The organism is Pseudomonas sp. D3 (assembly GCF_029320995.1).
Lineage (GTDB): Bacteria > Pseudomonadota > Gammaproteobacteria > Pseudomonadales > Pseudomonadaceae > Aquipseudomonas > Aquipseudomonas paraveronii.
This window is the reverse complement of the sequence record NZ_CP119772.1, coordinates 4,297,278-4,354,948: the sequence shown is the minus strand read 5'-3', so window position 1 is coordinate 4,354,948 and position 57,671 is coordinate 4,297,278. Positions and strand designations below refer to the sequence as shown.

Here is a 57,671-nt window from a genome sequence, read left to right as displayed (position 1 = left end):
TGACCGACTCGACAATCACGTCGGACAGCTTCTGGCGTTTGCGTCGTAGCGGGCGAGTGAGCATGGTGTCTATTTATCGTATTAATGCGGATAAATAGCACTTAATAACGATTGGGCCGTAGCGTCAACGCAGGGTGTCGTTTCTGGTATGGAAAGGTCGTAAACGGAGATTCATTGCACCGTGGCGTCCGTACACACCGTCGAACGCGGCGGTTTGTTCCCATGCATCAGATAATCGCCTACCCACTGGTTCACACAGGCACTCACGCCGCTGAACGAAACCCCGTGGGCATAGGCGTTCTTCAGCTGTACGCGGCTCGCCGGGAACGTGCGCTCAAAGGCCCAGGCGGCGCCGGTGGACGGGGTGTGGTCGTCGAATTCGGCCTGCACCATCAGCAGGCTGTCGAGCCGCGCGAGTTCCTTGTAGGGCAAGCCCCGGCTGTGGTTTCGCGGCCAGGTGGTGCATTGGCGCGCCTCAAGGGCGCTGCCGGCGACCGGGTACTTGGTGAGCGATTCGGTTTCTTTTTGCTGCCAGAGGTCTTCGCTGGAGTAGGTCGAGTCGTTGCACAGGATCGCGGTTTTGACCGAGTCGGCGGCCGACATGCGCAGCGGCCCAGGCTTCGGCACGTTGGCCTGCAAGGGTTCGCGCACGCGTTGCAGCAGCAGGCTGAACATCGACTTGGCACGCTCTTCGATGACCGGGTCGGGGCTGAAGCGATGCGCACGGGCACGCGCCTCGAGCGCCAGGTCGTCGCTGTCGGGGGTTTCCCGCAGCCAGCGACTGAGCAGGTGGGCGCTCATCAGGCCGGTGGGGTCGCTGTAGAGGCGGTTGCTGGAGCGCAGGGCCGTGCGCACGCTGGGCAGCAGTTCCATGAACACACGGCGCACCGCGACTGGCGTGTCGCCCAGTTGATACACGCCAGGGTCGAGGGCGGCGGGTTGGGCCACGAAGCGCTCGAAAATCTTCTCCTTTTCGCCGGCGACGATCAGGCTGGCGTGCTCGAAGGTTGAGGTCCAGTTGATGTTCGAATCGAGCACCATGCGCCCCACGTTCGCTGGAAACAGGCCGCCGTACCAGGCGCCGAGCCAAGTGCCGTAGGCGTTGCCCAGGTAGTTGAACTGCAACTCGCCCAATTGTTTGCGCACAAATTCCAGGTCGCGGGCGGTTTGCTCGGTGGTGATGTAAGGCGTCAGCGGGTGGCTGGCGCATGCTTGGGCAATCAACCGGGCATTCTGGCGCGCAGCGGCGAGGTTGGCCGCGCTGCGGTCTTCGCTGACATCCCCTTGCGGCACGATCCGCCCCTCGGAGCGGCATTCCAGGCGTGACCCCGGCAGCCGGCCCAGGCCCCGCGGGGTGACTTCGATCACATCGTAGGTATCGGCCAACTGGCGGTAGGTGTCGCCCCAGTCGGGTTGCTGGGCGTAGTGCTTCCAGACGGTGGCCAGGTGTACGGCGAAGGCGCCGCCGGCGTCGAGCCCGGGGCCGCCTGGGTTGGCGAATAACGCCCCCTGGCGTGACAGCGGCAATTTGGCGCCGACGCGGGTGATGTCGAAGCTGATGCGACCGCGCTCGGGCGCCGCATGGTCTAGGGGCGCAGTGACGATGCCGCATTGGGTGCGTTCGATGACCTCTGGGTCCAGACGTTCGAGCGCCGGTTGCGGGCAGTCCAGGAACCATTCGATGCCGAACGGTGAACGCGGCGCTTCAGCGTGAGCGCTGGCGGGCGCCAGGGCTGCGACCAGCACCAGGCAACGGTAGGTAATTGCGCTTGCAGCTGGAAGGGGGTTCATCAGCGATCCTGGCCAGTCGTGTGAGAAAAAGAAGCCACTGTTGTGGCTTCTGATTCGGGACGACTTTTTTACCAAGGACCGTGGGGGGAAAATGTAGGAGGACAAAACGGCACGTGTACGAAATGCGACTTTCGTTTATCGGATGTCGGCCTCCCAGCCGCCGCCTAACGCTTTGTACAAGGCAATGCTGGCTTGCAGGCGTGACAAGCGCAGTTGCACATTCAGATCCTCGGCTGCGTACAGGGTACGCTGGGTTTCCAGCACGCTCAGCCAATCTTCGGCGCCCGCCTGGTAGCGGATTTCGGCGATGCGCATAGCGCTCTGCGCCGCCTGCAGCTCTTGCGTTTGCCATTGGCGCTGCTGGTCCAGGCGCGTGATGTTGCTGAGGGCTTTTTCCACATCGGCGAAACCGTTGATGATCGCCCCGCGATAGGTCTGCAGCAGCTCATCCTGGCGCGCGCGGGCCTTGTCCCGTTCGGCGTTTAAACGGCCATTGTTGAAGATCGGGGCGACCAGGTCGGCGGTCAGCGAGTAATACGGGCTGCGCAGGATCTCCAAGGCTCTGCCGGCGTCGGAGCCGAGGGTCGCGCCGAGGGTTACACCGGGCAGCATGGCCGCGCGGGCAACGCGAACATCCGCTTGCGCCGCCGCCAGGTCGGCCTCGGCCTTGGCCAGGTCGGGGCGCCGGCTCAGCAACTGGCTGGGCACGCCCGCGCCGATGCTCGGCCAGGTGAGTGCCTGGAAGGGCTCTGTGCCCAGGTCCAACGCCTGGACAGGCTGGCCGAGGAGGGCCGCGAGGGTGATCCGCGACTCTTCGGCCAGTTGTTGGATCAGCGGCACTTGCCGTTGCTGGCTGGCGACCAGGCTTTGCTGCTGGGCCAGTTCCAGGGCCGTGGCAGAACCGGCGTCGTAGCGCGTCTGCACCAGTTCCAGCACCGTGCGCGCATTGGCCAGGTTCAACGCGGCGATCTGCTCGCGCTGGCGTGCGGCGAGGGTTTGCGCGTAGCGGTCGGCGACGTTGCCGAGCAGCGTCAGCTCCACGGTGGCCTGGTCCGACGCGCTGGCCCGCAGGCCGTGCAGGGCGCTGTCCCGTGCGGCGGCGCGGCCGCCCCAGAAATCCACTTCATAACTGGCGCTGAGGTTGGCGCCGAAGCTGTTGGCCACGTCATCGCTTTGCGTTACATCCAGGTTTGGCCCGCCCTGGCCGCGCAGTAACTTCTCATGGCTGGTGGACAGGTTGAACTTCACTTCCGGCAATAGCGGCGCGCCGGCGATCACCGCCTTGGCCTGGGCCTGGCGCACCCGTGCGACGGCGGCCGCCACGTCGAAACTGTCGCGGCGCGCCTGTTCGATCAGGCGGTTCAGTTGCGGGCTGCCAAATTGCGTCCACCAGCGCTGGTTGCTGGCCTGGGCGGCGTCACGCTCGGCGTACTGCCAGGCGGCTGGCGCGGCCATGCCGCTGTCGACGGCGGGCAGGCTGCCGGCGCAGGCGTTGAGCAGCAGGCACAGGCTGAATACGCACACGTGCGGTGCGGGAGATGGTTTATTCACTGGTCAACGCCTTAACCGGATCGAGCCGGGCAGCTTTACGGGCCGGCATAAAGCCGAATACAACGCCGGTGACCAGTGCGCAGCCAAACGCGCCGAGCACCGCCACCAGGGAAAACTGCACCGCCACCTTGGCCAGCATCAGCACGCCGCCGACCAGCAGCGCCAGGGCGATACCGCACAGGCCGCCGACCACCGAGAGCATCAGCGCTTCGGTCAGGAACTGGCGCAGGATGTCGCGCTGGCGCGCGCCGGTGGCCATGCGGATGCCGATCTCGCGGGTGCGTTCGCGCACGGTCATCAACATGATGTTCATCACCCCGATGCCGCCCACCAGCAGCGAAATCGCGGCGATCGAACCGAGCATCAGCGACAGTGTGTTTTGCGTGCGCGCCTCGGCCTGGATCATCGCCGCGTTGTTGGTCAGTTGGTAGTCACGCTTGCCGTTATGCAGGCGCAGCATCAGTTGGTCGATGGCTTGCTCGGCTTCCTGCACCTTGTGCGCATCGGCGGCGGCAATCGTCACGTATTCGGGGTTGTACGTGCCGAACAGGCGCACGCTGGCGGCGGTGTAGGGGATGGCCACGCGGTCGTCGCTGTCTTTGTTGCCGGAGCTGGAGCCCTTTTCCGCGAGCACGCCGATCACCTGGAAGGGCACGTTTTCGATGAGGATGTATTGGCCGATCGGGTTGACGTGCTTGAACAGTTTCTCGCGGATGCGATGGCCGATCACCGCGACCGTGGCACCGGCGCGCTCGTCGGCCTCGGTGAAGTAGCTGCCTTCGACCACCGGCCAGTTGAAAATCTGCGGAAAGTTGACGTCATTGCCGCCCACATACGCCAGGTAATCCAGGTTGCCGTAGCGGATGCCGGCGTCGCTGCCATTGACCGGCATGATCCGCTTGACCTGCGGCAACGCCGCCAGCGCCGCGACATCGTTGAGCGTGACGATGCCCAGCGGCGTGCGCGGGTTGGGCGAGGAACCGCTGAGGTAAAGAATGTTGGAGCCGAACGCGCCCATCTGCGCCATGACCTGGCGCTTGCTGCCTTCGCCCACCGCCAGCATTACTATCACCGAGGCCACGCCGATGATGATCCCCAGCAGGGTCAGGGCGGTGCGGAAGCGGTTGATCCACATCACGCGCCAGGCGGCCTGCACCGCGTCGATCAGTTCGGCCTTCCACGCGCCGTTGTGCTCGGCGCCTTCGGCCAGGCGCTGGCGCAGGTCGAAGGCTTGCAGCGCCGCGCTGTTGGCGGTGGCCGGGACGTGAGTGGCGCTGTTGGCCGAGTCGCTGATGATCAGGCCGTCGCGAATCTCGATGATGCGGTTGGCCCGCGCCGCCACGTCGCGGTCATGGGTGATCAGGATCACCACATGGCCCTGGCTGGCCAGCTCGTCGAGCAAGGTCATGACCTCGGCCCCGCTGTGGCTGTCGAGGGCGCCGGTGGGCTCATCGGCAAGGATGATATGCCCGCCGTTCATCAGTGCGCGGGCGATGGAGACCCGCTGTTGCTGGCCGCCGGACAGTTGATGCGGACGGTTGCCGGTGCGGTCGGCCAGGCCCAGGCGCGTGAGCAGGGCCTTGGCGCGGGCGTGGCGTTCAGCGGCGCTGATGCCGGCATAGATCGCCGGCATTTCGACGTTTTCCTGGGCCGAACCCGACGGGATCAAGTGGTAGCCCTGGAACACAAAACCGAAGGCTTCGCGGCGCAGCCAGGCCAGTGCGTCGCTGTCCAGGTGCGCGACGTTTTCGCCGGCGAACAGGTAGTCGCCGACGGTGGGGCGGTCGAGGCAGCCGAGGATGTTCATCAGCGTGGATTTGCCGGAACCCGAGGCGCCGACGATGGCGACGAATTCCCCGGCATGGATCGACAGGTCGATGCCGCGCAGTACGTCGACCTGCGGGCTGTCGCCGCCGCCGTAGGATTTGGTGATGTGCTTGAGTTCGATCAGGGGCGTGGTCAATTCAACCCCCGCTGCCGTCGACTGGCCCGATCAGCAGGTGATCGCCTTCGCTCAGGCCTTCCAGCACTTCGACACGCAGGCGGTCGCTGATGCCCAGGCGCACGGCGCGCTCTTCGATGCGGCCGTTTTTTGCGACCACGCGGGCGATCTGCCGTTCGGTGCTGCCTTGCAGGGCGGCGACCGGCGCGGTGAGCACATCCTTGACCTGGCTGGCGACGAAAAACACTTGGGTGGTCATTTCGGCCATCAAGGCGTTGTCGGTGTTGTCCACGTCCAGCAGCACGGTGTACAGCACCACGCGGCCGCTGCCGTTTTTACTCGAACTGTTCGGGCTGCCGCTGCCCTGGGTTTCGTCCAGTGGCTTGGGCGGGATCGGCAGGATCTGCCGCACGCTGCTGGTCCAGCGGCGGTTGCCGCCGCTGAGGGTGGTGAAGTAGGCGCTCATGCCGGGTTTGACGTGGCCGATATCGGCTTCCGAGACCTCGGCCCACACGGTCATCGGTGACAACTTGGCGATGCGCAGGATCAGTGGCGTTCGCTGCTGGGCATTGAGGGTCTGGCCGACCCGCGCGTCCACCGCCACCACGGTGCCGGTCATCGGCGCATAGATGCGCGTATAGCCCAGCTGCGCCTCGTCACTGCGCAGGCTGGCCTGGGCCTGGAGAATCTGCGCCTGGAACATCGCGACCCGCGCCTGGGTGGCGCTCAATTCGGCCTTGGCGGTTTGCACGTCTTCTTCGCGGGTGGCGTTGCCGGCGGCCAGGCGTTGCTGGCGTTGGTACTTCTGGCGCGCCAGTACGTGCTGGGCTTTCTGCTCCTGCAATTGGGCCTTGAGGTTTTCGATGGCGTAGCGGCTGGCGTCGAGCTTGGCTTTTTGCGTCGAGGGATCGATCTCGACCAGTAACTGGCCTTCCTGCACCGTATCGCCGGCCTCGACATGGATCTTGCGGATCTGCCCGGACGCCTGCGCGCCCACATCCACGTAGCGTCGCGGTTGTAGGATGCCCAGGGCGGTGACGCTGTTTTCAATGTTGCCACGGGTCACGGTAACGGTGGCCAGGGTGTCGCGCCCCGGCGGCTGTAATTGCCAGGCGGCGATGCCGATCACAGGCAGCAGGCACGCCACCACAAGCAGGGCGCGTCGGGCAGGTCGGGGGCGTTTCATGGGTTGGTTCCAGCCAGGAAAGTTCGGACCGCAGTTGCGGGGGGCTGACAGTTAAACGAGCGCATGGCCCGAAGATTTAGGCTGTTACACAAGTAGTTACAGTGCCGCCGAGTAAAAAAAACGTCTGCTGAAGCAAGTCTTCTTTAAAAGTAGATGAGAATTACTATAAATTGCACTCACCCAAACTGCCATCATTGAATGGGCTGTCTTTTTAAGCATTCAGGGACCTAATGCCGCCGCCAGGTGGTCGGGAGTCATGTTGGAAAACTACTATCGCGAGCTGGTGTGTTTCCTCAACGCCAAGCTGGGCAACCGTCAGGTGGCCGAAGATGTGGTGCATGACGCTTATGTGCGGGTGCTGGAACGCGCGAGTGACACCCCCATCGACCAGCCCCGCGCTTTTTTGTATCGCACCGCGCTGAACCTGGTGATCGACGGCCATCGGCGCAACGCCTTGCGCCAGGTCGAGCCGCTGGAAGTGCTGGATGCCGAAGAGCGTTTCTCCAACGCATCGCCCCACGCCACCCACGATCACGCCCAGCGCCTGCAGATGCTCGAACGCGCGTTGGCCGAGTTGCCGACGGCCTGCCGCGACAGCTTCCTGCTGCGCAAACTCGACGGCCTGTCCCACCCGCAAATCGCCGAGCGCTTGGGGATTTCCCGCAGCCTGGTGGAAAAACACATCGTCAACGCGATGAAGCACTGTCGGGTGCGGATGCGCGAGTGGGACGCGCCCTGAGCGTCGATCGGTTAAATTTTAATTCACTGTCCTCGTTTCCTATCAACACATGACCTGTTGTGCAGGTCGTGAAGGTATTCCCGCCCCACCGCCAAGGGGCTTATCCAGAGGACACTGGAATGACACAGGCAATTGCTTCGCCCGCGGTTCACGACCTGATTGGTATCGGTTTCGGCCCTTCGAACCTGGCGCTGGCCATCGCCCTGCAGGAGCGCGAAAAGGCCCAGGGCAAACTGGACGTGCTGTTTCTCGACAAACAGGCCGATTACCGTTGGCACGGCAATACCCTGGTGACCCAGAGCGAACTGCAGATTTCGTTCCTCAAAGACTTGGTGACCCTGCGCAACCCCACCAGCCCGTATTCCTTCGTCAACTACCTGAAAGCCCACAACCGCCTGGTCGATTTCATCAACCTCGGCACCTTCTATCCGTGCCGTATGGAGTTCAACGACTACCTGCGCTGGGTCGCGGGGCAGTTCCAGGCCCAGAGCCGCTACGGCGAGGAAGTGCTGGCCATCGAGCCGATCCTGCACCAGCAGCAGGTTGACGCACTGCGTGTGATTTCCCGCGATGCGCTGGGTGAGCAGCATGTGCGCACCACCCGTTCGGTGGTGGTCAGCGCCGGCGGCACGCCGCGTGTGCCCGAGGTGTTCAAGGCGTTCAAGGATGACCCCCGCGTCTTCCACCATTCCCAATACCTGGCGCGCATGGCCCAGCAACCCTGTGTGCAGGGCAAGGCGATGCGCATCGCAGTGATCGGCGGCGGCCAGAGTGCGGCCGAAGCGTTCGTCGACTTGAACGACAGCTTCCCGTCGGTGCAGGTCGACATGATCCTCCGCGGTTCGGCGTTGAAACCGGCGGATGACAGCCCGTTCGTCAACGAAGTGTTTTCGCCGGCCTTTACCGACCGGGTGTTCCAGCAGGTCGGCGCCGAGCGTGAGCGCCTGCTCGCCGAGTACCAGAACACCAACTACTCGGTGGTCGACCTGGACTTGATCGAGCGCATCTACGGCATCTTCTATCGCCAGAAAGTCTCCGGCACTGCGCGCCAGGCCTTCCGCACCCTGACTGTGGTCGAGCACGTCAGCGCCGGCCCGTTGGGCATCGAGTTGGCCCTGCGCAACAACGCCAGCGGCGAAACCAGCGTCAGCCATTACGACGCGGTGATCCTGGCCACCGGCTACGAACGCCAGATGCACCGTGAACTGCTGGCGCCGCTGGAGGCTTATATGAGTGACTTCGAAGTCAGCCGCGACTACCGCATCGTCACCGACGAGCGTTGCAAGGCTGGCATCTACATCCAGGGCTTCAGCCAGGCCAGCCATGGGTTGAGCGATACGTTGCTGTCGGTGCTGCCGATTCGGGCGGATGAGATTGCGGCGTCGTTGTACGCGCATGATCGCCACCGTGGGCAGGGGCGTTCGGTGCAGGATTTGCTGCTCGCTACGGCGAGCTGACGAACGGGTGTTCGGGCTGCACGCGTTTAGGGACTTTTGGCTGCATCTGCCGGAGGGTAAGTTGATGCAGGGGTAGAAAATGTGGGAGGGGGCTTGCTCCCGATAGCAGTGTGTCAGTCAATACATGCATGACTGATCCACCGCAATCGGGAGCAAGCCCCCTCCCACACTCTTGACCGCGTTCGGCTTCCAGGATCAGGTCGGCTATAAGGCCGTGCCCAAGAGCAAGAGCAGAATGAGCGCTATCTGATCCACGGAGCTCCAAATGTGGGAGGGGGCTTGCCCCCGATAGCAGTGTGTCAGTCAATACATGCATGACTGAACCACCGCAATCGGGAGCAAGCCCCCTCCCACACTCTTGACCGCGTTCGGCTTCCAGGATCAGGTCGGCTATAAGGCCGCGCCCAAGAGCAAGAGCAGAATGAGCGCTATCTGATCCACGGAGATCCAAATGTGGGAGGGGGCTTGCCCCCGATAGCAGTGTGTCAGTCAATACATGCATGACTTCACCACCGCAATCGGGAGCAAGCCCCCTCCCACACTCTTGACCGCGTTCGGCTTCCAGGATCAGGTCGGCTATAAGGCCGTGCCCAAGAGCAAGAGCAGAATGAGCGCTATCTGATCCACGGAGCTCCAAATGTGGGAGGGGGCTTGCCCCCGATAGCAGTGTGTCAGTCAATACATGCATGACTTCACCACCGCAATCGGGAGCAAGCCCCCTCCCACACTCTTGACCGCGTTCGGCTTCCAGGATCAGGTCGGCTATAAGGCCGTGCCCAAGAGCAAGAGCAGAATGAGCGCTATCTGATCCACGGAGCTCCAAATGTGGGAGGGGGCTTGCCCCCGATAGCAGTGTGTCAGTCAATACATGCATGACTTCACCACCGCAATCGGGAGCAAGCCCCCTCCCACACTCTTGACCGCGTTCGGCTTCCAGGATCAGGTCGGCTATAAGGCCGCGCCCAAGAGCAAGAGCAGAATGAGCGCTATCTGATCCACGGAGATCCAAATGTGGGAGGGGGCTTGCCCCCGATAGCAGTGTGTCAGTCAATACATGCATGACTGATCCACCGCAATCGGGGGCAAGCCCCTCCCACATTTGATCTTCGGTGTTTGTTAGGAGGAGGCGGTCAGGCCAGTTCGGTGGCGGTGTTTTTGACTACCGCGAGCTCGGGGTGGGCCACCAATTTGTCGATGTGCAACTCGTCGTTGTTCAACCAGGTTTCCGTCAGCACCCGGTAATGCTCCATGTCCCGGCAACGCATGCGCAGGCTGTAGTCGAACGGCCCGCTGATCAACTGGCATTCGAACACTTGCGGGCAGGCTTTGACGCAGGCTTCGAAAGCCTTTTGCGCCGAGCGCCCGCTCTGGTTGGACAAGGCCACCAGCACCAGCAGCGACAGCCCCGGTGAGACCATCTGCACGTCGATGATCGCCCCGTATCCACGGATCACCCCGCGTCGTTCGAGCTTGCGCACCCGCTCCAGGCAGGGCCTGGGGGTCAGATGCACCAGCGACGAGAGCTTTTCGTAGGTGATACGCCCCTGATGCCGCAGCACGTCGATGATCGCCTCATCGATGCGATCCAGCGCAGTAGAGGAATGGGGTCCGTTGGCCTTGGTATCCATGGGTTTCACTTCAAGCGGTTGGAAAGAAATTGCTGCAAGCGTTCGCTGTTGGGATGGTCGAGGATCTCGGCGCCGCCTTGTTCTTCGACCCGGCCCTGATGCAGGAACAGCACTTGGCTGGACACCTGGCGGGCAAAGCCCATTTCGTGGGTGACCATCAACATGGTACGACCTTCCTCAGCCAACGTCTGTATGACTTTGAGGACTTCTCCTACAAGCTCAGGGTCCAAGGCGGAGGTCGGTTCGTCGAACAGAATGATTTCCGGTTCCATCGCCAGGGCTCGGGCGATGGCGACGCGCTGCTGTTGGCCGCCGGACAGAAACGCCGGGTATTGATCCGCCACACGGCCCGGCAAGCCCACCTTGTCCAGGTACATTCGCGCGCGCTTTTCCGCTTCGGCCGCGCTCACGCCCAACACCCGGCGCGGGGCCATGGTGATGTTTTCCAGCACGGTCATGTGGCTCCACAGGTTGAAATGCTGGAACACCATCGCCAGGCGCGTGCGCAGGTTTTGCAGTTGCGCCTGGTGCGGCGCGCGGGTGCCGGCGCGGCCCTGGTGCATTTCGATGCTGATGCCGTCCAGGGTGATGACGCCGGCGTCCGGCTGTTCGAGAAAGTTGATGCAGCGCAGCATCGTGCTTTTGCCCGAGCCGCTGGCGCCGATCAGGCTGATCACGTCGCCATTGCGTGCGTTGAGGGACACGCCTTTGAGCACTTCGTGTTCGCCGTAGCGTTTGTGGATGCCTTCGACCTGGAGTTTGATCGCGGCGGTGTCGGTAGCGGTCTTGGCAGCGAGTGGTGCATCAACCGGATAAGTGGCCAGGGCCTGCGCGGACTGATTCATGGGTTAGCCTCGGGTAGGAACAAGAAAACGCATCCAGCGACGTTCGGCCAGTCGAAACAGGCCCACCAGTGCAAAGGACAGCAGCATGTAGAGCAGCGCGGCGATACCGAAGGCCTGGAACGTCAGGAACGTCTCGGCATTCGCATCGCGGGCCACTTTGAGGATGTCGGCGACGGTGGCGGTAAACGCCAGCGACGTGGCGTGCAGCATCAGGATCATTTCATTGCTGTAGGCCGGCAACGCACGGCGCAGCGCGGCGGGCACCAGCACAAACAGGTTCAGCCGCCAGCCATGCAGGCCATAGGCGCGGGCCGCTTCGATTTCGCCATGGGGAATGTTGCGGATCGCCCCGGCGAAGATTTCCACGGTGTAGGCGCAGGTGTTGAGCACGAACGCCAGCAGCGTGCAGTTCAGCGCGTTGCGAAAGAACTGGTTGAGCAGGGCGTTGTCCTGCACCACCTCCAGGCTGTACAGCCCGGTGTAGCAAATCAACAGTTGGATATACAGCGGCGTGCCGCGAAACAGGTAGGTGTACACCTCCACCGGCCAGCGCAGCCAAAAGTGCTGCGAGACGCGCGCTAGCGCCAAGGGGATCGACAGGAAAAACCCGAACAGCACCGAAATGATGAACAACCACAGGGTCATCGCCACCCCGGACAAGCCCGCGCCATCGCTGAACAGGTAGGCCAGGCCGTATTGCTGGAACAGTTCGATCATCGCGCCATCCCCTTGATGCCCAGGTTGTAGCGCCGTTCGAGGCGCTTGAAGATGCGGTTGGAGAGGGTGGTGATCACCAGGTACACCAGGCCCGCGAGGATCAGGAAGTACAAGGGTTCGTTGGTGGTCTTGCCGGCGTTTTGCGCGGCTTTGACCAGGTCCGACAGGCCGATGATCGACACCAGCGCCGTGGACTTGAGCAACACCAGCCAGTTATTGCCCAGCCCCGGCAGGGCGAAGCGCATCAACTGCGGGAACAGCACCAGGCGAAAACGCTGCCAGCGGCTCAGGCCATAGGCGGTCGCGGCTTCCAGTTGGCCGACCGGCACGCTGAGGATCGCGCCACGAAAGTTTTCGGTGAAATAGGCGCCGTAGATAAACCCCAGGGTGATCACCCCGGCGGTAAACGGGTCGATTTCAACGTAGTTCCAGCCGAAGGTTTCGGTCAGGTCGTTCAGCCACAGTTGCAGGCTGTAGAAAATCAGCAGGATCAGCACCAGGTCCGGCACGCTGCGAATCAGCGTGGTGTAGAGCGTGGCCGGCAGCCGCAGCCATTTGGCGCTGGAGAGCTTGGCGCCGGCGGCGATCAGGCCCAGGCCAAGGCTCAGGCCCAGCGCCAGGAACGCCAGCTTGACGGTCATCCAGGCGCCCTGGGCGAGCATCGGGCCGTAGCCCTGCAGGTTGAGGAATTCGTTCATGGGGGAGATCTCTAAAGGGCGCAGACATACCCCTGGGGGAGCGGGCTTTGGTGGGAGGGGGCTTGCCCCCGATGAGGGTGTTCCAGTCGACACATGTACTGACTGAGCCGCCGCTATCGGGGGCAAGCCCCCTCCCACACAAGCCTTTTCACAAAAGGGGCGGTGTTGGCTTACTCGTTGTAGATGTCTTGATCGCCGAAGTATTTCTTCTGGATCTGGGCGTAGGTGCCATCGGCCTGTACGGCAGCGATGCCCTTGTTGATCAGCGCGCGCAGTTCCTGGTCGTTCTTGCGCAGGCCCATGGCGATGTCCAGGGGCAGCGTCGGGTCCTTGAAGGCCGGGCCGGTTTTGAAGTCGGCGCCTTCAGGCTTGGACAGGAAGTTGAGCTGGGCTTCGAGTTTGTCGGTCAGGGTGGCGTCGAGGCGGCCGTTTTGCAGGTCGGCGTAGTTCTGCTCCTGGGACTGGTAGGCCTTGATCTGGGCGCCCAGCTTGGCCAGGTGCGCACGCGCATAGGCTTCCTGCAACGAGCCTTGCAGCACGCCGACTTGCTTGCCTTTCAGGGAGTCTGGGGTTTCGCCGAAGTCGGCGCTTTTACGGGTGATGACCGAGGTGGGGCTGAGGAACAATCGGTCGCTGAAGTCGATGACTTTCTCGCGAGCCGGGGTGATGGCCATGGACGACATGATCGCGTCGAACTTGCGCGCACGCAGGGCGGGGATCATGCCGTCGAATTCGTTATGCACCCAGGTGCATTTGACTTCGAGTTTGGCGCAGATCGCGTTGCCCAACTCGATATCGAAGCCTTGCAGGCTGCCATCGGCGGCCACGGATTCGAAGGGTGGGTACTCGGGGAATACGCCGAAGCGGATTTCTTTCCAGTCTTGGGCGTGTGCAGCGGTGGCGCACAGCGGCAACAGCAACGCAGCGAATAGTGAGCGGAGTGGCGTCATGTTGAGTCCCTATATTTTGTAATTGATGTCAGGGCAGTCAAAGGGGTGCAGCGTGCATTCATTTACTGACTCTTCGGTCGCGCTCAGAATGCTTCAAGATGGTGCGTTTTTTGTGTCGTTTACCCCGTGCTCAAAGCGCGAATTGCGCTGTTAAAACAAGCAATGCAGCGGAATCGGCTGTCGCACCCGCTGAATCGGCTTTTCACCCTTGAAATCCTGGCCTGCCCTTGGCGCAAAGCGGCAGGCCAGAGCGGTTTCAGGCGCGCTTTTTGTGCTGTGCGCATGGCGCTTGGGCCAGGCGCGCGAACAGGTCTTTCGGGTTGGCCAGGTCGGGTACCAGTTCCAGTTCGCTGCCGATGTCCAGCGCCTTGGCCACGTCCAGCACGTAGCGCAGGGCCGAGTAGTCTTCGATGGCAAAACCCACGGAGTCGAACAGGGTGACCTGGCGCGCATTCTCGCGGCCGGGCGCCTGGCCGTTGATCACTTGCCACAGTTCGGTGACCGGCGAATCGGCCGGCATGTGCTGGATTTCGCCTTCGATGCGGCTTTGCGGTTCGTATTCGACGATCACCCGGGCGCGCTCGACGATGCGTCGGTCCAGTTCGGTCTTGCCCGGGCAATCGCCGCCGACAGCGTTGAGGTGCATGCCGGGTTCGATCATCTCGTCAGTGAGGATGGTCGCGTAGGCCTTGTCGGCGGTGACGGTGGTGACAATGTCCGCGCCTTTCACCGCGTCGGCCACGCTGGCGGCCAGGATGACTTTGATTGCCGGGAACGCCTTGAGGTTGGCCGCCAGCTTGGCGGTGGCCTTGGCGTCGATGTCGAACAGGCGGATTTCATTGATGCCCAGCAAGGTGTGGAAGGCCAGCGCCTGGAATTCGCTTTGCGAGCCGTTGCCGATCAGCGCCATGCTGCGGCTGTTGTCCCGGGCCAGGTAGCGTGCGACCAGGGCCGAGGTGGCGGCGGTGCGAATCGCGGTGGTCAGGGTCATTTCCGCCAGCAGCATCGGTTTACCGGTATCCACATCGCCCAAGGCACCGAAGGCCATCACGGTGAGCATGCCGGCCTGGGTGTTTTTCGGGTGGCCGTTGACGTATTTGAACGCGTACAGCGACGCGTCGGACACCGGCATCAGTTCGATCACGCCTTCCGGCGAGTGGTTGGCCAGGCGTGTGCATTTCTCGAAATCCTGCCAGCGCAGGTAGTCGGCGCGGATGTAGTCGGCCATCTCGGTGATGCAGGTTTGCAGGCCTTTTTGCGAGACCAGGTAGCTGAGGTCGTTGACGTCGATATAGCGGGTCATGGAGTGGCTCCTGTATTTATTGGAAGGTGGCGCGGGCGGGCAGATGCACTTCCGCGAGCATGCAGCGGGCACTGCCGCCGCCGATGCGTTCGATGTGGTCGATGTTCACCACCACCGGCCGCGTGTGGCGTTCCACATGCTGGCGCTGGGCAGGTTGCAGTGCGTTCCAGGCGCTGGCGGACATCACCAGCAGCGGTTGGCCATCGCCGTCGTGGACTTCGAGCATGTTGCCGGCGAAGGCTTCCAACTGGTCGAAGTCGAGGGCGAGGATGTCCTTGCCAGTGTCGCGCAGGGAGCGTTCCAGGGCCTGGCGCTCGTTGGCGTCCGGCAAGGCTTGCAGGCATACCACCGAGAGGTTGCGGCCGACGCTCATCATCACGTTGCTGTGGTAGATCGGCGCGTGGTGGCGGTCGACGGCGTGGAACACGCAGAGTTGGTAGTCGAGGCGTTCGGCGAACTGGCGCAGGGCGTCGTGGTGCGTGCGCCCGGAGTGGCAGGCGTAGCTGATGCGGTGTTGGCGGTCGAGCACCATGCTGCCGGTGCCTTCGAGGAAGATGTTCTGGTGTTCGAGATGGCTGAGGTCAATGGTGTCTTTGATCGCAAAGCGTTGTTCGAGAACTTGCAGCACGCCCTTGTTGCGCTCCAGCCGGCGGTTCTGGCCTTCCATCGGGTACAGCACCAGGCTGCCGTCTGCATGGCTGCTCCACCAGTTGTTGGGGAAAATCGAGTCGGGGGTATGCGGCGCCGGGGTGTCCTGCACGACCAGGACGTCGACGCCATGCCGGCGCAGGGTGTCGACATAGCCGTCGAACTCTTCCAGCGCTTTTTGCTGTGCGCTGAGCGGATCGAGGGGCTGGCGTTGGAAACGGTTGTTGATCGCGGTGTCCGGGTTGAAAGCAAAGCGCGCCGGGCGAATCATCAAGACGGTGTTGGTGGTTTGCATGGGGGCACGAATCCATGGGTTGAGCAGTGGGGCTATTTTGTGCGTTGTGGCGGCGGAATCTCGGCTGAAACCCAGGGGGTGCTCAGCCGGGAAAGCTGAAAAGTTGGGTGGGGCAGCCGAATCGGCTGTGCTGACTGACGGACCGCTATCGCAGGCAAGCCAGCTCCCACATTAGTATGGGGATGGTTGTGGTATCCGAGTCAGGAAGGAGAGTGCATGTCTATCGCCGTTCGTATTGCCCAGGCCGCCGATGCAGACGGGATCAGCCAGGTCATCCTCGCCGCCTTGCACAGCAGCAATGCGCGGGACTACCCGGCCGATGTGATCGTCCGGGTTGCGGGCAACTTTTCGCCCGCTGCGGTGCTGGAACTGCTTAGGCGCCGGGTGGTGCTGGTGGCGGTTCAGGATCAGGTGATCGTTGCCACCGCAGCCCTTGACGGCAATGCAGTGCGCTCAGTGTTCGTCAACCCGGCGCTGCAAGGGCAGGGCATTGGTCGGCTGCTGATGATTGAAATCGAATTGCGCGCTCGCGAGGCTGGGGTGACGGTGTTGAGTGTGCCGTCCTCGCTGACGGCCGAGCCGTTCTACACCAAGTTGGGCTTTCACACCGTGCGTGATGTCTACCATGGCCATGAACGCACGCTGGTGATGGAAAAGGCGCTGTCGTCGCGCCACCCCATCGGCGCCTATCGCGACCGTCTGCACCGGGCGCAGGTGGTTGCGTTGTGGCAGGAGGCTTTTGGTTATGACACCGCCCATAACCTGCCGACCCTGGCGATTGATAAGAAGCTGGCGGTCAATGACGGGCTGTTCTTCGTGGCGACGGATAAGAACGTCGTGATAGGCACGATTCTGGCGGGGTACGACGGGCATCGTGGTTGGTTGTATTCGGTGGCGGTGCGCGCTGACTATCGCCGGCAAGGGCTGGGTGCGTCACTGGTGCGGCACGCGGAGCAGGCTTTGAGTGCCTTGGGGTGTATGAAGATCAACCTGCAGATCACCGGCGGCAATGACACGGTGGTGGGGTTCTACGAGGCGTTGGGGTATGGGGTGGAGCCGAGGATCAGTATGGGGAAGAAGATGGTGGAAAATATCCCGACTCAATCCTGAGAATGATCGCAGATCAAATGTGGGAGGGGGCTTGCCCCCGATAGCGGAGTGTCAGTCACCGGCAATATTGACTGAGCCACCGCTATCGGGGGCAAGCCCCCTCCTACAGGGGTTTGCAGTGTGGTTGGGTTAGACCTTGACGATCCAGCCTTCTGGCGCTTCGACGTCGCCGGATTGCACGCCGGTCAGCTCTTTGTAGAGCTTCTGGGTGATCGGGCCGACGTCGGTCTCGCTGTAGAACACGTGCAGTTTGCCGTTGTACTCGATGCCGCCGATCGGCGAGATCACGGCGGCAGTCCCGCAGGCGCCGGCTTCCTGGAAGATATCCAGTTGGTCGATGAACACTTCGCCCTCGACCACTTCCAGGCCCAGGCGGGTCTTGGCCAGTTCGATCAGCGACAGGCGGGTGATGCCTGGCAGCACCGAAGGCGACTTCGGTGTGATGAACTTGTTGTCACGGGTGATCCCGAAGAAGTTGGCCGAACCGACTTCCTCGATCTTCGAGTGCGTGGCCGGGTCCAGGTAGATGCTGTCGGCGAAGCCGGCTTTTTTCGCTTCCGAACCTGGCAGCAGGCTGGCGGCATAGTTGCCACCAACCTTGGCGGCGCCGGTGCCGTGTGGTGCGGCGCGGTCGTAGCCGGAGATCTGGAAGTTGTGCGGCACCAGGCCGCCCTTGAAATAGGCGCCGACTGGGATCGCGAACACCGAGAAGATGAACTCCGGCGCGGTGCGCACGCCGATGTTGTCACCGGTGCCGATCACGAACGGGCGCAGGTACAGCGCGCCGCCGCTGCCATACGGCGGGATGAACCGCTCGTTGGCGCGAACCACTTGCTTGCAGGCGTCGATGAAGGCTTCGGTCGGCACTTGCGGCATCAGCAGGCGGCCACAGCTGCGCTGCATGCGTGCGGCGTTCTGGTCCGGGCGGAACAGGTTGATCGAGCCGTCCTTGCAGCGGTAGGCCTTGAGGCCTTCAAAGCATTGCTGACCGTAGTGCAGGGCGGTGGAGCCCTCGCTGATGTGCAGCACGTTGTCTTCGGTCAGGGTGCCCGCTTGCCACTCGCCGTTTTTCCAGGTCTGGATAAACCGCTTGTCGGTCTTGATGTAGTCAAAACCCAGCTTGTCCCAATTGATGCTTTCGTTACCCATGACACCCTCTATCTCTGGTCAAGTCGGTTTTTTTCTGAATGGGCGCAACAATACTGCATTCTTGCTTCATGTGGGAGCGGGCTTTTGTGGGAGGGGGCTTGCTCCCGATGACGGTGGGTCAGTCGATACCTCCAGTGACTGACACTCCGCTATCGGGAGCAAGCCCCCTCCCACAAATGCCCGCTCCCACGGGGTGGGGGGCGTTTTTACAGGTGGAGGGGATGGCCCAGGGCTCGTAGGGCGGCTTCCTGGACGGCTTCGCCGAGTGTCGGGTGGGCGTGGATGGTGCCCGCCACGTCTTCGAGGCGCGCGCCCATTTCCAGGCTCAGCCCAAAGGCGGTGGACAGCTCGGACACGCCGACGCCCACCGCCTGCCAGCCGACAATCAGATGATTGTCACGCCGCGCCACCACCCGCACGAAGCCGGTTTTCGACTCCAGGGTCATGGCCCGGCCATTGGCCGCGAACGGGAAGCTCGACACGATGCAGTCCAGGCCCGCCGCCTTGGCCTCGTCGGGCGTCTTGCCGACCACCACCAACTCCGGGTCGGTAAAGCACACGGCCGGGATCGCCGCCGGGTTGAATTCGCGGTGTTGACCGCTGATCAGTTCGGCGACCATTTCGCCCTGGGCCATGGCCCGGTGGGCGAGCATCGGCTCGCCGCTCAGGTCGCCGATGGCCCACACATTGCGCATGCTGGTCTGGCAGCGGTGGTCGATCTTGACCGCCGCGCCGTGCATGTCCAGGTTCAGCGCTTCGAGGTTCCAGCCCTGGGTGTTGGGGGTGCGACCCACGGCGACCAGCACCTGATCGGTGTCCAGCGACACGGTGTCGCCCTTCGGGTCGCGCACTTGCAGGCGGTTGTGCTCAAAGCCGGTGACGCTGTGCTTGAGGTACAGCTTCACGCCCAATTGCTTGAGGGAATCAGCCACCGGCTGGGTCAGTTCGGCGTCATAGGCGGGCAGGATGCGTTCCTGCGCCTCGACCACGCTGACCTCGGCGCCGAGCTTGCGGTAGGCAATCCCCAGTTCCAGGCCGATATAACCGCCACCCACCACAATCAGGTGCTTGGGCACGCGGGTTGGCGCCAGGGCTTCGGTGGACGAAATGATCGGCCCGCCAATCGGCAGCATCGGCAGGTTGACGCTTTTCGAACCGGTGGCCAGCAGCAGGTGTTCGCACTGGATGCGCTGGTCGCCGACGTCGACGGTCTTGCCGTCCACCACCTTGGCCCACCCGTGGATGACCTGCACCTTGTGTTTCTTCAGCAGCGCGGCAACCCCGGTAGTCAGGCGATCGACGATGCCGTCTTTCCATTCCACGCTTTTGCGGATGTCCAGGGTCGGTACATCGACTTCGATCCCCAGGGGCGAACCCTGGCTGTGGTGGACGCTTTGCTGGAACTGTTCGGCCACATGGATCAAGGCCTTGGACGGGATGCAGCCGATATTCAGGCAGGTGCCGCCCAGTGCCTGGCCTTCCACCAGAACGGTCGGAATACCCAGTTGACCGGCGCGGATCGCGGCCACATAACCGCCAGGGCCGCCGCCGATAATCAGCAGGGTGGTGTGCAATGTCTGAGTCATGCCCTTACTCCAGGAACAGGCTGGCGGGTTGTTCGAGCAGGCCGCGAATGGCCTGGATGAATTGCGCCGCGTCCATGCCGTCGACCACGCGGTGATCGAACGAGCTGGAGAGGTTCATCATCTTGCGGATCACGATCTGGCCCTTGATCACCATCGGCCGCTCGACGATGCGGTTGACGCCGACGATGGCCACTTCCGGCAGGTTCAGCACCGGCGTGCTGACGATGCCGCCCAAGGCGCCAAGGCTGGTCAGGGTAATGGTCGACCCCGACAGCTCGTCGCGGCTGGCCTTGCCGTTGCGCGCGGCGGTGGCCAGGCGGGCGATTTCCTCGGCATTGCCCCACAGGCTGCGTGCTTCGGCGTGACGTACCACCGGCACCATCAGGCCCACATCGCTCTGGGTGGCGACGCCGACATGCACCGCACCGAGGCGGGTGATGACCTGGGCTTCGTCGTCGTAACGCGCGTTGATCTGCGGGAAGTCGCGCAACGCCACGACCATGGCGCGCACGATGAACGGCAGCAGCGTCAGCTTGCCGCGTGTCGCACCGTGTTTTTCATTGAGGTGGACACGCAGCTCGTCGAGGGCGGTGACGTCGATCTCTTCCACATAGCTGAAATGCGCGGCGCGCCGGGTGGCGTCCTGCATGCGCTGGGCGATCTTGCGGCGCATGCCGATCACCGGGATCTGTTCTTCGTCGTTGCGTTCGGCGTAGGGGTTGGCTGCCTTAGTATTTTGCGCCGGACGCTGGAGCAAGTAAGCGTCCAAATCTTCGTGCAGAATCCGGCCCGCCGGACCGGAGCCCTGCACCAGGCGCAGTTGTATGCCCGCATCCAGCGCATGCTGGCGCACGGAGGGCGAGGCTAGCGGGCGTTCGTTGGCATCGCGGGCCACGGGAGCCTGGGGCGCGACGGACGGTTTGCGCGCCGGCTGGCTTTCCGGCACCGGAGCCGGCTGGCTGGCAGGCATCGGCGCAGGCGCCGCCTTGGCCGGTTCAGCCGCCACCGGCACGTCCCTGGTATTGCCCGCGCCTTCGACTTCGATGCTGATCAGCACACTGCCGACGGCCATGACTTCACCTGGCTCGCCGCCGAGGGCAATCACCTTGCCGTGGACTGGCGAGGGAATATCCACCATCGCCTTGTCGGTCATCACATCCGCCAGCACCTGGTCTTCGACGACCATGTCGCCAACCTTCACATGCCAGACCGACAGTTCAACTTCTGCGATGCCTTCGCCAATGTCCGGCATCTTGATAACGTGCGTGCCCATTCAGACCTCCATGACCCGTTTCAACGCCGCGCCCACTCGGGACGGCCCTGGGAAATACGCCCACTCTTGCGCGTGCGGGTAGGGGGTGTCCCAACCGGTGACGCGTTCGATCGGCGCTTCCAGGTGGTGGAAGCAATGTTCCTGCACCAGCGCCACCAGTTCGGCGCCAAAGCCGCAGGTGCGGGTGGCTTCATGCACCACCACGCAACGGCCGGTCTTTTTCACCGACTTGACGATGGTTTCCAGGTCCAGCGGCCACAGGCTGCGCAGGTCGATGACCTCGGCGTCGATGCCGGTTTCTTCGGCGGCGACTTGCGACACGTACACGGTGGTGCCGTAGGTCAGTACGGTAACGGCCGAACCCGGACGCACGATCGCGGCCACATCCAGCGGCACGGTGTAGTAACCGTCCGGCACTTGGGCCTGCGGGTGTTTCGACCATGGCGTTACGGGGCGGTCGTGGTGACCGTCGAACGGACCGTTGTACAGGCGCTTGGGCTCAAGGAAGATCACCGGGTCATCGTTTTCGATGGAGGCGATCAACAGGCCCTTGGCGTCATAGGGGTTGGACGGCATCACCGTGCGCAGGCCGCACACCTGGGTGAACACCGCTTCGATACTCTGGCTGTGGGTCTGGCCGCCGTAGATGCCGCCGCCGCAGGGCATGCGCAGGGTCAACGGCGCGGTGAACTGGCCGGCCGAGCGATACCGCAGGCGGGCCGCTTCGGAGATGATCTGGTCGCTGGCCGGGTAGACGTAGTCGGCGAACTGGATTTCCGCCACCGGGCGCAGGCCGTAGGCGCCCATGCCCACCGCCACGCCGACGATGCCGCTTTCGGAGATCGGCGCATCAAACACCCGCGAGCTGCCGTACTTGTTCTGCAGACCCTCGGTGCAACGGAATACGCCGCCGAAATAGCCGACGTCCTGGCCGAACACCACCACGTTGTCGTCACGCTCAAGCATCACGTCCATGGCCGAGCGCAGGGCCTGGATCATGGTCATGGTGGTGGTGGTCATGGCGGTTTCCAATTCGATGCTGTTGTTGTGATCGTTCATGTCAGACCCCCGACTCTTGACGCTGGCGCTTCAAGTGCTCCGGCATCTCTTTGTAAACGTCTTCGAACATGGTCGCGGCGCTTGGAATCTGGCCGCCGGCGAGGGTGCCGTACTGTTCGGCTTCTTTCTGCGCCTTGACCACTTCGGCTTCCAGTTCGGCACTGACCGCCGCGTGTTCCTCTTCGGACCACTGGCCAGTCTTGATCAGGTGCTGCTTGAGGCGCGCAATCGGGTCGCCCAACGGGAAGTGGCTCCAGTCATCGGCGGGACGGTATTTGGAGGGATCATCCGAAGTGGAGTGCGGCCCGGCGCGGTAGGTGACCCATTCGATCAGGGTCGGGCCGAGGTTGCGCCGCGCGCGTTCGGCGGCCCAGGCGGAAGCGGCGTACACCGCGATGAAGTCGTTGCCGTCCACGCGCAGCGAGGCTATGCCGCAACCGACGCCGCGTCCGGCGAAGGTGGTGGCTTCACCGCCGGCGATGGCCTGGAAGGTCGAGATTGCCCACTGGTTGTTGACCACGTTGAGAATCACCGGCGCGCGATAAACGTGGGCGAAGGTGAGGGCGGTGTGGAAGTCCGATTCGGCAGTGGCGCCGTCGCCGATCCAGGCCGAGGCGATCTTGGTATCGCCCTTGATTGCCGAGGCCATGCCCCAGCCCACACCTTGTACGAATTGGGTAGCAAGGTTGCCGGAAATGGTGAAGAAACCGGCGTCTTTCACCGAGTACATGATCGGTAACTGCCGGCCCTTGAGCGGATCGCGTTCGTTGGACAGCAGTTGGCAGATCAGGTCCACCAGCGGCACGTCGCGTGCCATCAGGATGCTTTGCTGGCGGTAGGTGGGGAAGCACATGTCGTCGATGTTCAAGGCCAGGGCCTGGGCGCAGCCGATGGCTTCTTCGCCGAGGCTCTGCATATAGAACGACATTTTTTTCTGACGTTGGGCGACCACCATGCGGTTATCGAAGATCCGTGTCTTGAGCATGGCACGCATGCCGCGACGCAGGATCTCGACAGGCACGCCTTCAGCCCAGGGACCGAGGGCTTGGCCCTGGTCGTCGAGCACGCGAATCAGGCCCTTGGCCAGGTCGGCGGTGTCGGCGGGTTCTACGTTGATAGGGGGTTTGCGCACCAGGCCCGCGTCCGTCAGACGCAGGTAGGTAAAGTCGGTCTTGCAGCCTGGGCGGCCCGAGGGTTCGGGAACATGCAGGCAAAGGGGGGCATACGGCTGGTTCATGGCTTTCTACGCTCGATCTTGTGAATTTCTTGTAGTGGGCGCGCTAGCTGACGGTCTTCCTCCGGGTAGGAGAAATCTTGTCCTACAACAATCATAGGCGGGGCGTAGAAGAATATTTATCTGTGTTTCATTGCGCTTGGGCTCATTTGCGGATAAAAAAACTGCATAAACACAATAAACAGGTGATTTTGTCTCATGCGCAAACTGGACCGTACCGATATCGGCATTCTCAATGCCCTGCAGGAGAATGCGCGCATCACCAACGCCGACCTCGCCCGTTCGGTCAACCTGTCGCCCACACCGTGCTTCAACCGGGTCAAGGCGATGGAGGAACTGGGCCTGATTCGTGACCAGGTGACCCTGCTGGATGCCGACCTGCTGGGGCTGCACGTCAACGTGTTTATCCACGTCAGCCTGGAAAAGCAGAACGAACTGGCCTTGCAGCAATTCGAAGGGGCGATTTCCGACCGGCCCGAGGTGATGGAGTGCTACTTGATGGCCGGCGACCCGGACTACCTGATCCGCGTGCTGGTGCCGACGATCCAGTCGCTGGAACGTTTCATGATGGACTTTCTAACCAAAGTGCCAGGCGTTGCCAATATCCGCTCCAGCTTCGCTCTTAAACAAGTGCGCTATAAGACCGCGTTGCCGCTGCCGCCGGATGGATTGATGGTTTGATCTCGGCTTGGGATAACCCAAGTTATTTTGATAGTTAGCTAGATAACTACCGGCGCTGTTTTTATTTCTTTCTCTAAATAAAAATTTACTTAATCAGTCACGTATTTTTCACATCTAACTCAACACATTAGCACCCAGCAGGCCGTGAAATTCGCGGCCCAGAATAAGGGTGAGCCGCGATGTCCATGAGAGCCTTGAAGTTGAACGTTCGTACCACTCTGTGTTTTGGTGTGGTGTGTCTTCTGCTGTTAGTACAAGGAGCAATGACGCTTATAAAAGTCGATAAGGTTTATTCTTCGACCGTTGAAATCGAAAACAACTGGCTCCCCAGTATTCGCCTGGGCGGTGAGATAGATGTGGCTTTTTACAAACTGCGTCTTGATCTACGTCGTTTTGCCATGGAAGCCACGCGTCAAGACCCCGCTTCGCTTGAGAAGCTCAAAAGTGTTCGCGCGCAAGCGCTCGAAGTTGCCGAGCGCTATGCGCCGTTAGTGTCGAGCCCCGAGGAACAAGCCAAGTACAACGAGGCATTGAGCGGGATAAAGAACTACATCCAGAAAACGGATGAGTTCCTCGCACAAGCCTCCAGCCTTTCCGCCGAGCAGGCGGCCACCTATTTGCGTGAGGTTAACGGACCGATTGCACTTGATGTGCAGCGTGCCATCGGCGAACTGATCGCGTTGAACGCGCGTGGCTCCGCCGAGGCGGTACAGGTCGCGTCCAGCGAGTATCAAGGAGCGCGTTTGTTTACCTGGATCTTGATGGTCGGCTCGTTACTGGTCGCCGTCGTGGTCGCTCGTCTGTTTGCCCGCAGCATCATTAAACCGGTGCACGAATTGTTGGTGTCGACCGGCAAAATTGCCGATGGGGATTTGCGTGTGGCCATTGCCATCAATGGCAATGATGAGCTGACCGAATTGCAACGGTCTACCGCGTCCATGCAGATGAACCTGAAAAGCACCCTGCAGAATATTTCGGAGGCGTCTGGACAACTGGCTTCGGCGGCGGAGGAGATGAGTTCGATCACCCGCGAGTCCAGTGCAGGTATTGAACGCCAAAGCATGGAGACGGATCAGGCGGCCACGGCGGTTAACGAGATGACGGCGGCGGTGGAAGAGGTGGCCAGGAATGCGATCTCGGCTTCCCAATCGACGCAGGATTCCCAGCGTTCGGCCAAAATCGGCCAGGAGCGCGTGACGCAAACCATCGCGTCCATCGAGAAGCTCAGCGCCACGGTGCAGCAGACTGGCGTGGAAGTCGAAGGGTTGGCCAAGCAGGCTCAGGATATTGCGCGGGTGGTTGAGGTGATTCGCTCCATTGCCGAGCAAACCAACCTGCTGGCCTTGAACGCCGCTATTGAAGCCGCCAGGGCCGGGGAACAGGGGCGAGGCTTTGCGGTGGTGGCCGACGAAGTTCGGGCGCTGGCCCACAGGACGCAAACCTCGACCCAGGAAATCGAGCACATGATTGCGAAAATCCAGACCTGCTCCAGCGACGCGGTGTCCTCTATGGCGCTGAACCGCAACGACGCAGTGGACTCGCTGAAAATCGCCCATGAAGCCGGTGTGGCCTTGACGCAAATCACTGAGGCCATTGCAGATATCAATGACCGCAACCTGTTGATCGCCACGGCATCCGAGGAGCAGGCCCACGTTGCCCGCTCGGTGGACCAGAACCTGATCAGCATTCGGGATCTGTCCATCCAGAGTTCTTCCGCCGCTGGGCAAACCTCCATCGCCAGTCATGAGCTTTCCAAGCTGGCGGTCGACCTCAAGCAAATCGTTGCCAAGTTCTCCGTCAGTTGAGTAACGGCATGCGTCCTCAACGTGCGCTCCGGCTGGAGCGCGCTCAGAGCTGATTGAGCGGAATCTTGCGGTACATCACCCCATGCTCTTCGGGCGGCGGCATATGCCCCGCCCGCACATTCACCTGGATCGCCGGCAGCAACAGCGTCGGCATCCCCAGCCCGGCATCGCGCTGGGGGCGTTCAAACTGCCGATAGGGAAGACTTCATCCGGGGCGAACAAGTGGTCGAACTGCGAACCGTCGACGCGATCTTTCGGCATGTTGTTCAGGGCCGGTCGTACACCCTAAGTGCCGGGCCTGTAACCGGGCCCGTCTTACACCGAACTTGCCGGGCACCCGTGGCCCACCCAAAGCACCCGCAAACCAGGGCCAAGGCAGCGTAGGCCGTGGCCTGGCAGCTTCCGATAATCGCCTCCGACATCACGTCAACGTTGCGGAGCGCACCATGCATAACAATAAGAATCTCCCCTTGCGTCTGTTACCTGTGTTTCTCGTTGGCCTGGGCCTGAGCCCACTCGCCAACGCCGAAATCATGTTGTACGACAAAGACGAAACCACCTTCTCCACCGATGGCTACATCAACGCCTTCTACGTCAACAGCAAAGTTGACCGCGCCGGTGACCAATACGACCGCCGCCAGGCCCGGGTGAAGATGGGCTTTTTGCCCAACTACCTGGGCTTCAACATGACCAAGCAGGCCGACGACCTCAAACTCGGCGCCCGTGCCTCGTTCTGGGTGACCATCAACGACAGCCAGACCAACGGCACCGACACCGCCATCGATGTGCGCCAGTTCTACGGCACCGTGGCCAACCCGGAGTGGGGCGAAGTGCTGATCGGCAAGGACTTCGGCCTCTTCGCCCGTTCCAATATCCTGCTCGATGAATTGCTGGCGGGCTACGGCCAGGTCAGCGACAGCCTCGGCCTGGTCGATGGCGGCGGGGTTTCGTTCGGCAATATCGGCAGCGGCTATCCGTACCCGTTCCCGACCTCGCAGATCACCTACCGCACCCCGGTGATGGACGGCTTGCGTGTTGCCGTCGGCATCCTCGACCCGGTCGACACCAACGACAGCAGCGCCCAAGGCAAGGCCTACCAGAAGAACCCGCGCACCGAGAGCGAGATCACCTACCAGTTCGACGTGGGCGGGGCGAAGATCTACAGCTGGCTCAACGGCAGCTACCAGACCTCGGACAACACCGACGCCAATGTCGACAGCGTCACCTCCAAGGGCCTGGGCTACGGCGTGCAGGCGAAAATGGGCGGCCTGTCCCTGACCGGCTCGGGCTTCCAGGCCAAGGGCATCAACCCGTTTTTCACCAACAATGCCGGCAAAGCGACCCTGCGCAATGTCGACAGCAACGGCTACCTGCTGCAAGGCTCCTACAAGTTGGGCAAGAACCGCCTGGCGCTGTCGTATGGCAAGACCAAGGACGACGGCAACGGCGTGGTGGGCAGCGGCGCGGATTATGACACCCGCGGCATTGCGCTGTTTCACGACGTGAACGACAACCTCAAGCTGGTCGCCGAATACAACCAGTTCCAGATCAAGGGGCATGAGACCAGCGCCCAAAATGAAGACACCGACACCTTCGCCGTCGGTGCCGTACTCACCTGGTAAGACCTGAAACGCAATCCAAGTGTGGGAGGGGGCTTGGGTGTTGTTTACACCCTGTACCTTCCTCTGCTGAGTGGCCAATGCATTGAAGACCTGGCCTGGTCTTCAAGTGGTACGCGGTCAAAATGTGGGAGGGGGCTTGGGTGTTGTTTACACCCTGTACCTTCCTCTGCTGAGTGGCCAATGCATTGAAGACCTGGCCTGGTCTTCAAGTGGTACGCGGTCAAAATGTGGGAGGGGGCTTGCTCCCGATGGCGGTGTTGAAGCCACATCATCAGTGACTGATCCACCGCCATCGGGAGCAAGCCCCCTCCCACATTGGATTACCTGCACCCTGAGCGTCTAATCCCATCGCATCCCCCCACCCAGTACCCAAGTAGCATAGGTTCCGCCCCCCCAGCCTTCGTACACTCATGCATCAGAGCGGAGAGTCGACGATGCACAACCATGAAGGCGTAGTCAGTGCCATGTCCCTGGCCACCGATGCCGAGCAGGCCGCCGAAGAATTGGCCGAGCAACTGCTGCATCCGTACCTGGGCTTCGTGCTGTTTTTCTGCTCGGCCACCTACGACCTGCAGGCGCTCGGCCAAGCCCTGCAACGTTGTTTCGGCAATGTGCGCCTCGTCGGTTGCACCAGCGCCGGCGAGATCACGCCCCAAGGCTACGGCCGCAATTGCGTGACGGCGATGGGCTTCAACCACGCGCATTTTTCGATTGCCACCGAACTGATCGACCAGGTGGAACACTTCAGCCTGATCGACGCCCAGCACATGGTCGAACGCCTGGTGGGCGGCTGTCGCAGCAACACCCTGGCGCCGATCAAGGGCAACACCTTTGCCCTGACCTTGCTCGACGGCCTGTCCAGCCGTGAAGAAATGGTGCTCGCGGCCCTCAGCGCGGCGCTCGGCGATATCCCGCATTTCGGCGGCTCGGCCGGCGACGACAATTACCTCACGCACACCCACGTGTATTTCAACGGCGTGTTCCACAGCGGCGCGGCCGTGGTGGTGCTGGTCAATACCTGGCTGGACTTCGAAGTGTTCACCACCCACCACATTCTGCCGCGTGCGGAAAAACTCGTGGTGACCGGCGCCGACAGCCCGTCACGGCGGGTATTCGAGCTCAACGCCGAGCCCGCCGCCGAGGAGTATGCGCGGCATATCGGCGTGGCCGTAGCCGACCTTGACCACCGCGTCTTCGCCGCGCACCCACTGGCGGTGCGCATCCACGACCAGTACTACGTCAGGGCGATCCAGCAGGTGCATGACGACCTGAGCCTGAGTTTCTACTGCGCCGTGGAAAACGGCATCGTCCTCACGGTGATGAAACCCGGCCCGATCCTGCCGAACCTGCAAACCCTGTTCGACGGCCTGCAATCGCGCCTCGGCGAGCTGCTGTTGACCATAGGCTGCGACTGCTTCCTGCGCCGCCTGGAGCTGGAAGACAGCGGCACCCTCGAGCAGATCGGGAGCTACTTGCGCGACCAGCGGGTGATGGGGTTCAACACCTACGGAGAACAGTTCAATGGCATGCACATCAACCAGACCTTCACCGGCGTCGCCATTGCCCGAGGACGTGCCCCTGGATCGCAATGAACTGTTGGCCGAACTGGCGCGGCTGCGCCTGGACAATCACAAACTGACACGGATCAACGCGGCGCTGATCGAGCGCATCGAGTCCGGGGTGACCCAGGGCAACGACCCCTACACCACGTTCCAGCACTCGGTGGTGCTGGCCGAACAAGTGCGCGAGCGCACCGACGCGCTGAACCAGGCAATGGCCGAACTGCGCGCCAGCAACCACTTGCTGATCAACGCCCGGCTGCGCGCCGAAACCCTGCGCCGTGAACAGGCTGCGGCGCAAAAAGCCCAGGAGAGCGAGCGCTGGATTCGCCTGATCACCGACCATGTGCCGGCCCTGATCGGCTACCTCAATGCCGACTTGGTGTATGAATTCACCAACAAGGTCTATGAGGAATGGTACTGCTGGCCGCGGGGCATGATGCTCGGCCAGAGCCTGCGCGAAGTCCACAGCGAAGAGCACTGTCAGCGCCTGGATGCCTACGTCGCGCAGGCGCTGGCGGGGGAGAGCGTGACCTTCGAATTCGCCGAAACCAACATCAACAACCAGGAGCGCTACATGCTGCGCTCCTACGTGCCCAACCGCCTGGCCAGTGGCGAAGTGGTGGGGATCTTTGTGCTGATCCGCGACATCACCGAGCGCCGGCGCACCGCCGAGGCCTTGCACCAGGCTTATCAAAACCTGGAACTGCGCGTCGCCCAGCGCACCTCGGAGCTGACTTCGCTGAACGACCAGTTGCTGCGCGAAATCGACGAGCGCCGCCGCGTGGAATCGCGCCTGCGCGAAGCCAAGCTCGAAGCCGAGCAGGCCAACCTGTCGAAAACCAAATTCCTTGCTGCCGTCAGCCATGACCTGTTGCAACCGTTGAACGCCGCGCGGCTGTTTACCGGCGCCTTGCTCGAACGCCGCGAACCCCAGGCCAATGAGGCCCTGGTACGCAACGTGAGCAACTCGCTGGAAGACGTGGAAAACCTGTTGGGCACGCTGGTCGATATTTCCAAGCTGGATGCCGGGGTGATCAAAGCCGATATCGCCCCGTTCGCCCTCAGCGAACTGCTCGACAACCTGGCCGTCGAGTTCACCCAACTGGCGCGCAGCGAAGGCCTGGAGTTGCACTTCATCGGCTGTTCGGCGTTGGTGCGCAGCGATATCCAGCTGCTGGCGCGGATTCTGCGCAACCTGCTGAGCAATGCCATTCGCTACACCTATTCGGGGCGCGTGGTGCTGGGCTGTCGACGCCAGCACCAGCGCTTGTCGATCCAGGTCTGGGACAGCGGCATGGGCATCGCCGAGGATCGCCTGGAGGAGATTTTCCAGGAGTTCAAGCGCGGCGATGTGCAGCGGCGCGACCAGGATCGCGGGCTGGGCCTGGGCCTGGCCATCGTGGAAAAAATCGCCGGTATTCTCGGCCACCGCATCACCGTCAAGTCGTGGCCGGGCAAGGGCTCGATGTTCGCGGTGGACGTGCCCTTGAGCGCCACCGCGCCCAAATCGCTGCCCCAGCCGTGCATGAGCGAACCGATGCTGGAACGCCTGCAAGGCGCACGGGTGTGGGTGCTGGATAACGACGCAGCGATCTGCGCGGGAATGCGCACCTTGCTGGAAGGGTGGGGCTGCCGGGTGGTCACCGCCTTGTCGGAACAAGACCTGGCGCGGCAGGTGGACAACTACCATGCCGAAGCCGATCTGCTCATCGCCGATTACCACCTGGACGATGAGCAGAACGGCGTCGACGCCGTGGCGCGCATCAACGCCCGACGCGCCAGCCCGATCCCGGCGATGATGATCACCGCCAACTACAGCAACGAGCTGAAACTGCAGATCCGCGAGCTGGGGCACACCTTGATGCACAAGCCGGTGCGGCCGATGAAACTCAAGACCGCGATGAGCCACCTGCTCGGCAAGTGACCACCGAACGCTCCTCAAACAGAGATCCAGAGATCCAGAGATCAAATGGAGATCCAATGTGGGAGGGGGCTTGCCCCCGATAGCTGACTACCAGTCACTGCACCTATAACTGATCCACCGCTATCGGGAGCAAGCCCCCTCCCACACAAGCCCCATCCAAGCCCCCTCCCACAAGGGTTCTATGTCGTTTCTGGACGATCAGCGGCGCAAGTAAGAACCAAAATCAATATCCCCGGCACTGAGAATCGCCTGCACCCGATTATGCACATTCAACTTACGCAAAATCGCCGACACATGCGCCTTCACCGTGGTTTCAGCGATCTCCAGAGTGTAGGCAATCTGCTTGTTCGACTCGCCCTTGGTCATCCGCTCCAGCACCAGCAACTGCTTGCGGGTCAATGCCTGCAGCAATTCGGGGGCGAAACCGGGGTTTTCGTTCAGGCGCCGATGGGTGCCGGGTTTCTGGGTGCGGATGATGTCCGGTGGCAGGTACACATTGCCGTTGAGAATCTGCTGGATCGCCTCGGTCATTTGCAGGCGCGGCGACGACTTGGTGATAAAACCGACGGCGCCATAAGTGATGGCCTGCAGCACGATCTGTTTATCTTGCTCGGCGGACACGATCACCACCGGGATGGTCGGCGATTCGTTGCGCAGGTTGATCAGGCCATTGAGGCCGTGCATGCCGGGCATGTTCAGGTCGAGCAGGATCAGGTCGAGGTCGTCGTGTTCCTGGGTCAGCGCCAGGGCGCTCTCCAGGTCGGCGGTCTCCATCACTTCGCTGCCGGGGAAACCGTCGCTGATGACGTTATGCATCGCTTCGCGAAACAGTGGGTGATCATCGGCAATCAGGATTTTGTACATGGCCGTTCACCTTTCTTATTGTGGTTATTCAAATGGCTCGGGTTGGGCGACCGACACCGGCAGCTTCGCCGCTTCCCAGGCATCCAGACCATCGCGATACCAATACACAGAGGTATAGCCCAGGTTGGCGGCACGTTTTACCGCGTTCCAACTCAGCCAGCAATCGGCGCGGCAATAGAACACCAATGGTCGCGCAAGGTTGCCGCCGCTGTAGGCGTACACATGGCGCACGAAATAACTTTGCCACTCCGGTGTGAGGTCGCCGTCGCCGGTGTTCGCTAGCCAACGGCTGCCGGGCAGGTTGGCGTGGGGCTGGTCTTCGATGAAGCGGCCTTGCAGCCATTGGCGGCGGTACACATCGATCAGTACCGGGGCTGGGGTCTGGGTCAGCAGGGCTTGCAGGGCAGGGGTGTCGATGATCGTCGCGCCCTGCACGTGATCGGGTGTGGGGCTGCGGTACAGGCTGATGCGATAGCCATCGGCGGAAAATAAGGCGGTATCGGCCTGTACGTTGGCGGCAAACAGGCACAGCAGCGCCAACAAGGGCAGTCGGGCAGGCAGCATGGCAGGGCGATCCTTATCGTTATGCGCCCATTACACGTGAGTCCCGAGCCCTTGGGAATGCGACGATAGACATGAAAACCAGTACTAAAGTAGTAGTTTTTGCCGCCTTCAGCCTTTTTTGCGCAACGCCGCATGCTGTGGGTTGAAGGTGAGCACCGCCAACAGTGCGAACAGCACGGTCAAACCCAGGCAAACCGCGAGGGCCAGGCCGGCGAAGCGTTCATACAGGGCAAAACGCACCAGTTCCACGGCGTGGGTGAAGGGGTTGATAGCGCACAGCCAATACAGCCACTCGCTGGAGTCGCGCATCTTCCACAACGGGTACAGCGCCGACGACATGAAAAACAGCGGGAAGATCACGAAATTCATCACCCCGGCAAAGTTCTCCAGTTGGCGAATCGCGTTCGACAGCAGCAGGCCCAGGGCGCTCAACATCAAGGCCACCAGCAGCAACGCCGGCAGGGCGATCAACAGCCCCATGGCCGGCGGCTGCACGCCGTAGACCCAGGCAATCGCCAGGAACCCGTACACCTGCAACAGCGAAATCAACGCGGTGGCGAGCAACTTGCTGCACAGCAAAAACGTGCGCGGCAGCGGGCTGGTCAGCAACACGCGCATGCTGCCCATCTCGCGGTCGTAGACCATCGACAGCGAACCCTGCATGCCGTTGAACAGCAGGATCATGCAGGCCAGCCCCGGGATGATGTAGACCTCGTAGGGGATGTAGGTGTCGTAGGGTTCGATCACCGAGATACCCAGCGCGGCGCGGAACCCAGCGGCGAACACCAGCAGCCACAACAGCGGGCGCACCAGGGCGCTGAGAAACCGCGTGCGCTGCAACACAAAGCGCAGCCACTCGCGCAGGACGATGCCGCGCAAACATTGCCAGTAAGCATTCATGCCGGGGCTCCCGTCGAAGTGGCGCGGGTCAGGCGCGCGAACACGCTGCCGAGGTCGCCGCCCTGTTCCAGGATCAGCGCATCGACTTGCCCGCTGGCCACCAAGCGGCCCTGGTGCAGGATCATCAACGCATCGTCGGGTTGCACTTCATCGAGCAGATGGGTGGTCCACAGCACGCTGATGCCTTGCTCAAGGCACAGGTTGCGCACGTGCTGGTTCAGCGCCAGGCGGCTGGCGGGGTCGAGGCCGACGCTGGCTTCATCCAACAACAGCAAGCGCGGTTCATGCAGCAATGCCCGGGCGATTTCCACGCGGCGCCGGTGCCCGCCGTTGAGCTCGCGGACTTTTTCGCGGCGCCGCTCGGTGAGGGCCTGGCGCGCCAGCTCGGCGGCGACGCGCACGTCGGTCTGGCGCCGCGACAAACCGTGTAGCGCGGCGTGATAGCGCAGGTTCTGTTCGACGCTCAAATCCAGGTCCAGGGTGCTTTGCTGGAACACCACCCCCAATTGCGTGAGGGCCGCGCGCGGTGCGTCGCGCAGGGAATGGCCGCCCACGCGGATGTCGCCGCTTTGCAGGTCGTACAAGCGCGTGAGCAGGGCGATCAAGGTCGACTTGCCGGCACCGTTGGGCCCCAGCAACGCGGCAAAGCGCCCCGGTGCCAGGCTGAAACTCACCTCGTGCAAGGCCTGGCGCGCGCCATAGGCGAAGCTCAGGTCGCGCACCTCCAGGGCGTTCATGGCGTGACCACCACGCCCCACGGATAACGCCCGACCTTCACCGACTTGATCACCTTGAGGCTGTCCACATCGATCACCGACACATCGCCGCTGACGCCATTGGTGGCCAGCAACTGTTTTTCGTCCGGGGTAAATGCCATCTGCCACACGCGGCGGCCCACCAGCAGGTAGTCGAGGATCTCGAAGGTCTTGGCGTCGATCACTGCCACATGGTTGGCCGGGCCCAGGGCGACAAAGCCGTACTTGCCGTCGGCGCTGAGCTTGATCCCCACCGGCTGTACCTTGTCTGGGTGGACGCCCTTGATCTTGAAGGTCAGGGTCTTGAGGACCGCGCGGCTGGCCACATCGAGAATGGTCACGGTGCCGCCGATCTCCGCCGAGGCCCACAGTTGTGAACCATCGTGGTTGAACTCGACGAAGCGCGGGCGCTGGTCCACCAGGGTGCTGTCGACCAGGGTCTGGGTGCTGGTGTCGATCCAGTGCAGCATGTTCGTGGTTTCGCTGGTGTTCACTGCCCACTTGCCGTCCGGGCTTACGGCCATGCCTTCGGGCTCGACGCCGACGTTGATCTGGCCGAGTACCTTGGAGGTCTCGGTGTCGATCACCGTGACCAGTGCATCGTCTTCGTTGGACACATACAGCCAGCGGTCGTTGGGGTGCAGGGCGAACTGCTCGGGGTCTTTGCCGGAGGGCAGTTCCTTGATGATCTTGCGCGTGGCCACGTCCATCACCTGCACGCGGTCCGAGTCGCTGGCGCAGATGTACAGCAGCTTTTTGTCATGCGACAGCAGCAGGCCCCGTGGGCGCTGGCCGACCTTGAGCGTGTCGGTGACTTGCAGGGTCTGCATGTCGATCAGGCTCAGTGTGTTGTCTTTCTCGTTGGAGACCCAGGCGGTGCTGGCCACGGCGTGCCCGGCGGCAAGCAGCAGGGCGCATGAGAGCAGGGTGCGGCGCATGGCAGATTCCTTATTATTGTGTGAGCGATCAGGGGAAGCGGCAGGTCACCTCGGGCTTGTCATAGCCCAGGCTGTCCATTTCGTTGAAAGGGTGCAGGAAACCGTCCTGGGGCGAGGTGCTGACCAGGGCGCGCGGTTGCACGATGGGGATCGGTTGGCGCAGTTCGCCGTTCCAGGGGCGGTAGCTGAGCTTGCGGCCCTTGAAACCGTCCAGCGGCAGTTGCTCGCTGATTTCCAGTTGGCGGATGGTCATGGGATCGACCTGGCGCAGCTTGCTCACCGCACTGGCGACGCTGCGCACGGCCATCCAGGCGGCGAAGTCGCGGTCGTTCATCCAGCGCCCGGCCAGGGCCTCGAAGCGTTTTTGCAATTGCGCGGCGCCGTAGGTCTCGACGGTTTTGTGCCAGCCGGTGGGCGTCAGGCCTTGCGTGCCGGCGACGGGCCGCGGGTACCAGGTCTGGTAGGGCACGTACTCGCCGAAGTCGCCGCGCTCGTCCGCCACCAGCACCACGTCGTATTCGGCGGTCTGGGTGAACAGCGGCATGTCCGCCTGGGCGCTGCGGCGTTGGTCGTTATCGAAGCGCCAGGCTTTCTCCGCCACCAGTTTCACCCCGAAGCGCTTGGCGGCGCGGCGCAGGGCGGCGGCGTAGGCCTGGTCATCCTCGGTGGGGCCGACGATCAGCAACGCCTTCTGCCATTTGCGCACCACCAGAAATTGCGCCAGGGCATCGGCGAGCATGGCCCGGCTCGGCAGTGTATGCAGCACGTTGCCCAGGCAATCGGTGCTGCGCAGGCTGTCATCGGGGCTGCCGGCGTTGAACAGCAGGCTGTCGGGCAAGGCCGCGCTGAGTTGACGCAGGCTGGCGGCAGGGGCGTTGACCACGAACAGGCGCAGGCCTTGGGCGTGCTGGGCCTGGGCGGCGGCGAGCAGGGCGTCGGGGCTGTCCGCCGTGGCGACGGTCAGGCTGTAGCGCTGGTTGAGAAAGGCGCCGGTGCTATTGCTGTCGATGATCGCCAGCTCCGCGCCACGCTGCCCGGCATCCGCGGGCTCGGGAATCACATTCGACAGCAGCGGCCCCGGATCAGGTCGATAGCCCAGGTAGCCGATCTGCACCGCCAACGGTGCCTCGGCGGCCTGGCTGGCGGTGGCCACCCCGGCGGCGCAGGCAATCGCCAGCAGGTAGAGCACGGCGTAGGGGGCGAGCTGGCGCATAAGGCACTCCATGTCAGGTTGCGCCAGCATAGGAACCCTTGAGGCCGCTGCAAATATGCAGAAAGTACCGCTGAGCCAGTACCAAGGTAGTAGCCCCGCGCACGGGGTGCGGTCTTAGCATGGGGCACAACCCTCGCGCAGACTCGGGAGATGACTGCTCATGCAAATCCTCAAAGCCTTGCTGTTACCGTTCCTGCTGATCGTCAGCCTGATCGGCGTCGACAAGCTGCACGCGCCACTGCAAGCGTTGAGCGTGCCCGCCCGCGTGGCGCACTAGGCATGTCGGCACTGTGGCGCATCAACCTGTGGGTGTGCGGTTTCTTCGCCCTCGTCACCTGCGCCTGCACCGCGCTGTTGTTGCACCAGGCCTTGACGGATGTGGAGCGTGAGCTGCAGTCGGCCGAAGCGGTGGTGCATTACTTGAGCGAAACCGCCGAGCGCGACCCGGCCAGCCTGCAACCGCGCCTCACGGCCAGCCTGCGGCATGTGCGCGTGCATTGGCTGGCCCCCGACGAGACCTTGCCAGCGCCGCTGCCGGACGGCCTGGACGCCTGGCTCGGGCGCCTGTTGTTCGCCGAGGCACGGCGCAGCGCCCAGGTGCTGGACTTGCCGGATGGGCGGCGCGTGTCGATTGTGGTCGACCCGCGTGATGAGATCGACGAAGTCTGGGACTCCCTGCAACAACTGTTGAGCCTGTGCGCCCTGGCGCTGGCACTGAGCCTGTTGACCATCCGCTGGGCGGTGCGCCGTGGCATGGGCGTACTTGACGAACTGCTGCGCGCGCTGCAACAGGTCTGCGCCGGCCAGCTCAATGTGCGCCTGCGCAGCGCCGGCTCGCCGGAAGCGCGGCAACTGGCGCTGCATTTCAATCGCATGACCGATGCTTTGGAGCAGGCGCACACCGACAACACCCAACTGACCCAAACCCTGATGGCGGTGCAAGAGCAGGAGCGCAACCACCTGGCCCAGACCCTGCACGATGACCTCGGCCAATACCTGGCCGGTATTCGCGCCCAGGCCTGCCTGTTACGCCTGGTCACCGACCAACCGCAGTTGCTGGCGCGCACGGTGGGGCAACTGGAAGATCACTGCGACCACCTGCAGCAAGGCTTTCGTGCGCTGGTCCACGACCTGTACCCGGTGGCCCTGCAACACCTGCCGCTGGCCGAGGCGTTCTCGATGCTGGTGACGCAGTGGCAGGCCAGCCATGGCATCGATTGCCGGCTGCGGGTCAGTGCGGACCTGCCGGCGTTGTCCGGGGCCAGCAAGACCCATCTCTATCGCCTGCTGCAGGAAGCCCTGACCAACATCGTGCGGCATGCCGACGCCAGCCAAGTGCGTATACGTCTGCAACATCGCGGTTCGCGTCTGCGCCTGTGGGTGCGCGATAACGGGCGTGGTGCGCAAACGCCGCAGCGCCCCGGCGTCGGTCTGTATTCGATGTACGAGCGCGCACGCTGCCTGGGCGGCGACCTGAAAATCCTCAGCCACCCCGGCGCCGGTTGGGCGCTGGCGTTGAACATGCCATTGGAGGCCTGATGAATATTCTGTTGGTGGATGACCATGCGGTGGTGCGCCAGGGCTATGCCAGCCTGTTGCGTGCGCTGTTGCCGGCGATTGAAGTACGCGAGGCGGCCAGTGGCGAAGAGGCGCTGAGCCGGGTCCAGGAAGCGGTGCCGCACCTGGTGATCATGGACTTCGGCCTGCCCGGCATCAGCGGCCTGGAAACCACGCGCCGCCTGCGCCAGCGCCTGCCGCACCTGCGTGTGCTGTTCTTCAGCATGCACGACGAACTGCCGCTGGTGCGCCAAGCCCTGGAGGCCGGCGCGGCGGGCTACCTGACCAAAAGCTCGGCGCCCGAGGTGTTGATCGAAGCGGTGCGGCGCATCCTCGACGGCCACGCCTATATCGAGCAGGCCCTGGCCACCGAGCTGGCCTACACGCCAAGCGATCAACGCTTGCAGGGCATGACGCCGCGTGAGCTGGAAATTTTCCTGATGCTGGCCAGGGGCACGCCCACACGGACCATTGCCGAACAACTGAATATCAGCAGCAAGACCGTGTCCAACCACCTGACCTTGCTCAAGAGCAAGCTGCAGGTGAGTTCCCATGCCGAACTGGTCCACTTGGGCATCGACATGGGCGTGGTGAGAGTAGCGGGCTGACAATTTTCTCTCTGTTTCACACCATTCAAATGTGGGAGGGGGCTTGCCCCCGATAGCGGTGGATCAGTCATGCATGTATTGGCTGACACACTGCTATCGGGGGCAAGCCCCCTCCCACATTTTGAATCGCGGTGCTCTAACGGTCCCAGGTGGTAGGGCAGTCCTTGCAGCCTTCCATATTGGCATCCTGAAAGTTCGCATAGTGCTGGCGGCTGCCCGTGAGAGTGGCCTGTTCCAGGTTGCTCTCACCGAACTTGGCCTCTTGCAAATTAGCATCGCTCAGATCCGCCCCTCGCAGGTCGGCCTTGCTCAGCCAGGTCATTTCCAGATCCGCCGCACGCAGGTTGGCCTTGCGCATTTTTGCCCCGGACAGTCGGGCGAATTGCAGGTAGGCCGCGCTCAGGTTGGCGTTTTCAAACTGCGCGCCCTGGGCGAACAGGCCCCAACCTTGGATCGCCATCAGCGTGGCGCCGGTGAAGTCGGCCAGGCGCAGGTTGCTTTGTTGCAGGCTGGCGCGGGTCAGGTTGGCTCCTTGCAGTTGGGCTTTTTCCAGGTTGGCCAGGTCGAGGTTGGCGTGGCGCAAGTCCGCATCGCGCAGGTCGGCGCCGGCCAGGTTCATTTTGGCGAGGTTCTGGTTGCTCAGGTTGGCGCCCTTGAGGTTGGCGCCGGGGCATTGGCTGTGTTCGGCGATGGTGCAACCGTTGATGACCAGCGGGGCGTCGTCGCCGTCGTCGGCGTGGGCCATGGGCAGGGAGAGCAGGAGCAAGAGGGGCAGGTATTTCATGGCTAGGCCTCTAAGGAAGGAAAGCGGGGGCGCGTGGCTTGACGCTCCCCGCAAAGGGTTACTTCTGCGCGGTCTTGTTATCCCAACTCGGGATCTTGAACACCCAGAACGACCCACCCTGTGCCACCGGCTTGGTCAGCTCGGCCATGTCGCCGCCCCACAACGGCACCGCGCCGCCATAGCCGACGGTGACGCCGATGTACTGTTCGCCATCCTGTTCCCAGGTGATCGGCGGCGAGACGATGCCGCTGCCGGTCTGGAACTTCCACAGCTCCTTGCCGGTTTTCGCGTCGAAGGCCTTGAAGAAACCGTCGCCGGTGCCGGTGAACACCAGGTTGCCCTTGGTCGCCAGCACGCCGGCCCACAGTGGCAGGGATTCCTTGTGCTCCCACACCACCTTGCCGGTGGTCGGGTTCATCGCGCGCAGGGTGCCGACGTGGTCGTCATACATGCGCTTGATGCGGAACCCCATGCCCAGGTACGCCGAGCCTTTCTTGTAGTTGACCTCTTCGGTCCAGTATTCCTCTTTCCACTGGTTGCCCGGGATGTAGAACAGGCCGGTGTCCTGGCTGTAGGCCATGGGGTTCCAGTTCTTGCCGCCGAGGAACGGCGGCGAGACTTCCACCGACTTGCCCTTGGTTTCACCCGGCAACGGCTTGGCCGGACGCTGGCCTGGGTTTTCCACCGGACGGCCGGTTTTCAGGTCGATATGGCTGGCCCAGGTGATGTTGTCGACGAACGGGAAGGCGTTCTGCAGCTTGCCGTTGTTGCGGTCGACCACGTAGAAGAAACCGTTGCGGTCGGCGTGGCCGGTGGCCTTGACCACTTTGCCGTCCTTGTCCTTGTAGTCGAACAGCACCAGCTCGTTGTTGCCGGAGAAGTCCCAGGCATCGTTCGGGGTGTGCTGGTAGAACCATTTCACTTCGCCGGTGCTCGGGTCGACGCCGACCTGGCCCGAGGTGTAGAGGCTGTCGAAGTCGTGCGGGTTGCCGTCCTTGGCGGTGCGCGCCCAGGTATTCCACGGGCCGGGGTTGCCGGCGCCGACGATGATGGTGTTGGTCTCGGCATCGAAGCTCGCGCTCTGCCAAGGCGCGCCGCCGCCGTGGCTCCAGGCCTCGACTTTGCCGGTTTCGGTGGTCGGGTCATCCGGCCACGACGGGGCTTTCACGTCGCCGGTTGGGGTGCTGTCCTTGCCATTCAGGCGGCCCATGTGGCCTTCGACGAACGGGCGCATCCACACTTCTTCGCCGGTGTCCGGGTCGCGCGCATACAACTGGCCGACCACGCCGAACTCATCGCCGGAGCTGCCGTGGATCAGCAGCACCTTGCCGCTGACTTTATCTTTGATCAGCACCGGGGCGCCGGTCATGGTGTAGCCGGCGGCGTGGTCGCCGAATTTCTTGTTCCACACCACTTTGCCGGTGTTCTTGTCGAGGGCGATCAGGCGCGCGTCGAGGGTGCCGAAGTAGATTTTATCGCCGAAGATCGCCGCGCCGCGGTTGACCACGTCACAGCACGGGCGGATGTTCTCGGGCAGGCGGTGGTTGTAGGTCCACAGGCGCTTGCCGGTCTTCGCGTCGAGGGCGAACACGCGGGAGTAGGAGCCGGTGACGTAGACCACGCCGTCGTTGACGATGGCCTGGGATTCCTGGCCGCGCTGCTTTTCGTCACCGAATGAGTAGGACCAGGCCGGGGTGAGTTTGAACACATTCTTGTCGTTGACCTGGGCCAACGGGCTCCAGCGCTGGGCGTTGGTGCCCATGCCGTATTGCAGCACGTCCTTGGTGGTCAGGTGGTCGTTGGCGATGTCTTCCCAGGTGACGTTGCGGGTCGGCTTGGTGGCAGGTTCAGCGGCGGCGAAGCTGGCCGCACTCAAGGACAGGCTGCCGACCAGCAGGAAGGCCTGCACAGCTAAGCTCAAAGGGGTGAGCCTCAGCGGTGAGAGGGCGGGTAGCGATCTTGTTCTTGTCATGGTTGCAGTTCCCAGTGGAGGTTTTGGCCTGCACAGGGTGGAGCGCCAGGGTGCTGGGCGGATACGGAAAAAGTCCCGCTGTTGCCGGGAAGACTTCCCGGCGCGCCGCTGTTTTAGGCGTGCCCCACAAGCCCTACTACCAAGGGAGGATAAGCCGGCCACCAAAGCAGCATACGGCCCATGCCCCAGGGTTCCTAAGATGGTTGCCATAACCTCTGCAATGAGGTTTTGCGTGCAATCCTGAGGGCAAAAATAATGACAACAAAACTCAATGCCTTGCTCGTCGCCGGGCTGTTGGCCGGTGTGATCGGTGCAGGTCCAGCCTGGGCCCACGGCAACGTGGTCCCGCAAGCAGTGGAAACCAAGGGCCTGACCTCGGTCAAAGACGCCGGCGTGGCGGTCGATGAGGACGGCTGGGCGGCGGTGAACCCCTATCGCACGTCGCCTGAACACGATCGGGCCCTGGAAATCGGTTCGTCCGCCTACAATCAGAACTGCGCCGCCTGCCACGGCCTGGAAGCCAAGTCTGGCGGCATCGCCCCCGACTTGCGCTTGCTGGATGTGGGCGAGGCCGGTGATGAGTGGTTTGTGCAGCGCGTGCGTCACGGCGCGGTGCGCGACGGTCGGGTGTATATGCCGAAAATGGCCGATTACCTGAGCCAGGAAGCCTTGTGGGCGGTACGTACCTACCTGGACAGCGTTCACGTCGAGGAGTAAGCCATGCGCCTGTTCGCTTATGTGCTCGGCCTGGCCCTGCTGTGTTGCCAGACGGCACAGGCGCAGGTGCGCAGCTATGACCAGATGATCGCCGCCGGTGAGCTGAAAGTGGCGGTGTACAAAGATTTTGCCCCCTACAGTTTCGAAGACGGTGCCACCGCGCGCGGGGTGGACGTGGAGCTGGCCCAGGCCCTGGCCAAAGCGCTGGGGGTGCAGCTCAAATTGATCTGGGCGCCGGCCGGGGAAAAACTCGACGACGACCTGCGCGACTACATCTGGCGCGGCAGCCAGTTGCATAACCAGCAACTGGCCGACCTGATGATGCGCGCCCCCTACGACCACGATTACGCGCAAAGGCGTAACGATCAGGGCGAACTGGAAAACGGCCACGTGGTGATGTTCGGGCCGTACCAGAACGAACAATGGCAGGTGGCCTACGACCGCCGGCGCCTGGACAAGGTCGCCAGCGTGGCGGTGTTCGAGGAGCACCCGATCGGCGTCGAAGTCGACAGCGTGCCGTCGTTCTACCTGACCTCGGTGTTCAACGGCATGCTCGCCCGCCAGACCCATCACTACCCCGGTGTACCCCAGGCGTTTGCGGCGATGAAGGCCGGTGAAGTCGACGCGGTGATGGCGATGCGCGGCGAGATCGACTGGCAGGTGCATGAGGCGCACGATCCGCAATTGGCCCTGGCGCAAAACGCTTACCCGAGCATGGGCCGGCAGCGCTGGGAGATCGGCATGGCGGTACACGAGAGCAATCGCCAGTTGGCCTACGCGGTGGAAGAGGCGCTGGAAGGCCTGATCCGCGACGGTTCGCTGCAAACCATCTACAGCCATTACGGCCTGCAGTACGAAGTGCCCGAAATGTACCAATAGGAGCAGGCGATGAACTGGCGACTGAACTGCATGTTGGCCTGCTGGTTGCCGTTGGCGGCCCACGCCGCGGCGGTCGAACCGGGCCCGGACCCGGTGCCGTCGGTGATGTGGGCGTTCTACCACAAGCAGTTGCTGGCCGATGCGCCGTTCGTGTTCGACGAGCGGGTCAAGCTGCTGGCGCCGCCGTTCGCCGAAGATGCGCGGCAGGTGCCGCTGGAAATCGATGCGCGGGCATTCAAGGGCCATGTGGTGAAGATCCTCGCCTGGGCCGAGCTCAACCCGTTGCCCAGGATTGTCGATTTTCAGCCCAAGGCCGGGGTGTTGCCCTGGCTGTCGATCCGTATCCGCATCGAACAGGCCACGCCCCTGCGTGCGGCGGTGCTCACCGATGACGGGCTGTGGCACGTCGGCTCGACCCTGATCGACGCGGCCGGCGGCGGTTGCACCGCGCCCAGCGTGGTTCGCACCCAGCCGGGTTGGGAAGAGCATATCGGCGAAGTCCTCGGCGGGCGTTACCCGCGCGGTGAATTCAGCCGGGTGCGCGTGCAGGTGGCGCACCCGATGGATAACGGCATGGTCAGCGGCATCCCCGAGTTCTATCTCAACCACGCGCAACTGCGTGGCCAGGACGGTCAGGTGCTGGCCGAGCTGGAGCTGTTCCCGGCGGTCAGCGAAAACCCCAACCTGGCCTTTGACATCGACGCACCCGGGCCGACGCGCCTGGTGCTGCGCGACAACAGCGGCAATGAATTCGACGCAGCCATCCCCTGACCAGAAGGAGCGCGGCATGCGCTGGATTCTATTGTTGTGCCTGAGCCTGAGCCTGCCCGCGCTGGCAGACCTTGACTACGCCCTCAAACCACGGCTGATCGCCGACGACACCTGGCTGCTGGAAGGCAGTACCGACAATTTTGCCAAGGACAACGGCGGCAACATCGTCAATACCGCGTTCATCGTCACCGAGGCCGGTGTGGTGGTGATCGACACCGGGCCGTCGCGGCGCTACGGCGAAGCCCTGCGCCAGGCCATCGCCAGCGTCACCGCCAAACCGGTGATCCAGGTGCTGCTGACCCACCACCACCCCGACCATGCGCTGGGCAACCAGGCCTTCAAGGACGTGCCCATCGGCGCCCTGGCCGGCACCACGCGCCTGCTGCATGAGCAGGGCAATAGCATGGCGGAAAACCTCTACCGCATGGTCGGCGACTGGATGCGCGGCACCGAAGTGCAATTGCCCACGCAAGTGCTCGAACCCGGCGTGCTCAGCGTTGGCCGCCACGACCTGCGCCTGCTCGCGCTGACCGGCCACACCGGCGCCGACCTGGCCATCCTCGACCAGAGCACCGGTGTGCTGTTTGCCGGCGACCTGGTGTTCTACCAACGTGCCCTCACCACCCCCAACAGCCCCGGGCTGGCGGCGTGGCTGGCGGACATCGACACCCTGCAGGCGTTGCCCTGGACCCTGGTCGTGCCCGGTCATGGCCCGGTGGCCAACGATGCGCAGCCGTTCGCGCAGATGCGCGACTACCTCACCTGGCTCGACCAACTGCTGCGCGACGGCGCCGCCCAGGGCACCGACATGGCCGAGATGATCCGCAGCCCCATCCCCGAGCGCTTCGCCGCGATCAACCTGAGCCGCTATGAACTGATCCGCAGCGTCAGCCACCTGTACCCGCGTTACGAGCGCGAGCAGATGCAGCGCGTCGATTTCGCCCGCTGACAGGCCCGACCCGCTACTAAGGAACTAGCAATCTCGATACTGCGGTCAATTGTGACAACCGCCCCTGCGCCCAAGAATCTGTACCAGACCGGGAAAATTTCCCGGGTATAACAAAAAACCGCAGAGGTAGCCGTCATGACCCAACCCGCACGCCGCCAACCCTTCGCCTTGAGTGTGTTGCTCGGTGCCATTCTGTTATCCGGCCAGGCCATGGCCGCCGTGACCGACCAGGACATCCTCCAGGACCCGAAAAACCCCGGGCAGATCGTCACCAACGGCCTGGGCGTGCAGGGCCAGCGCTACAGCCCGCTCGATACCCTGAACGTGGACAACGTCAAGGACCTGCGCCCGGTTTGGGCATTCTCCTTTGGCGGCGAGAAGCAGCGCGGCCAGCAGGCGCAGCCGATGATCAAGGACGGGGTGATGTACCTCACCGGTTCCTATTCGCGGGTGTTTGCGGTGGACGCGCGCACCGGCAAGAAGCTCTGGCAGTACGATGCGCGTCTGCCCGATGACATCCGCCCGTGCTGTGACGTGATCAACCGGGGCGTGGCGCTGTACGGCGACCTGGTGTTCTTCGGCACCCTCGACGCCAAGCTGGTGGCCCTGAACAAAGACACCGGCAAAGTGGTGTGGAGCAAAAAAGTCGCCGACCACAAAGAAGGCTACTCGATCAGCGCCGCGCCTCTGGTGATCAACGGCAAGCTGATTACCGGCGTGGCCGGTGGCGAATTCGGCGTGGTAGGCAAGATCGAAGCCTACGACCCGAAAAACGGTGACCTGTTGTGGACCCGTCCGACTGTCGAAGGTCATATGGGTTACGTCTACAAGGACGGTAAGGCCGTGGAAAACGGTATTTCCGGTGGCGAGGCAGGCAAGACCTGGCCTGGCGACTTGTGGAAAACCGGCGGCGCGGCGCCGTGGCTCGGCGGCTACTACGACCCGGAAACCAACCTGCTGCTGTTCGGCACCGGCAACCCGGCACCGTGGAACTCCCACCTGCGCCCTGGCGACAACCTCTACTCGTCCTCGCGTCTGGCATTGAACCCGGATGACGGCACCATCAAGTGGCACTTCCAGACCACGCCTCATGACGGCTGGGACTACGACGGTGTGAACGAGCTGGTCTCATTCAACTACACCGAAGGCGGCAAAGAGATCAAAGCGGCGGCCACCGCCGACCGTAACGGCTTCTTCTACGTGCTCGACCGCACCAACGGCAAGTTCATCCGTGGCTTCCCGTTTGTCGACAAAATCACCTGGGCCACCGGCCTGGATAAAAATGGCCGGCCGATCTACAACGACGCCAGCCGCCCCGGTGCGCCCGGCAGCGAAGCCAAGGGCACGTCGGTGTTCGTTGCGCCGGCGTTCCTCGGCGCGAAAAACTGGATGCCGATGGCCTATAACCGCGACACCGGGTTGTTCTACGTGCCGTCCAACGAATGGGGCATGGACATGTGGAACGAAGGCATCACCTACAAAAAAGGTGCGGCGTTCCTCGGTGCGGGCTTCACCATCAAGCCGCTGAACGAAGACTACATCGGCGTGCTGCGCGCCATCGACCCGGTCTCCGGTAAGGAAGTCTGGCGCCACAAGAACTACGCGCCGCTGTGGGGCGGGGTACTGACGACCAAGGGCAACCTGGTGTTCACCGGTACGCCGGAAGGCTTCCTGCAGGCCTTCAACGCCAAGACCGGCGAGAAGGTCTGGGAATTCCAGACCGGCTCCGGCGTACTCGGCTCGCCTGTGACCTGGGAAATGGACGGCGAACAGTACGTCTCGGTGCTCTCCGGCTGGGGCGGCGCGGTGCCGTTGTGGGGCGGTGAAGTGGCCAAGCGTATCAAGGACTTCAACCAGGGCGGCATGCTCTGGACCTTCAAACTGCCCAAAGACCTGGTCGGCAAACGCTGAATCTACGACCAAATGACAAGAATCCCCCTGCCAACGGCGCATTCGCCCGGCAGCGGGGCCTCTTTACTATCGGGTTATCGCCTGTTGACCGACAGGCCCGGACCCAGACAGAGGCTTCAACATGATCTACGCACAACCTGGCACCCCAGGCGCCATCGTCAGCTTCAAGCCGCGCTACGGTAACTTCATCGGCGGCGAATTCGTCGCGCCAGTCAGCGGTGAATACTTCACCAACACTTCGCCGGTGACCGGTGAAGTCATCGCCGAATTCCCGCGTTCCAACGCGGCCGACATCGACAAGGCCCTCGACGCGGCCCACGCCGCCGCCGACGCCTGGGGCAAGACTTCGGTCCAGGATCGCGCCCTGGTGCTGCTGAAAATCGCCGACCGTATCGAGCAGAACCTCGAAGTCCTGGCCGTCACCGAAAGCTGGGACAACGGCAAAGCCGTGCGCGAAACCCTCAACGCCGACGTGCCGTTGGCCGCCGACCACTTCCGTTACTTCGCCGGTTGCATCCGTGCCCAGGAAGGCGGCGCCGCCGAAATCAACGAACACACCGCCGCTTACCACTTCCATGAGCCATTGGGCGTGGTCGGGCAGATCATTCCGTGGAACTTCCCGTTGCTGATGGCCGCCTGGAAACTTGCCCCGGCCCTGGCCGCCGGTAACTGCATCGTGCTCAAGCCGGCCGAGCAGACGCCGCTGTCGATCATGGTATTTGCCGAACTGATCAATGACCTGCTGCCACCGGGCGTGCTGAACATCGTGCAGGGCTTTGGCCGTGAAGCCGGTGAGGCGCTGGCCACCAGCAAGCGCATCGCCAAGATCGCCTTTACCGGCTCCACGCCAATCGGCGCGCATATCATGCATTGCGCGGCCGAGAACATCATTCCGTCGACCGTTGAACTGGGCGGCAAGTCGCCGAACATCTTCTTCGAAGACATCATGAGTGCCGAGCCACAGTTCATCGAAAAAGCCGCCGAAGGCCTGGTACTGGCGTTCTTCAACCAGGGCGAAGTGTGTACCTGCCCATCGCGTGCGCTGGTGCAGGAGTCGATCTACGACGACTTCATGAAAGTGGTGATGAAAAAGATCGCCAAGATCAAGCGTGGCGACCCGCTGGATACCGAAACCATGGTCGGCGCCCAGGCGTCCGAGCAGCAATACGACAAGATCCTGTCCTACCTCAAAATCGCCCAGGAAGAGGGCGCCGAGCTGCTCACTGGCGGCGCGGCCGAGCGTTTGGAGGGTGACCTGTCTAGCGGTTACTACATCCAGCCGACCCTGCTCAAGGGTCATAACAAGATGCGCGTGTTCCAGGAAGAAATCTTCGGCCCGGTGGTGGGTATCACCACCTTCAAGGACGAAGCCGAAGCCCTGGCCATTGCCAACGACAGCGAATTCGGCCTGGGTGCCGGGCTGTGGACCCGCGACATCAACCGTGCGTACCGCATGGGCCGGGCGATCAAGGCTGGTCGCGTATGGACCAACTGCTACCACCTGTACCCAGCGCACGCTGCGTTTGGCGGCTACAAGAAATCGGGTGTGGGGCGTGAGAACCACAAGATGATGCTCGATCACTACCAACAGACCAAGAACCTGCTGGTGAGCTACGACATCAACCCGTTGGGCTTCTTCTAACGCCCTTATCGCAACGCGGTCCCCTGTGGGAGGGGGCTTGCCCCCGATTGCAGTGGGTCAGTCAAGATTTATGTCACTGACCCACCACTATCGGGGGCAAGTCGAATCGTCGCACCGCCCCTCCCACAGTTTTGATCGGCGTACATCCGCTACCAAGGCATGCTCCAGGCTCGTTCGAAAGTAGCATTCGCACCCCCATCCCCCCATGCATTAATGACCCTACCGGAATCTTCCGGCACAACAAGAGGACCGCCCCATGTGGACTAAACCCGCGTTTACCGACCTGCGTATCGGCTTTGAAGTGACCATGTACTTCGCCAGCCGCTGATTCACCCCCGGCCAGCCTTGCGCTGGCCGGGGTCGTTTGGGGAATGACTCTTTGGTCTGATTGCATTCGCGCGCGGATGGGTTAGTGTGGAGCGCATCTCTCAAAAATAATAAAAACAGGCTTTCCAATGAGCCCAAATCTCAGCCTCTTACGTAAATTTGTCTCGCCTGAAATCATCTTTGGTGCCGGTTGCCGGCACAACGTCGGTAATTACGCCAAGACCTTTGGTGCGCGCAAAGTGCTGGTGGTCAGCGACCCCGGTGTGATCGCGGCCGGCTGGGTCGCCGATGTGGAAGCCAGCCTGCAGGCCATCGGTATCGATTACTGCCTGTACAGCGGCGTCTCGCCCAACCCTCGTGTCGAAGAAGTCATGCTCGGCGCCGAGGTGTACCGCGACAACCATTGCGACGTGATCGTGGCCATTGGCGGCGGTAGCCCGATGGATTGCGGCAAGGCCATCGGCATTGTGGTCGCCCATGGGCGCAATATCCTCGAATTCGAAGGCGTGGACACCATTCGTGTGCCCAGCCCCCCGTTGATCCTGATCCCTACCACCGCCGGCACCTCGGCGGATGTCTCGCAGTTCGTGATCATTTCCAACCAGCAGGAGCGCATGAAGTTCTCCATCGTCAGCAAGGCGGTGGTGCCGGATGTGTCGCTGATCGACCCGGAAACCACAGCCAGCATGGACCCGTTCCTGTCCGCCTGTACCGGCATCGATGCGCTGGTGCATGCGATCGAGGCGTTCGTTTCCACCGGCCACGGCCCGCTGACCGACCCCCACGCGCTGGAAGCCATGCGCCTGATCAACGGCAACCTGGTGCAGATGATCGCCAACCCGACGGACATCGCCCTGCGCGAGAAAATCATGCTCGGCAGCATGCAGGCCGGGCTGGCGTTCTCCAATGCGATCCTCGGCGCAGTGCATGCCATGTCCCACAGCCTCGGCGGCTTCCTCGACCTGCCTCACGGCCTGTGCAACGCGGTGCTGGTGGAGCATGTGGTGGCGTTCAACTACAACTCGGCGCCGGAGCGCTTCAAGGTGATTGCCGAGACGTTCGGCATCGACTGCCGCGGCCTGACCCATCTGCAGATCCGTGGGCGGCTCGTGGAGCATCTGATCGCGCTCAAGCATGCGATCGGCTTCCACGAAACCCTCGGCCTGCACGGCGTGCGGGTCGCGGACATTCCGTTCCTGTCCCAGCACGCCATGCACGACCCGTGCATCCTCACCAACCCCCGCGAATCGAGCCAGCGTGATGTCGAGGTCGTCTATGGCGAAGCACTCTGACGACCAGCAGCGCGCCCTCGCTGGGCTGCTGGGGTTGGGCGACCAGTCGGCGCGCAAGAGCCACTACCCGGAACTCACGGCGCGCCTCCATGAGCTGGAGGCCGAGCGCAACCGCTACATTCGCCTTAACGACGAGCTGGAGTTGCGGGTGGCGGCGCGTACCGATGAATTGCTCGAAGCCAACCGCAACCTGCAACAGCAGATCGCCCAGCGTGAACAGGTCGAACAGGAACTGCGCGACGCCCGCGACGCCGCCGAGGCCGCCAACCGCAGCAAGGACAAGTACCTCGCCGCCGCCAGCCATGACCTGTTGCAGCCGCTCAACGCCGCACGGCTGCTGATCGCCACCTTGCGCGAACGGCCATTGCCCAGCGTCGAACAGGTGCTGGTGGAGCGCACGCACCAGGCCCTGGAAGGGGCCGAGGATTTGCTCACCGACTTGCTCGATATCTCGCGGTTGGACCAGGCGGCGGTCAAGCCGGACGTGGCGCTGTATCGCCTGGACGAGCTGTTTGCGCCGCTGGTCTCCGAATTCCAGTCCGTCGCCCTGGCCGCCGGACTGAATTTACGCTCACACACCGGCCATTACGCGATCCGGACCGACCTGCGCCTGGTGACGCGGATTCTGCGCAACTTCCTCAGCAACGCCTGCCGCTACACCGACGAGGGCTGCATCCTGCTCGGCGCCCGCCGCCGGGGCGATCGCCTGCGCCTGGAAGTGTGGGACACCGGGCGCGGCATCCCGGCCGACCGGCTCGATGCGATCTTTCTCGAATTCAACCAACTGGACGTCGGCCGCGCCTCGGACCGCAAGGGCGTGGGCCTGGGGCTGGCGATTGTCGAACGTATCGCCGAGATCCTCGGTTACCCGGTGGCGGTGCGCTCGTGGCCGGGACGCGGGTCGATGTTCAGCATCGAAGTGCCCATCAGCGAAGAAATGCCGTTGGCCATCAGCCTGCTGCCGGTGCAACCGACCACCGGCAACCCGCTGCCGGGGCGGCGTTTGCTGGTGCTGGATAACGAGGTCAGCATCCTCGAAAGCATGAGCGCGCTGCTCGGGCAGTGGGGCTGCGAGGTGGTCACGGCCACCGACCAGGCCGGCGCGTTGCTGGCGTTGCAGGGCAGGGCGCCGGAGTTGATCCTGGCGGACTACCACCTGGACCACGGCGTGGTGGGCAGTGAGGTGGTCAAGTACCTGCGCGAGCATTTCGCCCAGTCGATTCCCGCCGTGATCATCAGCGCCGACCGCACCGACCAGTGCCGGCGCATCCTGCGGCGGCTGGACGCACCGCTGTTGAACAAACCGGTCAAGCCCGGGAAGTTGCGGGCGGTGTTGAGCCAGTTATTGGCCTAGAGGTTTGATACTTGTCAACACCGCCTGCGGCATTTTGCGCCATGCTCCCAGCCTGATTTGACGGCCGACGGAGAACCCCATGAGCGCCCCCGCAACAACCGCTGCATCCTTCAAGTTGCCCTTGGGCCTGGTTGTCGCCGTGCTGGTCATGGTCGGGGTGCTGCTGTTGCCGCTACCCGCGGACTTGCCGGTGGCCGGCCATCGCATGCTGGCAATCCTCGCGTTTGCCGTGGTGGTGTGGATCAGCGAGGCGGTGTCTTATGAAGCCAGCGCGATCATGATCACCTCGCTCATGGCGTTCTTGCTCGGCACCGCGCCGTCGCTGCAAGACCCTACGCACCTGATCGGCTCCAGCCCGGCCATCAGCATGGCCCTGACCGGTTTCTCCAACCCGGCGCTGGCCCTGGTGGCCGGCGCGTTGTTCATCGCCGCCGCCATGACCCACACCGGCCTGGACCGGCGCATCGCCCTGGTCACCCTGACCCGGGTCGGCACCAGCACCCGTGGCATTCTGCTGGGGGCGATCGCGGTGACCATCCTCCTCAGCCTGGTGGTGCCCAGCGCCACCGCGCGCAGTGCCTGTGTGGTGCCGATCATGATGGGCGTGGTGGCGGCGTTTGGCGTCGACAAGCGCTCGAACATCGCCGCCGGCCTGATGATCGTGGTGGCCCAGGGCACCAGCATCTGGAACGTCGGCATCCAGACCGCCGCCGCGCAGAACCTGCTGACCGTCGGGTTTATGGACAAGATGCTCGGCCAGCGCGTGTCGTGGATCGACTGGCTGATCGCCGGCGCGCCGTGGGCGCTGATCATGTCGGCGGTGTTGTTGTTTCTGGTGATCAAACTGCTGCCGCCGGAAAGCGACAGCATCCCCGGCGGCAAAGAAGCCGTGGCCCAGTCGCTGGTGGACATCGGCCCAATGACCGGCCCGCAAAAACGCTTGCTCACCGTATCGCTGCTGTTGCTGTTGGCATGGGCTACCGAAGGGCGCCTGCACAATTTCGACACCACCTCGACCACTTATGCCGGGCTGGTGTTCCTGCTGTTGCCGGGGATTGGCGTGATGACCTGGAAGGATGTGCAGTCGCGGATTCCGTGGGGCACGGTGATTGTGTTCGGCGTCGGTATCAGCCTCGGTACGGCGTTGCTGACTACCCAGGCCGGGCAATGGCTGGGCTCGCAGGTGGTGGCACACACCGGGCTGGACCAGGTCGGGCCGCTGGGCGTGTTTGCGATCCTTGGGGCGTTTTTGATCTTGATCCACTTGGGGTTTGCCAGTGCGACGGCGTTGACCTCGGCGTTGTTGCCGATCCTGATTGCGGTGTTGCAGACCTTGCCGGGGGAGTTCAACCGGTTGGGGATGACCATGCTGTTGGGGTTTGTGGTGAGCTACGGGTTTATTCTGCCGATCAATGCGCCGCAGAACATGGTGTGCCTGGGGACCGGGACGTTTACGGCGCGGCAGTTTGCCAAGGTGGGGGTTTTGGTGACGTTGATTGGTTACCTGTTGATGTTGGTGTTTGCGGCGACGTACTGGAGTTGGCTTGGCTGGATCTGACATTTTGTGGGGTCTCCAATACACATGTTGTCGCCAATACAAAGGAGATCCAATGTACAAAGGAGATCCAATGTGGGAGGGGGCTTGCCCCCGATGGCGGCCTCTGGGCCGACCATTTTTTTTGGTTGAGTTGAGTACATATCCATTCCAGCGGTAACGGCTGCTATGGGTTCCGCCCTTACGGCGGGTCACTTTTGGAAAAGAGCCCCAAAAGTAACCAAAAGGGCTCTTGCCCCACCACTCGGCACCTCGCCTAGGCTCGGTGTGCCCGAACGCAGGCATTACTCCGCGGGCCGCCGTCACGGGCCATCCATGGCCCGGGACGGCTAAACCGGCATCCCTGCCGGTTTACCCGCTGCGTAATACCTGCGTTCGGCCAGCGTGGTTTTACGGGGCGCCTAAGATCAAGATCAAGAGCAGATCAAGAACAGAGCAAGAACAGAGCAAGAACAGAGCAAGATCTATCTGATCTATGGAGATCCAAATGTGGGAGGGGGCTTGCCCCCGATAGCAGTGTGTCAGCCAATACATGCATGACTGACCCACCGCTATCGGGGGCAAGCCCCCTCCCACATTTTTGACCGGGTTCGGCTTCCAGGATCAGGTCGGCTATAAGGCCGCCTCGCTTTGGCTCTGGCTTTTGATCTTAGGCGCCCCGTAAAACCACGCTGCCCGAACGCAGGCTTGAATCCGTGGGTAACCCGGCAGGACGCCGGGTTAGCCGTCCTGGGCCATGGATGGCCCATGACGGCGGCCCACGGATTCAAGCCTGCGTTCGGGCACACCGAGCCTAGGCGAGGTGCCGAGTGGTGGGGCAAGAGCCCTTTGGTTACTTTGGGGCTTTTCCAAAGTGACCCGCTGTAAGAGCGGAACCATAAGCGGCCGTGACCGCAGCAACGGATATGTACTCAACCCAACCCAACCCAACCCAACCCAACCCAACCGGCCCAGATGCCGCCATCACCGCCACCCCCCGCACTTGACCACGCCCGCTCCAGGAATCAATTGCCCCCTCAACATGGCAAGATGAACGCCGCTCAGGTTTACTACTCCCTGAGTAATGGAGTCACCGACCTTGCGTGTCGGCTCATCAAGGTCACTGAATGGACAACTACACCCCCCGCACCTGGCAACCCCACGAGCGTCCGGCCCTGCCGGGCTCGCCGTCGACGCCGCTGCACCCCACCCACAAACGCTGGCTGTATGCACTGGTCGGCGTCCTGGTCGCAATCACCGGCGGCCTCGGCAACTCGTTGGTAATCGCCAACCTGCAATACCTGCAAGGCGCCCTCGGCGCGACCACGGCGGAAATGGCCTGGCTGCCCGCCGCCTACGTCATGACCAACGTGTGCATGAACCTGCTCTTGGTGAAGTTCCGTCAGCAATTTGGCCTGCGTGCGTTTACCGAGGTGTTTCTGGTGCTGTATGCGCTGGTGACTTTCGGCCACTTGTTCGTCAACGACCTCAACTCCGCCATCGCCGTGCGCGCCGCTCACGGGATGGTCGGCGCGGCGCTCAGTTCCCTGGGGTTGTACTACATGATCCAGGCGTTCCCGGCCAAGTGGCGCTTGAAAGCCTTGGTGCTGGGCCTGGGCACCGCGCAGTTGGCGTTGCCGTTGGCGCGGCTGTTTTCCGAAGATTTGCTGCAAATCGCCGAATGGCGTGGCCTGTACCTGTTTGAGCTGGGCATGGCGCTGATCTGCCTGGGCTGCGTGTTCTTGCTCAAGTTGCCACCTGGCGACCGCTTCAAGACCTTTGAAAAACTCGACTTTCTCACCTTCGCCATCCTCGCCAGCGGGGTGGCGCTGCTCTGCGCGGTGTTGTCCCTCGGGCGGATCGACTGGTGGCTCGAAGCGCCGTGGATCGGTGTGGCGTCGGCCTGTTCGCTGGTGCTGATCATGACCGGCCTGGCGATTGAGCATAACCGCGCCAACCCGTTGCTGATGACCCGTTGGCTGGGTAGCGGCACCATGATTCGTCTGGCGCTGGCGGTGATCCTGATTCGCATGGTGCTGTCGGAGCAGTCCACCGGCGCGGTGGGCTTCATGCAGATGTTGAACATGAGCTACCAGCAAATGCACACGCTGTATGTGGTGATGTTGGCGGGCGCGGTGGCCGGGCTGGTGGTCAGTGCGTTGACGATCAACCCGGCGCACTTGCTGATGCCGCTGGTCATTTCCCTGGCACTGATGGCCACCGGGTCGGTGATGGACAGTTTCTCCAGCAACCTGACCCGCCCGCAGAATCTGTACATCAGCCAGTTCCTGCTAGGCTTTGGCGGCACGTTTTTTCTCGGGCCGACCATGGTGCTGGGCACCAAGAACGTATTGACCAACCCGCGCAACCTGGTGAGTTTTTCGGTGATGTTCGGCATTTGCCAGAACCTCGGCGGCCTGATTGGCGCGGCGTTGCTCGGGACGTTCCAGGTGGTGCGCGAGAAGTTTCATTCGAGCATGATCGTCGAGCACCTGACCCTGCTCGACCCGCGTGTCGCCGCGCGGGTGCAGAGCGGCGGTGCGGCCTATGGCGGTATCGTCGCCGACCCGGACTTGCGTAACCTCATGGGCATTCGCAGCCTCGCCACGGCGGCGACCCGTGAGGCGAATGTGATGGCTTACAACGATGTGTTCATGCTGATCGCGATCGTCGCGATCCTGACCATGCTCTGGATCTTTACCCGCAGTCTGTGGCTGTTAAGCACCACCAAAGCGGCCACTCCCGTTCAACCCAGCGGCGCTTCTTCATGACCGAACCGACCACCACAACGACCACCACCAACGCCATCGCCGCCACCCCTGAAGGCGCCACCCCACCGGGTGCCACGGTCACCGAACCGCGCTCCTTGGGGGTGCGCATTCTCTCGTCACTGGGCTTTGCCGCGATTGCCCTCGTCGGCGTGTTGATCGTGCTGTATGCCTGGCAATTGCCGCCGTTCAGCAGCGCGGTGGAAACCACCGAGAACGCCCTGGTGCGCGGCCAGGTCACGATCATTGGCCCGCAGCTCAGCGGCTATGTGTTCGAAGTGCCGGTGCAGGACTTCCAGTACGTCAAGGCCGGCGACCTGCTGGTGCGCCTGGATGACCGCATCTACAAGCAGCGCCTGGACCAGGCCCTGGCGCAACTGGCGGTGCAAAAGGCCGCGCTGGCGAATGTGGTGCAGCAACGCAACAGCGCCGAAGCCAGTATCAAACTGCGCCAGGCCGCGCTGGTGGACAGCCAGGCCCAGGCGCGCAAAAGCACCGCCGACCTGCGCCGCAATGAAGCGCTGATCAGCGACGGTTCAGTGTCCAAGCGCGAACTGGACGTGACCCGGGCCGCCAATGCCCAGACCCTCGCCGCCGTGGCGCAGGCCCAGGCCAGCCTGGAAATCGCGCGTCAGGACCTGCAGACGGTGATCGTCAATCGCGGTTCACTGGAAGCCGCCGTGGCCAGTGCCGAAGCGGCGGTGGAGCTGGCGCGGATCGACTTGTCCAACACCCGCGTCACTGCGCCGCGTGACGGCCAGTTGGGGCAGATTGGCGTGCGCCTTGGCGCTTACGTCAACTCCGGCGCGCAGTTGATGGCGCTGGTGCCGAAGCAGCTGTGGGTGATCGCCAACATGAAAGAAACCCAGATGGCCCACGTGCAGGTTGGCCAGCCGGTAACGTTCACCGTCGATGCGCTCAACCACCGCAAGTTTCGCGGCACGGTGCAGTATATTTCCCCGGCGACCGGCTCGGAGTTCAGCCTGTTGCAGGCGGATAACGCCACCGGCAACTTCGTCAAGATCGCCCAGCGTTTGCCGGTGCGGATCACCGTTGATCCCGACCAGGAGCAGAGCGAGCACTTGCGGCCGGGGTTGTCGGTTGTCGTCAGTATCGACACGGCCGGCCGCCTGAAAAACAGTCCGCCCTGACACCACTGATACAACACAAATCAAAACTGTGGGAGGGGGCTTGCTCCCGATGGCAGTGTGTCAGCCACTACATGCATGACTGATCCACCGCCATCGGGAGCAAGCCCCCTCCCACAGTTGGAATGTATTTCAGGGTGAAATTGAGTTGGACCGACTGATTGTGTTCCAGCAATTTCAACCCCGGCCGCCCCGGCAGGTGATGGGCATTCACCGGATGGCTCACCGGCTCGATGCAAAAGAACCCCAGCCCCGGCGGGCAGTACAGCAGGAAGTAATCGGCGCCCGTGGCCTGGCATTCCAGGGCATAACCCAGCTCCGGCTGTTCGATCCGGCAATGCCCGTCCCACTGGGAAAAACCGTTGTCCACCAGGTCTTCGGGGAGGTTTTTCGACGCCTGGAAGTCCCAAGCGTGCGGCACCGCCGCCAACCCCGTGGGTAGCTTGGACGCATCGCTTAGCCACACCTGCGACGCCTTGGCCTGCAACCGCGTGCCCGGCAGGCGCGGCAAGTAGGGATGCAACCCCAGGCCGTGCCACGCCGCCTGTTCGGCCAGATGGGTGACCCGCAAGGCGATGCTCAGCTCACCGTTGCGCAGTCGAAACCGCTGCTCGGCGCGATAGGCGAACGGCGTGGCGCATTCCAACGCAAGCAGCACTTCATCCGCCGACTGGCTGACCACGCGCCACGCCTGTTGCCAGGCCGACCCGTGAATCGGCAGCGGATCGGTGAGGCTGTTGGGCGTGAGTGCCAGCCAGCCCGCGGGCGTGTCGAAACCGCCGTTGGCGATGCGATTGGACCAGGGCGCGAGGGGATAGCAGGCCAGTTTGCCGGGCAGGCCGGTGTCCAGCGCCGCTTGATCGCTAGGCCGCAGCAGGGGCTGGCCGCTGGCGCGCACGTGCCAGTTGACGATGCTGCCGCCCACGGCCGGGGCGAGGGTGAGGTGGGTCAGGTGGTCTTGCAGTTCAATCAGCATCACAGCACCAGCCCTGGCAACCACAGCGACAAGGCCGGAATGTAAGTCACCGCGATCAACACCAAAAACAGCACGCCATAAAACGGCAGCAGCGCCTTCACGGTTTTCTCGATACTCACCTTGCCCACCGCCGCCCCCACGAACAGCACCGCGCCGACCGGCGGGGTGATCAGGCCGATGCCAAGGTTGACCAGCATGATCATGCCGAAGTGTACCGGGTCGACGCCGATGCCGAGTACCACTGGCAGCAGGATCGGCGTGAGGATCAGAATCAGCGGCGCCATGTCCATCACCGTGCCGAGCAACAGCAGCATGGCGTTGATGCACATCAGGATCACGTAGCGGTTGTCCGACAGGGTCAGGAACAGCGTGGTGATCTTCGCCGGGATCTGCATCAGGGTCATGATGTAGCCGAAGCTGGCCGCGAAGGCGATCAGGATCATCACGATGGAAATGGTGCGCACCGTGCGGTGCATCAGCTTGGGCAGCTCGT

48 protein-coding genes and 2 pseudogenes (2 of these 50 cut by a window edge) are annotated in these 57,671 nt (G+C 62.8%); 22 read left to right on the top strand and 28 right to left on the bottom strand.

Annotated elements, in window-relative coordinates; translation table 11 throughout:
* The 5 genes from P3S72_RS19840 to P3S72_RS19820 form a co-directional block, all read right to left on the bottom strand.
* A protein-coding gene (locus P3S72_RS19840) for an FCD domain-containing protein (protein WP_276193723.1) crosses the window boundary here: on the bottom strand, positions 1–64 show its 5' portion. The gene continues 704 nt to the left of window position 1, outside the view; only the first 64 of its 768 coding nucleotides appear in the window; it begins with the start codon at positions 62–64; its stop codon lies off the left edge, out of view.
* A 107-nt stretch (positions 65–171) separates the two neighbouring features.
* Entirely contained in the window at positions 172–1,791 is a 1,620-nt protein-coding gene (locus tag P3S72_RS19835) for an alpha/beta fold hydrolase (RefSeq protein WP_276193722.1), read from the bottom strand.
* A gap of 135 nt (positions 1,792–1,926) precedes the next feature.
* Complete coding sequence (locus P3S72_RS19830; RefSeq protein ID WP_276193721.1) at positions 1,927–3,342, bottom strand: efflux transporter outer membrane subunit; 1,416 nt, start codon at positions 3,340–3,342, stop codon at positions 1,927–1,929.
* Entirely contained in the window at positions 3,335–5,305 is a 1,971-nt protein-coding gene (locus P3S72_RS19825; protein ID WP_276193720.1) for a MacB family efflux pump subunit, read from the bottom strand. Before P3S72_RS19825 ends, P3S72_RS19830 begins: the two co-directional genes overlap by 8 nt.
* 1 nt (position 5,306) lies before the next feature.
* Positions 5,307–6,470: an efflux RND transporter periplasmic adaptor subunit gene (locus P3S72_RS19820; protein WP_276193718.1), complete on the bottom strand. Its 1,164-nt coding sequence runs from the start codon at positions 6,468–6,470 to the stop codon at positions 5,307–5,309.
* Between the two features lie 256 nt (positions 6,471–6,726).
* On the opposite strand from P3S72_RS19820, the gene P3S72_RS19815 reads away from it, so the two are divergent.
* Together P3S72_RS19815 and P3S72_RS19810 are read left to right on the top strand one after the other, a co-directional pair.
* Complete coding sequence (locus P3S72_RS19815) at positions 6,727–7,209, top strand: sigma-70 family RNA polymerase sigma factor (RefSeq protein ID WP_276193717.1); 483 nt, start codon at positions 6,727–6,729, stop codon at positions 7,207–7,209.
* Positions 7,210–7,328: 119 nt separating this feature from the next.
* Positions 7,329–8,666 (top strand): SidA/IucD/PvdA family monooxygenase, encoded by a 1,338-nt coding sequence (locus P3S72_RS19810; RefSeq protein ID WP_276193716.1) that lies wholly within the window; start codon positions 7,329–7,331, stop codon positions 8,664–8,666.
* Positions 8,667–9,796: 1,130 nt separating this feature from the next.
* Here P3S72_RS19810 and P3S72_RS19805 read toward each other — a convergent pair.
* The 7 genes from P3S72_RS19805 to P3S72_RS19775 all read right to left on the bottom strand — a co-directional run bounded on the left by P3S72_RS19805 (position 9,797) and on the right by P3S72_RS19775 (position 15,750).
* A complete protein-coding gene (locus P3S72_RS19805; protein WP_276193715.1) occupies positions 9,797–10,294 on the bottom strand; it encodes an Lrp/AsnC family transcriptional regulator in 498 nt (165 codons plus the stop codon).
* Between the two features lie 5 nt (positions 10,295–10,299).
* Complete coding sequence (locus P3S72_RS19800) at positions 10,300–11,139, bottom strand: ATP-binding cassette domain-containing protein (protein ID WP_276193714.1); 840 nt, start codon at positions 11,137–11,139, stop codon at positions 10,300–10,302.
* Between the two features lie 3 nt (positions 11,140–11,142).
* Positions 11,143–11,856: an ABC transporter permease gene (locus P3S72_RS19795; protein WP_276193713.1), complete on the bottom strand. Its 714-nt coding sequence runs from the start codon at positions 11,854–11,856 to the stop codon at positions 11,143–11,145.
* Positions 11,853–12,554 (bottom strand): ABC transporter permease, encoded by a 702-nt coding sequence (locus P3S72_RS19790; RefSeq protein WP_276193712.1) that lies wholly within the window; start codon positions 12,552–12,554, stop codon positions 11,853–11,855. The genes P3S72_RS19795 and P3S72_RS19790 overlap by 4 nt, the downstream gene beginning before the upstream one ends.
* A 170-nt stretch (positions 12,555–12,724) precedes the next feature.
* The gene (locus P3S72_RS19785) at positions 12,725–13,504 is read right to left on the bottom strand and encodes an ABC transporter substrate-binding protein (protein ID WP_247401944.1); all 780 of its coding nucleotides are present in this window, start codon (positions 13,502–13,504) and stop codon (positions 12,725–12,727) included.
* A gap of 256 nt (positions 13,505–13,760) precedes the next feature.
* Positions 13,761–14,807 carry an ornithine cyclodeaminase gene (locus P3S72_RS19780; RefSeq protein WP_276193711.1) on the bottom strand — a complete coding sequence of 349 codons (1,047 nt, stop codon included), beginning with the start codon at positions 14,805–14,807 and terminating at the stop codon, positions 13,761–13,763.
* Between the two features lie 16 nt (positions 14,808–14,823).
* Positions 14,824–15,750 carry an arginine deiminase-related protein gene (locus tag P3S72_RS19775; protein ID WP_276193710.1) on the bottom strand — a complete coding sequence of 309 codons (927 nt, stop codon included), beginning with the start codon at positions 15,748–15,750 and terminating at the stop codon, positions 14,824–14,826.
* A gap of 216 nt (positions 15,751–15,966) precedes the next feature.
* Between P3S72_RS19775 and P3S72_RS19770 the strand changes: the two genes are divergently transcribed.
* Complete coding sequence (locus P3S72_RS19770; protein ID WP_276193709.1) at positions 15,967–16,860, top strand: GNAT family acetyltransferase; 894 nt, start codon at positions 15,967–15,969, stop codon at positions 16,858–16,860.
* Positions 16,861–16,989: 129 nt separating this feature from the next.
* Here P3S72_RS19770 and P3S72_RS19765 read toward each other — a convergent pair whose 3' ends face one another.
* From P3S72_RS19765 to P3S72_RS19745, 5 genes are all read right to left on the bottom strand, one after another.
* Positions 16,990–18,009, bottom strand: coding sequence for a branched-chain amino acid aminotransferase (locus tag P3S72_RS19765; protein ID WP_247401936.1), 1,020 nt, complete (start codon positions 18,007–18,009; stop codon positions 16,990–16,992).
* Between the two features lie 206 nt (positions 18,010–18,215).
* On the bottom strand, positions 18,216–19,595 hold the full coding sequence (gene lpdA / locus P3S72_RS19760; RefSeq protein WP_276193708.1) for a dihydrolipoyl dehydrogenase: 1,380 nt from the start codon (positions 19,593–19,595) through the stop codon (positions 18,216–18,218).
* 4 nt (positions 19,596–19,599) lie between these two features.
* Positions 19,600–20,868, bottom strand: coding sequence for a dihydrolipoamide acetyltransferase family protein (locus tag P3S72_RS19755; RefSeq protein ID WP_276193707.1), 1,269 nt, complete (start codon positions 20,866–20,868; stop codon positions 19,600–19,602).
* Entirely contained in the window at positions 20,869–21,927 is a 1,059-nt protein-coding gene (locus P3S72_RS19750; protein WP_276193706.1) for an alpha-ketoacid dehydrogenase subunit beta, read from the bottom strand.
* A gap of 1 nt (position 21,928) precedes the next feature.
* Positions 21,929–23,164: a thiamine pyrophosphate-dependent enzyme gene (locus P3S72_RS19745; RefSeq protein WP_276193705.1), complete on the bottom strand. Its 1,236-nt coding sequence runs from the start codon at positions 23,162–23,164 to the stop codon at positions 21,929–21,931.
* Between the two features lie 195 nt (positions 23,165–23,359).
* Here P3S72_RS19745 and P3S72_RS19740 point away from each other — a divergent pair, with 195 nt between their 5' ends.
* On the top strand, positions 23,360–23,842 hold the full coding sequence (locus P3S72_RS19740; protein ID WP_017847498.1) for an Lrp/AsnC family transcriptional regulator: 483 nt from the start codon (positions 23,360–23,362) through the stop codon (positions 23,840–23,842).
* A 179-nt stretch (positions 23,843–24,021) separates the two neighbouring features.
* Complete coding sequence (locus tag P3S72_RS19735; RefSeq protein ID WP_247402992.1) at positions 24,022–25,647, top strand: methyl-accepting chemotaxis protein; 1,626 nt, start codon at positions 24,022–24,024, stop codon at positions 25,645–25,647.
* A gap of 43 nt (positions 25,648–25,690) precedes the next feature.
* Here P3S72_RS19735 and P3S72_RS19730 read toward each other — a convergent pair.
* Positions 25,691–25,819 (bottom strand): annotated as a pseudogene (locus P3S72_RS19730) (MBL fold metallo-hydrolase); the annotation flags it as partial.
* A 274-nt stretch (positions 25,820–26,093) separates the two neighbouring features.
* Between P3S72_RS19730 and P3S72_RS19725 the strand changes: the two are divergent.
* The 3 genes and pseudogenes from P3S72_RS19725 to P3S72_RS19715 form a co-directional block, all read left to right on the top strand.
* Positions 26,094–27,269: a porin gene (locus P3S72_RS19725; RefSeq protein ID WP_276193704.1), complete on the top strand. Its 1,176-nt coding sequence runs from the start codon at positions 26,094–26,096 to the stop codon at positions 27,267–27,269.
* 434 nt (positions 27,270–27,703) lie between these two features.
* A complete protein-coding gene (gene nosP / locus P3S72_RS19720; protein WP_247402985.1) occupies positions 27,704–28,861 on the top strand; it encodes a nitric oxide-sensing protein NosP in 1,158 nt (385 codons plus the stop codon).
* A 256-nt stretch (positions 28,862–29,117) separates the two neighbouring features.
* Positions 29,118–30,755, top strand: a pseudogene (locus P3S72_RS19715) (PAS domain-containing hybrid sensor histidine kinase/response regulator); the annotation flags it as partial.
* Between the two features lie 198 nt (positions 30,756–30,953).
* On the opposite strand, the gene P3S72_RS19710 reads toward P3S72_RS19715, so the two are convergent.
* The 6 genes from P3S72_RS19710 to P3S72_RS19685 form a co-directional block, all read right to left on the bottom strand.
* Entirely contained in the window at positions 30,954–31,619 is a 666-nt protein-coding gene (locus tag P3S72_RS19710; protein WP_247402983.1) for a response regulator transcription factor, read from the bottom strand.
* Between the two features lie 24 nt (positions 31,620–31,643).
* Complete coding sequence (locus P3S72_RS19705) at positions 31,644–32,183, bottom strand: PQQ-dependent catabolism-associated CXXCW motif protein (protein WP_247402980.1); 540 nt, start codon at positions 32,181–32,183, stop codon at positions 31,644–31,646.
* Positions 32,184–32,291: 108 nt separating this feature from the next.
* On the bottom strand, positions 32,292–33,083 hold the full coding sequence (locus P3S72_RS19700; protein WP_247402978.1) for an ABC transporter permease: 792 nt from the start codon (positions 33,081–33,083) through the stop codon (positions 32,292–32,294).
* Positions 33,080–33,820 (bottom strand): ABC transporter ATP-binding protein, encoded by a 741-nt coding sequence (locus P3S72_RS19695; protein WP_276193703.1) that lies wholly within the window; start codon positions 33,818–33,820, stop codon positions 33,080–33,082. Before P3S72_RS19695 ends, P3S72_RS19700 begins: the two co-directional genes overlap by 4 nt.
* Positions 33,817–34,776 (bottom strand): YVTN family beta-propeller repeat protein, encoded by a 960-nt coding sequence (locus tag P3S72_RS19690; RefSeq protein WP_276193702.1) that lies wholly within the window; start codon positions 34,774–34,776, stop codon positions 33,817–33,819. Before P3S72_RS19690 ends, P3S72_RS19695 begins: the two co-directional genes overlap by 4 nt.
* Positions 34,777–34,804: 28 nt before the next feature.
* On the bottom strand, positions 34,805–35,989 hold the full coding sequence (locus P3S72_RS19685) for an ABC transporter substrate-binding protein (RefSeq protein WP_276193701.1): 1,185 nt from the start codon (positions 35,987–35,989) through the stop codon (positions 34,805–34,807).
* A gap of 279 nt (positions 35,990–36,268) precedes the next feature.
* On the opposite strand from P3S72_RS19685, the gene P3S72_RS19680 reads away from it, so the two are divergent.
* Complete coding sequence (locus tag P3S72_RS19680; RefSeq protein ID WP_276193700.1) at positions 36,269–37,528, top strand: histidine kinase; 1,260 nt, start codon at positions 36,269–36,271, stop codon at positions 37,526–37,528.
* Positions 37,528–38,154, top strand: a complete 627-nt coding sequence (locus P3S72_RS19675; RefSeq protein WP_253396994.1) for a response regulator transcription factor — start codon at positions 37,528–37,530, stop codon at positions 38,152–38,154. The genes P3S72_RS19680 and P3S72_RS19675 overlap by 1 nt, the downstream gene beginning before the upstream one ends.
* 136 nt (positions 38,155–38,290) lie before the next feature.
* On the opposite strand, the gene P3S72_RS19670 is transcribed toward P3S72_RS19675, so the two are convergent.
* Positions 38,291–38,938, bottom strand: coding sequence for a pentapeptide repeat-containing protein (locus tag P3S72_RS19670; RefSeq protein WP_276193699.1), 648 nt, complete (start codon positions 38,936–38,938; stop codon positions 38,291–38,293).
* Positions 38,939–38,996: 58 nt separating this feature from the next.
* Positions 38,997–40,910: a quinoprotein ethanol dehydrogenase gene (gene exaA, locus P3S72_RS19665; protein ID WP_276193698.1), complete on the bottom strand. Its 1,914-nt coding sequence runs from the start codon at positions 40,908–40,910 to the stop codon at positions 38,997–38,999.
* A 255-nt stretch (positions 40,911–41,165) separates the two neighbouring features.
* Here exaA and pedF point away from each other — a divergent pair, with 255 nt between their 5' ends.
* From pedF to P3S72_RS19605, 12 genes are all read left to right on the top strand, one after another.
* On the top strand, positions 41,166–41,627 hold the full coding sequence (gene pedF / locus P3S72_RS19660; protein WP_247406689.1) for a cytochrome c-550 PedF: 462 nt from the start codon (positions 41,166–41,168) through the stop codon (positions 41,625–41,627).
* Positions 41,628–41,630: 3 nt separating this feature from the next.
* On the top strand, positions 41,631–42,506 hold the full coding sequence (locus P3S72_RS19655; RefSeq protein WP_276193697.1) for an ABC transporter substrate-binding protein: 876 nt from the start codon (positions 41,631–41,633) through the stop codon (positions 42,504–42,506).
* 9 nt (positions 42,507–42,515) lie between these two features.
* A complete protein-coding gene (locus P3S72_RS19650; RefSeq protein ID WP_276193696.1) occupies positions 42,516–43,277 on the top strand; it encodes a quinoprotein dehydrogenase-associated SoxYZ-like carrier in 762 nt (253 codons plus the stop codon).
* Between the two features lie 16 nt (positions 43,278–43,293).
* Entirely contained in the window at positions 43,294–44,226 is a 933-nt protein-coding gene (locus P3S72_RS19645; RefSeq protein WP_276193695.1) for a quinoprotein relay system zinc metallohydrolase 1, read from the top strand.
* Between the two features lie 135 nt (positions 44,227–44,361).
* The gene (locus tag P3S72_RS19640; protein ID WP_276193694.1) at positions 44,362–46,137 is read left to right on the top strand and encodes a PQQ-dependent methanol/ethanol family dehydrogenase; all 1,776 of its coding nucleotides are present in this window, start codon (positions 44,362–44,364) and stop codon (positions 46,135–46,137) included.
* Between the two features lie 121 nt (positions 46,138–46,258).
* Positions 46,259–47,779, top strand: a complete 1,521-nt coding sequence (locus P3S72_RS19635; protein ID WP_276193693.1) for an aldehyde dehydrogenase family protein — start codon at positions 46,259–46,261, stop codon at positions 47,777–47,779.
* Positions 47,780–48,035: 256 nt separating this feature from the next.
* On the top strand, positions 48,036–48,107 hold the full coding sequence (pqqA, locus tag P3S72_RS19630; protein WP_010209364.1) for a pyrroloquinoline quinone precursor peptide PqqA: 72 nt from the start codon (positions 48,036–48,038) through the stop codon (positions 48,105–48,107).
* A gap of 127 nt (positions 48,108–48,234) precedes the next feature.
* Positions 48,235–49,398: an alcohol dehydrogenase-like regulatory protein ErcA gene (gene ercA, locus P3S72_RS19625; protein ID WP_247406205.1), complete on the top strand. Its 1,164-nt coding sequence runs from the start codon at positions 48,235–48,237 to the stop codon at positions 49,396–49,398.
* Positions 49,382–50,752 (top strand): hybrid sensor histidine kinase/response regulator, encoded by a 1,371-nt coding sequence (locus P3S72_RS19620; protein WP_276193692.1) that lies wholly within the window; start codon positions 49,382–49,384, stop codon positions 50,750–50,752. The genes ercA and P3S72_RS19620 overlap by 17 nt, the downstream gene beginning before the upstream one ends.
* A 79-nt stretch (positions 50,753–50,831) precedes the next feature.
* A complete protein-coding gene (locus P3S72_RS19615) occupies positions 50,832–52,310 on the top strand; it encodes a DASS family sodium-coupled anion symporter (protein ID WP_276193691.1) in 1,479 nt (492 codons plus the stop codon).
* Positions 52,311–53,413: 1,103 nt separating this feature from the next.
* A complete protein-coding gene (locus P3S72_RS19610; RefSeq protein WP_247407625.1) occupies positions 53,414–55,057 on the top strand; it encodes an MFS transporter in 1,644 nt (547 codons plus the stop codon).
* Positions 55,054–56,205, top strand: coding sequence for an HlyD family secretion protein (locus P3S72_RS19605; protein ID WP_276193690.1), 1,152 nt, complete (start codon positions 55,054–55,056; stop codon positions 56,203–56,205). Before P3S72_RS19610 ends, P3S72_RS19605 begins: the two co-directional genes overlap by 4 nt.
* Positions 56,206–56,272: 67 nt before the next feature.
* Here P3S72_RS19605 and P3S72_RS19600 read toward each other — a convergent pair whose 3' ends face one another.
* Both P3S72_RS19600 and P3S72_RS19595 read right to left on the bottom strand, forming a co-directional pair.
* Positions 56,273–57,178, bottom strand: a complete 906-nt coding sequence (locus tag P3S72_RS19600; protein WP_276193689.1) for an aldose 1-epimerase — start codon at positions 57,176–57,178, stop codon at positions 56,273–56,275.
* Positions 57,178–57,671: the end of a TRAP transporter large permease gene (locus P3S72_RS19595; RefSeq protein ID WP_247403646.1), read on the bottom strand. The gene runs 787 nt beyond the window's last position; the window shows 494 of its 1,281 coding nt (coding positions 788–1,281); its start codon lies beyond the right edge, outside the window; the stop codon is at positions 57,178–57,180. The genes P3S72_RS19600 and P3S72_RS19595 overlap by 1 nt, the downstream gene beginning before the upstream one ends.

Excerpts from the sequence above, each read along its gene's own strand:
- P3S72_RS19835 (WP_276193722.1), bottom strand. The coding sequence starts at position 1,791 with ATGAACCCCCTTCCAGCTGCAAGCGCAATTACCTACCGTTGCCTGGTG.
- P3S72_RS19820 (WP_276193718.1), bottom strand. The coding sequence starts at position 6,470 with ATGAAACGCCCCCGACCTGCCCGACGCGCCCTGCTTGTGGTGGCGTGC.
- P3S72_RS19815 (WP_276193717.1), top strand. The coding sequence starts at position 6,727 with ATGTTGGAAAACTACTATCGCGAGCTGGTGTGTTTCCTCAACGCCAAG.
- P3S72_RS19810 (WP_276193716.1), top strand. The coding sequence starts at position 7,329 with ATGACACAGGCAATTGCTTCGCCCGCGGTTCACGACCTGATTGGTATC.
- P3S72_RS19805 (WP_276193715.1), bottom strand. The coding sequence starts at position 10,294 with ATGGATACCAAGGCCAACGGACCCCATTCCTCTACTGCGCTGGATCGC.
- P3S72_RS19800 (WP_276193714.1), bottom strand. The coding sequence starts at position 11,139 with ATGAATCAGTCCGCGCAGGCCCTGGCCACTTATCCGGTTGATGCACCA.
- P3S72_RS19795 (WP_276193713.1), bottom strand. The coding sequence starts at position 11,856 with ATGATCGAACTGTTCCAGCAATACGGCCTGGCCTACCTGTTCAGCGAT.
- P3S72_RS19790 (WP_276193712.1), bottom strand. The coding sequence starts at position 12,554 with ATGAACGAATTCCTCAACCTGCAGGGCTACGGCCCGATGCTCGCCCAG.
- P3S72_RS19785 (WP_247401944.1), bottom strand. The coding sequence starts at position 13,504 with ATGACGCCACTCCGCTCACTATTCGCTGCGTTGCTGTTGCCGCTGTGC.
- P3S72_RS19780 (WP_276193711.1), bottom strand. The coding sequence starts at position 14,807 with ATGACCCGCTATATCGACGTCAACGACCTCAGCTACCTGGTCTCGCAA.
- P3S72_RS19775 (WP_276193710.1), bottom strand. The coding sequence starts at position 15,750 with ATGCAAACCACCAACACCGTCTTGATGATTCGCCCGGCGCGCTTTGCT.
- P3S72_RS19770 (WP_276193709.1), top strand. The coding sequence starts at position 15,967 with ATGTCTATCGCCGTTCGTATTGCCCAGGCCGCCGATGCAGACGGGATC.
- P3S72_RS19765 (WP_247401936.1), bottom strand. The coding sequence starts at position 18,009 with ATGGGTAACGAAAGCATCAATTGGGACAAGCTGGGTTTTGACTACATC.
- lpdA (WP_276193708.1), bottom strand. The coding sequence starts at position 19,595 with ATGACTCAGACATTGCACACCACCCTGCTGATTATCGGCGGCGGCCCT.
- P3S72_RS19755 (WP_276193707.1), bottom strand. The coding sequence starts at position 20,868 with ATGGGCACGCACGTTATCAAGATGCCGGACATTGGCGAAGGCATCGCA.
- P3S72_RS19750 (WP_276193706.1), bottom strand. The coding sequence starts at position 21,927 with ATGAACGATCACAACAACAGCATCGAATTGGAAACCGCCATGACCACC.
- P3S72_RS19745 (WP_276193705.1), bottom strand. The coding sequence starts at position 23,164 with ATGAACCAGCCGTATGCCCCCCTTTGCCTGCATGTTCCCGAACCCTCG.
- P3S72_RS19740 (WP_017847498.1), top strand. The coding sequence starts at position 23,360 with ATGCGCAAACTGGACCGTACCGATATCGGCATTCTCAATGCCCTGCAG.
- P3S72_RS19735 (WP_247402992.1), top strand. The coding sequence starts at position 24,022 with ATGTCCATGAGAGCCTTGAAGTTGAACGTTCGTACCACTCTGTGTTTT.
- P3S72_RS19725 (WP_276193704.1), top strand. The coding sequence starts at position 26,094 with ATGCATAACAATAAGAATCTCCCCTTGCGTCTGTTACCTGTGTTTCTC.
- nosP (WP_247402985.1), top strand. The coding sequence starts at position 27,704 with ATGCACAACCATGAAGGCGTAGTCAGTGCCATGTCCCTGGCCACCGAT.
- P3S72_RS19710 (WP_247402983.1), bottom strand. The coding sequence starts at position 31,619 with ATGTACAAAATCCTGATTGCCGATGATCACCCACTGTTTCGCGAAGCG.
- P3S72_RS19705 (WP_247402980.1), bottom strand. The coding sequence starts at position 32,183 with ATGCTGCCTGCCCGACTGCCCTTGTTGGCGCTGCTGTGCCTGTTTGCC.
- P3S72_RS19700 (WP_247402978.1), bottom strand. The coding sequence starts at position 33,083 with ATGAATGCTTACTGGCAATGTTTGCGCGGCATCGTCCTGCGCGAGTGG.
- P3S72_RS19695 (WP_276193703.1), bottom strand. The coding sequence starts at position 33,820 with ATGAACGCCCTGGAGGTGCGCGACCTGAGCTTCGCCTATGGCGCGCGC.
- P3S72_RS19690 (WP_276193702.1), bottom strand. The coding sequence starts at position 34,776 with ATGCGCCGCACCCTGCTCTCATGCGCCCTGCTGCTTGCCGCCGGGCAC.
- P3S72_RS19685 (WP_276193701.1), bottom strand. The coding sequence starts at position 35,989 with ATGCGCCAGCTCGCCCCCTACGCCGTGCTCTACCTGCTGGCGATTGCC.
- P3S72_RS19680 (WP_276193700.1), top strand. The coding sequence starts at position 36,269 with ATGTCGGCACTGTGGCGCATCAACCTGTGGGTGTGCGGTTTCTTCGCC.
- P3S72_RS19675 (WP_253396994.1), top strand. The coding sequence starts at position 37,528 with ATGAATATTCTGTTGGTGGATGACCATGCGGTGGTGCGCCAGGGCTAT.
- P3S72_RS19670 (WP_276193699.1), bottom strand. The coding sequence starts at position 38,938 with ATGAAATACCTGCCCCTCTTGCTCCTGCTCTCCCTGCCCATGGCCCAC.
- exaA (WP_276193698.1), bottom strand. The coding sequence starts at position 40,910 with ATGACAAGAACAAGATCGCTACCCGCCCTCTCACCGCTGAGGCTCACC.
- pedF (WP_247406689.1), top strand. The coding sequence starts at position 41,166 with ATGACAACAAAACTCAATGCCTTGCTCGTCGCCGGGCTGTTGGCCGGT.
- P3S72_RS19655 (WP_276193697.1), top strand. The coding sequence starts at position 41,631 with ATGCGCCTGTTCGCTTATGTGCTCGGCCTGGCCCTGCTGTGTTGCCAG.
- P3S72_RS19650 (WP_276193696.1), top strand. The coding sequence starts at position 42,516 with ATGAACTGGCGACTGAACTGCATGTTGGCCTGCTGGTTGCCGTTGGCG.
- P3S72_RS19645 (WP_276193695.1), top strand. The coding sequence starts at position 43,294 with ATGCGCTGGATTCTATTGTTGTGCCTGAGCCTGAGCCTGCCCGCGCTG.
- P3S72_RS19640 (WP_276193694.1), top strand. The coding sequence starts at position 44,362 with ATGACCCAACCCGCACGCCGCCAACCCTTCGCCTTGAGTGTGTTGCTC.
- P3S72_RS19635 (WP_276193693.1), top strand. The coding sequence starts at position 46,259 with ATGATCTACGCACAACCTGGCACCCCAGGCGCCATCGTCAGCTTCAAG.
- ercA (WP_247406205.1), top strand. The coding sequence starts at position 48,235 with ATGAGCCCAAATCTCAGCCTCTTACGTAAATTTGTCTCGCCTGAAATC.
- P3S72_RS19620 (WP_276193692.1), top strand. The coding sequence starts at position 49,382 with ATGGCGAAGCACTCTGACGACCAGCAGCGCGCCCTCGCTGGGCTGCTG.
- P3S72_RS19615 (WP_276193691.1), top strand. The coding sequence starts at position 50,832 with ATGAGCGCCCCCGCAACAACCGCTGCATCCTTCAAGTTGCCCTTGGGC.
- P3S72_RS19610 (WP_247407625.1), top strand. The coding sequence starts at position 53,414 with ATGGACAACTACACCCCCCGCACCTGGCAACCCCACGAGCGTCCGGCC.
- P3S72_RS19605 (WP_276193690.1), top strand. The coding sequence starts at position 55,054 with ATGACCGAACCGACCACCACAACGACCACCACCAACGCCATCGCCGCC.
- P3S72_RS19600 (WP_276193689.1), bottom strand. The coding sequence starts at position 57,178 with ATGCTGATTGAACTGCAAGACCACCTGACCCACCTCACCCTCGCCCCG.